Source organism: Flavobacterium sp. LC2016-23 (genome assembly GCF_009674775.1).
Classification (GTDB): domain Bacteria; phylum Bacteroidota; class Bacteroidia; order Flavobacteriales; family Flavobacteriaceae; genus Flavobacterium.
Window position 1 is genome coordinate 57,672 of the sequence record NZ_WKKE01000002.1, and the last position, 57,671, is coordinate 115,342.

At 37.5% G+C, this 57,671-nt stretch carries 41 protein-coding genes (1 of these 41 only partly in view); 29 read left to right on the top strand and 12 right to left on the bottom strand.

Annotation, left to right across the window (positions count from 1 at the left end; all coding sequences use genetic code 11):
• Both GJU43_RS01865 and GJU43_RS01870 read right to left on the bottom strand, forming a co-directional pair.
• Window positions 1–85, bottom strand: partial view of a YeeE/YedE family protein gene (locus tag GJU43_RS01865; protein ID WP_154339153.1) — the beginning only. 479 nt of this gene lie to the left of the window's left edge; only the first 85 of its 564 coding nucleotides appear in the window; it begins with the start codon at window positions 83–85; its stop codon lies beyond the left edge, outside the window.
• A gap of 109 nt (window positions 86–194) precedes the next feature.
• On the bottom strand, window positions 195–1,610 hold the full coding sequence (locus GJU43_RS01870; protein WP_154339154.1) for a rhodanese-like domain-containing protein: 1,416 nt from the start codon (window positions 1,608–1,610) through the stop codon (window positions 195–197).
• A 316-nt stretch (window positions 1,611–1,926) separates the two neighbouring features.
• Between GJU43_RS01870 and GJU43_RS01875 the strand changes: the two genes are divergently transcribed.
• The 5 genes from GJU43_RS01875 to GJU43_RS01895 all read left to right on the top strand — a co-directional run bounded on the left by GJU43_RS01875 (window position 1,927) and on the right by GJU43_RS01895 (window position 7,314).
• On the top strand, window positions 1,927–3,273 hold the full coding sequence (locus tag GJU43_RS01875) for a cytochrome ubiquinol oxidase subunit I (protein WP_154339155.1): 1,347 nt from the start codon (window positions 1,927–1,929) through the stop codon (window positions 3,271–3,273).
• A gap of 2 nt (window positions 3,274–3,275) precedes the next feature.
• Window positions 3,276–4,352, top strand: coding sequence for a cytochrome d ubiquinol oxidase subunit II (cydB, locus tag GJU43_RS01880; RefSeq protein ID WP_154339156.1), 1,077 nt, complete (start codon window positions 3,276–3,278; stop codon window positions 4,350–4,352).
• A gap of 76 nt (window positions 4,353–4,428) precedes the next feature.
• Window positions 4,429–5,610, top strand: coding sequence for a DNA cytosine methyltransferase (locus GJU43_RS01885; protein WP_154339157.1), 1,182 nt, complete (start codon window positions 4,429–4,431; stop codon window positions 5,608–5,610).
• A complete protein-coding gene (locus tag GJU43_RS01890) occupies window positions 5,588–6,667 on the top strand; it encodes a restriction endonuclease (protein WP_154339158.1) in 1,080 nt (359 codons plus the stop codon). The genes GJU43_RS01885 and GJU43_RS01890 overlap by 23 nt, the downstream gene beginning before the upstream one ends.
• Before the next feature lie 227 nt (window positions 6,668–6,894).
• The gene (locus GJU43_RS01895; RefSeq protein WP_154339159.1) at window positions 6,895–7,314 is read left to right on the top strand and encodes a helix-turn-helix domain-containing protein; all 420 of its coding nucleotides are present in this window, start codon (window positions 6,895–6,897) and stop codon (window positions 7,312–7,314) included.
• A 442-nt stretch (window positions 7,315–7,756) separates the two neighbouring features.
• Here GJU43_RS01895 and GJU43_RS01900 read toward each other — a convergent pair whose 3' ends face one another.
• Together GJU43_RS01900 and GJU43_RS01905 are read right to left on the bottom strand one after the other, a co-directional pair.
• Window positions 7,757–8,542, bottom strand: a complete 786-nt coding sequence (locus GJU43_RS01900) for a sulfite exporter TauE/SafE family protein (protein WP_154339160.1) — start codon at window positions 8,540–8,542, stop codon at window positions 7,757–7,759.
• A gap of 172 nt (window positions 8,543–8,714) precedes the next feature.
• Window positions 8,715–9,341: a Crp/Fnr family transcriptional regulator gene (locus tag GJU43_RS01905; protein WP_154339161.1), complete on the bottom strand. Its 627-nt coding sequence runs from the start codon at window positions 9,339–9,341 to the stop codon at window positions 8,715–8,717.
• Between the two features lie 607 nt (window positions 9,342–9,948).
• On the opposite strand from GJU43_RS01905, the gene GJU43_RS01910 reads away from it, so the two are divergent.
• The 9 genes from GJU43_RS01910 to GJU43_RS01950 all read left to right on the top strand — a co-directional run bounded on the left by GJU43_RS01910 (window position 9,949) and on the right by GJU43_RS01950 (window position 21,496).
• A complete protein-coding gene (locus GJU43_RS01910; RefSeq protein WP_127339532.1) occupies window positions 9,949–10,260 on the top strand; it encodes a rhodanese-like domain-containing protein in 312 nt (103 codons plus the stop codon).
• A gap of 76 nt (window positions 10,261–10,336) precedes the next feature.
• A complete protein-coding gene (locus GJU43_RS01915; protein WP_154339162.1) occupies window positions 10,337–11,917 on the top strand; it encodes an NADP-dependent glyceraldehyde-3-phosphate dehydrogenase in 1,581 nt (526 codons plus the stop codon).
• 299 nt (window positions 11,918–12,216) lie between these two features.
• The gene (locus GJU43_RS01920) at window positions 12,217–14,088 is read left to right on the top strand and encodes a M1 family metallopeptidase (RefSeq protein ID WP_195760009.1); all 1,872 of its coding nucleotides are present in this window, start codon (window positions 12,217–12,219) and stop codon (window positions 14,086–14,088) included.
• 93 nt (window positions 14,089–14,181) lie between these two features.
• Window positions 14,182–14,574, top strand: a complete 393-nt coding sequence (locus GJU43_RS01925; RefSeq protein WP_154339163.1) for an ACT domain-containing protein — start codon at window positions 14,182–14,184, stop codon at window positions 14,572–14,574.
• A 1-nt stretch (window position 14,575) separates the two neighbouring features.
• Window positions 14,576–14,980: a GNAT family N-acetyltransferase gene (locus GJU43_RS01930; RefSeq protein ID WP_154339164.1), complete on the top strand. Its 405-nt coding sequence runs from the start codon at window positions 14,576–14,578 to the stop codon at window positions 14,978–14,980.
• A 251-nt stretch (window positions 14,981–15,231) separates the two neighbouring features.
• The gene (locus GJU43_RS01935; protein ID WP_154339165.1) at window positions 15,232–15,612 is read left to right on the top strand and encodes a hypothetical protein; all 381 of its coding nucleotides are present in this window, start codon (window positions 15,232–15,234) and stop codon (window positions 15,610–15,612) included.
• Window positions 15,613–15,785: 173 nt separating this feature from the next.
• Window positions 15,786–16,868 carry an efflux RND transporter periplasmic adaptor subunit gene (locus GJU43_RS01940; RefSeq protein WP_154339166.1) on the top strand — a complete coding sequence of 361 codons (1,083 nt, stop codon included), beginning with the start codon at window positions 15,786–15,788 and terminating at the stop codon, window positions 16,866–16,868.
• A 34-nt stretch (window positions 16,869–16,902) separates the two neighbouring features.
• On the top strand, window positions 16,903–20,070 hold the full coding sequence (locus GJU43_RS01945; protein WP_154339167.1) for an efflux RND transporter permease subunit: 3,168 nt from the start codon (window positions 16,903–16,905) through the stop codon (window positions 20,068–20,070).
• Window positions 20,063–21,496 carry a TolC family protein gene (locus tag GJU43_RS01950; protein ID WP_154339168.1) on the top strand — a complete coding sequence of 478 codons (1,434 nt, stop codon included), beginning with the start codon at window positions 20,063–20,065 and terminating at the stop codon, window positions 21,494–21,496. The genes GJU43_RS01945 and GJU43_RS01950 overlap by 8 nt, the downstream gene beginning before the upstream one ends.
• A 135-nt stretch (window positions 21,497–21,631) precedes the next feature.
• On the opposite strand, the gene GJU43_RS01955 is transcribed toward GJU43_RS01950, so the two are convergent.
• The 3 genes from GJU43_RS01955 to GJU43_RS01965 form a co-directional block, all read right to left on the bottom strand.
• Entirely contained in the window at window positions 21,632–21,973 is a 342-nt protein-coding gene (locus GJU43_RS01955) for a hypothetical protein (RefSeq protein WP_154339169.1), read from the bottom strand.
• Complete coding sequence (locus tag GJU43_RS01960) at window positions 21,973–22,440, bottom strand: type II toxin-antitoxin system antitoxin SocA domain-containing protein (RefSeq protein ID WP_154339170.1); 468 nt, start codon at window positions 22,438–22,440, stop codon at window positions 21,973–21,975. Before GJU43_RS01960 ends, GJU43_RS01955 begins: the two co-directional genes overlap by 1 nt.
• A 164-nt stretch (window positions 22,441–22,604) precedes the next feature.
• Window positions 22,605–23,456, bottom strand: coding sequence for an AraC family transcriptional regulator (locus GJU43_RS01965; protein ID WP_154339171.1), 852 nt, complete (start codon window positions 23,454–23,456; stop codon window positions 22,605–22,607).
• Window positions 23,457–23,566: 110 nt separating this feature from the next.
• Between GJU43_RS01965 and GJU43_RS01970 the strand changes: the two genes are divergently transcribed.
• Window positions 23,567–23,737 carry a hypothetical protein gene (locus tag GJU43_RS01970; RefSeq protein WP_154339172.1) on the top strand — a complete coding sequence of 57 codons (171 nt, stop codon included), beginning with the start codon at window positions 23,567–23,569 and terminating at the stop codon, window positions 23,735–23,737.
• A 96-nt stretch (window positions 23,738–23,833) separates the two neighbouring features.
• On the opposite strand, the gene GJU43_RS01975 is transcribed toward GJU43_RS01970, so the two are convergent.
• The gene (locus GJU43_RS01975; RefSeq protein WP_154339173.1) at window positions 23,834–25,195 is read right to left on the bottom strand and encodes a GH1 family beta-glucosidase; all 1,362 of its coding nucleotides are present in this window, start codon (window positions 25,193–25,195) and stop codon (window positions 23,834–23,836) included.
• Between the two features lie 391 nt (window positions 25,196–25,586).
• Here GJU43_RS01975 and GJU43_RS01980 point away from each other — a divergent pair, with 391 nt between their 5' ends.
• On the top strand, window positions 25,587–26,009 hold the full coding sequence (locus GJU43_RS01980; RefSeq protein WP_154339174.1) for a lipocalin family protein: 423 nt from the start codon (window positions 25,587–25,589) through the stop codon (window positions 26,007–26,009).
• 87 nt (window positions 26,010–26,096) lie between these two features.
• Here the strand turns inward: GJU43_RS01980 and GJU43_RS01985 are convergent, their stop codons facing one another.
• Window positions 26,097–29,693, bottom strand: coding sequence for a PAS domain-containing protein (locus tag GJU43_RS01985; RefSeq protein ID WP_154339175.1), 3,597 nt, complete (start codon window positions 29,691–29,693; stop codon window positions 26,097–26,099).
• An 11-nt stretch (window positions 29,694–29,704) separates the two neighbouring features.
• A complete protein-coding gene (locus GJU43_RS01990) occupies window positions 29,705–30,151 on the bottom strand; it encodes a response regulator (protein ID WP_154339176.1) in 447 nt (148 codons plus the stop codon).
• Window positions 30,152–30,604: 453 nt separating this feature from the next.
• Between GJU43_RS01990 and GJU43_RS01995 the strand changes: the two genes are divergently transcribed.
• Window positions 30,605–32,707 carry an alpha-L-fucosidase gene (locus tag GJU43_RS01995; RefSeq protein ID WP_154339177.1) on the top strand — a complete coding sequence of 701 codons (2,103 nt, stop codon included), beginning with the start codon at window positions 30,605–30,607 and terminating at the stop codon, window positions 32,705–32,707.
• Between the two features lie 146 nt (window positions 32,708–32,853).
• Window positions 32,854–34,767 (top strand): glucosamine-6-phosphate deaminase, encoded by a 1,914-nt coding sequence (nagB, locus tag GJU43_RS02000; RefSeq protein ID WP_154339178.1) that lies wholly within the window; start codon window positions 32,854–32,856, stop codon window positions 34,765–34,767.
• A gap of 247 nt (window positions 34,768–35,014) precedes the next feature.
• Here nagB and GJU43_RS02005 read toward each other — a convergent pair whose 3' ends face one another.
• Both GJU43_RS02005 and GJU43_RS02010 read right to left on the bottom strand, forming a co-directional pair.
• Window positions 35,015–35,731 (bottom strand): LytTR family DNA-binding domain-containing protein, encoded by a 717-nt coding sequence (locus GJU43_RS02005; protein ID WP_154339179.1) that lies wholly within the window; start codon window positions 35,729–35,731, stop codon window positions 35,015–35,017.
• Between the two features lie 70 nt (window positions 35,732–35,801).
• Complete coding sequence (locus GJU43_RS02010; protein ID WP_154339180.1) at window positions 35,802–36,860, bottom strand: sensor histidine kinase; 1,059 nt, start codon at window positions 36,858–36,860, stop codon at window positions 35,802–35,804.
• A gap of 123 nt (window positions 36,861–36,983) precedes the next feature.
• On the opposite strand from GJU43_RS02010, the gene GJU43_RS02015 reads away from it, so the two are divergent.
• From GJU43_RS02015 to GJU43_RS02065, 11 genes are all read left to right on the top strand, one after another.
• Window positions 36,984–39,227 carry a GH92 family glycosyl hydrolase gene (locus GJU43_RS02015; RefSeq protein ID WP_154339181.1) on the top strand — a complete coding sequence of 748 codons (2,244 nt, stop codon included), beginning with the start codon at window positions 36,984–36,986 and terminating at the stop codon, window positions 39,225–39,227.
• A 38-nt stretch (window positions 39,228–39,265) separates the two neighbouring features.
• Window positions 39,266–41,143, top strand: coding sequence for a sodium:solute symporter family protein (locus GJU43_RS02020; protein ID WP_154339182.1), 1,878 nt, complete (start codon window positions 39,266–39,268; stop codon window positions 41,141–41,143).
• Between the two features lie 177 nt (window positions 41,144–41,320).
• A complete protein-coding gene (locus GJU43_RS02025; RefSeq protein ID WP_154339183.1) occupies window positions 41,321–42,286 on the top strand; it encodes a glycoside hydrolase family 130 protein in 966 nt (321 codons plus the stop codon).
• Window positions 42,287–42,289: 3 nt separating this feature from the next.
• A complete protein-coding gene (locus GJU43_RS02030) occupies window positions 42,290–43,360 on the top strand; it encodes a carbohydrate-binding family 9-like protein (protein WP_154339184.1) in 1,071 nt (356 codons plus the stop codon).
• A 7-nt stretch (window positions 43,361–43,367) separates the two neighbouring features.
• Entirely contained in the window at window positions 43,368–44,444 is a 1,077-nt protein-coding gene (locus GJU43_RS02035) for a putative glycoside hydrolase (RefSeq protein WP_154339185.1), read from the top strand.
• A 36-nt stretch (window positions 44,445–44,480) separates the two neighbouring features.
• Complete coding sequence (locus GJU43_RS02040; protein ID WP_154339186.1) at window positions 44,481–45,500, top strand: isoaspartyl peptidase/L-asparaginase family protein; 1,020 nt, start codon at window positions 44,481–44,483, stop codon at window positions 45,498–45,500.
• Between the two features lie 254 nt (window positions 45,501–45,754).
• Window positions 45,755–48,895, top strand: coding sequence for a glycoside hydrolase family 2 TIM barrel-domain containing protein (locus GJU43_RS02045; RefSeq protein WP_154339187.1), 3,141 nt, complete (start codon window positions 45,755–45,757; stop codon window positions 48,893–48,895).
• Between the two features lie 6 nt (window positions 48,896–48,901).
• Window positions 48,902–51,223: a beta-N-acetylhexosaminidase gene (locus tag GJU43_RS02050; protein ID WP_154339188.1), complete on the top strand. Its 2,322-nt coding sequence runs from the start codon at window positions 48,902–48,904 to the stop codon at window positions 51,221–51,223.
• Between the two features lie 34 nt (window positions 51,224–51,257).
• A complete protein-coding gene (locus GJU43_RS02055) occupies window positions 51,258–52,742 on the top strand; it encodes an alpha-L-fucosidase (RefSeq protein ID WP_154339189.1) in 1,485 nt (494 codons plus the stop codon).
• Window positions 52,743–52,752: 10 nt separating this feature from the next.
• A complete protein-coding gene (locus GJU43_RS02060) occupies window positions 52,753–54,993 on the top strand; it encodes a GH92 family glycosyl hydrolase (RefSeq protein ID WP_154339190.1) in 2,241 nt (746 codons plus the stop codon).
• Window positions 54,994–55,004: 11 nt separating this feature from the next.
• A complete protein-coding gene (locus GJU43_RS02065) occupies window positions 55,005–57,665 on the top strand; it encodes a glycoside hydrolase family 3 N-terminal domain-containing protein (RefSeq protein ID WP_154339191.1) in 2,661 nt (886 codons plus the stop codon).
• Window positions 57,666–57,671: the final 6 nt, after the last annotated feature.

The following is a 57,671-nucleotide window of genomic DNA, read 5'->3' on the forward strand; positions in this document are numbered from 1 at the left end:
CGATAATTAATAAAACAGGAACAGTCAACCCGATTAACGGACCCGAAACGTACCACGGCCAAGGTTCTTTTATAATTTCTAGCATATTTTTAAGGTTCTAAGTTGTTTTAAAGGCTCAAAGGTACAAAGTAACAAAGGTCCAGAGGTAAAATCTTTGTTGCTTTGAGCCTTTGTATCTTTGTACCTTTAAAAAATTATTTTAATACTTTACTCTGGCAAACAAAATCGGATTTTGGGATTTCAGTTTTAGAGATCGCTCCAAAACCACCTTCCACTTCTGAAAAATTTCTAAATCCGCGTGCCTGCAATATAGAAGCCGCAATCATACTGCGGTAACCTCCGGCACAGTGCAGGTAAAAATGCTCATTTGGATTGATATCTTTTACCCAGTCGTTAATATAAGCCAAGGGTTTGCTGTAAGCGTCATCAATATGTTCTGCAGCATATTCGGTTTCTTTGCGAATATCGATTACTTTATCTTTTTCAGGTTTAAATTCAGTTGCAAATTGAGCAGCGGTAATTCGGTTAACGGTATCAATTTCAAAACTGGCTTTCTGCCAGCTTTCAAAACCACCTTCCAAATGTCCGATTATTGCATCAAAACCCACACGGCTTAAACGTGTTACCGTTTCTTCTTCGAGACCAATTTCTGTAACCAGTATAATAGGTTGTTTTACATTGGCAATTAAAGTTCCAACCCAGGGCGCAAAATCGCCATTGATTCCAATATTAATAGACTGTGGAATAAATCCTTTGCTAAAATTGGCAGCACTTCTGGTATCCAGGATCAAAGCTCCGGTTTCTTCGGCTACAGCCTCAAATTCTGTTGCTTTTATAGCTTTCATTCCGTTATGCAAAACCGATTCAAAACTTTCGTAGCCTTGTTTGTTCATAGCTACATTCATACTGAAATAGGCTGGAGGAGGTAATAATCCGTCGGTAACTTCGGTAATAAATTCGGCTTCGGTCATATTCGCGCGCAAAGCATAATTGGTTGCTTTTTGATTTCCGATTGTTGAAACGGTTTCTTTGCTCATATTTTTTCCACAGGCGCTTCCGGCTCCATGTGCAGGATATACAATCACATCATCGGCCAGAGTCATGATTTTATCCCTTAACGAATGAAATAAAATTCCGGCCAATTGGTCCTGTGTCATTCCGGCTGCTTTTTGAGCTAAATCCGGTCGACCGACATCTCCGATAAATAAAGTATCTCCGGAGAAAATCGAATGATCTTTACCGTTTTCATCCATCAGTAAATAGGTGGTACTTTCCATAGTATGACCGGGAGTGTGCAGAACTTTAATCGTAATTTTTCCGATTTTAAATTCCTGTCCGTCTTTCGCTGAAATGCAGTCAAATTCGCAGGCCGCATTAGGTCCGTAAACAATTGGTGCCTGAGTTTCTTTGCTTAAATCGATATGTCCTGAAACAAAATCAGCGTGGAAATGTGTTTCAAAAATATATTTCAATTTTACGGCATCACGTTCTAAACGATCTAAGTAAGGCTGAATTTCTCTTAAAGGGTCAATAATGGCCGCTTCACCGTCTGAAGTTATATAATAAGCACCCTGCGCAAGGCATCCGGTGTAAATTTGTTCTATTTTCATGATTTGGGAATCTAAATAATGGTTTACAAAGATAACTTGGTTTTTCTAAAGAATAAGTGACTAATGTTACAGAAATTCATTTTTGAAATAAAAAAAAGGGAATTTTAGCATGTAAGTGATGTGAGTTCATTTAAAGAGCCTCATGCTGTATGTTATGCCAAAATGAACTTAAATAACCTTACATGGTAGAAAAAAAATAAATGTTGTAAAAACACTAAAAAGTTTAACAAATATCGGGCGATAAACTTTTTTTTAAGGTATTTACTTTGGGTTTTAATGGGTAAATTTGTGGGACTTCATAATTAAAATACCACTCATGGAAGAAATGCTTTTTTATGACCGAATGCAATTCGCCTTCACCATTACCTTTCACTACCTTTTTCCGCAGCTTACAATGGGTCTCTCGCTGATCATTGTTTATTTCAAGTGGAAATACTTAAAAACCAAAGACGAACAATACAATCACGCCACGCATTTCTGGATGAAAATCTTTGCGTTGAATTTTGCCATGGGTGTCGTAACCGGAATTCCAATGGAATTTCAGTTCGGAACCAACTGGGCCAAATTCTCTGAACTGACGGGAGGAATTATCGGTCAGACACTGGCGATGGAGGGGATGTTTTCGTTTTTCCTGGAATCTTCTTTTCTGGGAATATTTTTATTTGGTGAAAAAATACTGGGACATAAATGGCACTTTGTAACCGGAGTATTAATCATGATCGGTTCCTGGGCCAGCGGCTATCTGATTATAGCCACACACTCCTGGATGCAGAATCCGGTGGGTTATGAAATCCTTGAAAATGGAAAATTTGTACTGACCAACTTTAAAGCTTTATTTCTCAATCCGTGGTTGTGGCCTTCTTATCTGCACAATCAGGCTGCCTCTTTGGTAACGAGTTCGTTTGTGGTGGCCGGAATTGGCGCTTTCTATATTCTGAGTCAGAAGAATGTTTCTTTTGGAAAATTGTTCCTTAAAACAGGAGTAATTTTCGGATTGATTTCGAGTATTATTGTGGCAGTTCCCACCGGAGATTTACTGGCCAAAAATGTAGTGAAATACCAACCGGTGACTTTTGCCGCAATGGAAGGAATTTTTCATACCGAGAAAAAAGGTTCTGAAATTGTTTTAATCGGTCAACCCGATGTAAAAGACAAAAAACTGGATAATAAAATTGCCGTTCCCAATATTTTGAGTTTCCTGACGTATGGAAACTGGGAACAGGAAATAAAAGGACTGGATCAGTTTGAAGAAGATCTGCATCCGACCAATATTTCGGGATTGTATTATGCGTATCATATTATGGTCGGACTCGGGACCTTGTTTATTGGTTTGATGGTTTTGGCGCTTTTTCAGTTAATTCGGGGAAAATTATACCAGACCAAATGGATTTTATGGTCGTTGATGTTTATGATGCCGTTCCCTTATATTGCCAATACTACAGGCTGGTATACGGCTGAATTAGGCAGACAGCCCTGGTTGGTTTATAATTTATTACGCACTTCTGCAGGGGCATCTCCAACAGTGTCGTCCGGAAATACCTTGTTTACCTTATTGGGTTTTATCGGATTGTATCTTTTACTCGGAATGCTGTTTTTGCTTTTGATTGGAAAAATTATCAATAAAGGGCCTCATCATGTGGAACTTTCAACAGAAAAAATATAAGTATGGAATTTTTTTGGTACGTCGTTTTAATGGGAATTCTGGCCGTTTACATTGTTTTGGACGGTTATGATTTTGGGGCAGGAATTATTCATTTATTTCTGGCTAAAACAGAGAAAGATAAAAAAGCAATTACAAGCGCTATTGGTCCTTTTTGGGATGCCAACGAAGTTTGGATTATTGCGGCCGGAGGTGTATTGTTTTTTGCTTTTCCGACTTTGTATGCTTCTTCTTTCAGCGGATTCTATCTGCCGTTGATTATGATTTTATGGTTGCTGATTTTTCGTGCGATTGGTTTGGAAATGCGCGGACAGGTACATCACCCGATGTGGGAAACAATCTGGGATAAAGCTTTCGGAATCGCGAGTCTACTTCTGGCTTTGTTCTTCGGGATTGCTTTGGGAAATATCGTGCGCGGAGTCAATCTCGGAATGGTAACCAACGGCGTTTCGACACAGGAAGCACATTATTTCTTTTTGCCTTTGTGGAATCCGACTTTCAGTCCGCAAGCCAATGAATTGGGTATTATCGATTGGTTTACCCTGTTTCTTGGCATTGTGAGTGTGGTAGCTTTAACAATTCACGGCGCCAACTGGATTATCTTTAAAACCAATTCGTCTTTGAATCCGCAGCTTAAAAATCTGGTTTTTAAACTGAATATTGTTTTATTGGTTTTGGTTTGCATTTCGTTGCAGATCTGGCATTTTATTGAGCCGGAACCTTTTCATAATTTCGTTGAAAATCCGATTCTTTGGTTTTTTCCTGTGATGACTTTTGTAGGGATTTTAGGGTTGTTTAAAGTGCGTTCGTATAAAAAAGACGGACACGGTTTTATATTCTCAACTTTATTTCTCGTTGGCGGATTTGCTTCGACGGCCGTTTCTATTTTCCCGAATGTTTTGCCTTCAACGAATAAAGTAAATCCTTCTTTAACCATTTACAATACCGCCGCCGGAGCTTACGGATTAAATGCCGGACTGAGCTGGTTTTTTGTCGCGTTGTTTCTGGTAATTATTTATTTTATTATTCAGTACCGTGTTTTTAATGGGAAAATGGATGATGTAGGGTATGGGGAGCATTGATTTTAAATATTTATTGGGTTCTCAGTTTTATAGTTTATGACCAAAATTTTTCATCAGAAAAGCATAGATTTGCAAAATGAATATAGATACAGAAAAAGAATTTAAGACTGGTATTTTCTCCTTTTTTGCTGGAGCAGGTTTTCTTGACCTAGGTTTCGAAATGACAAAAGGTTTCGAAACTCTTTTTGTTAATGAGTATCATGCTCCCTTCATGGAAATATATAAATCTTCTCGTAAAGATTTAGGAATAAAACAACCTAAATTTGGACATCATGTATGTGATATAACAAAATTTCTTGAAGATGATAAATCTCAATTTTTAAGTCAAAGTATTAGCTCTGCAAAGGAAGCCTATAACCTTGTTGGATTTATTGGCGGACCGCCATGTCCAGACTTTTCAGTTGGTGGAAAAAATAAAGGAATTAAGGGAGAGAATGGTAAATTGTCAGGTACTTACATAGAGTTGATTATAAAAAATTCTCCAGATTTTTTTCTTTTTGAAAATGTGAAAGGATTGTACAGAACTAAAAAACATCGAGAGTTTTTTGATTCTATAAAACTAAAGCTTATTTCAAATGGTTATTGTCTAACTGAAAAGCTTATCAATGCAATTGAATATGGAGCTCCTCAAGATAGAGAAAGAATTATTTTGATTGGATTTAAAAGAGATGTTTTGACTGAATTAGGACTAGAAGTAAACGAGTCATCAATTTTAAAATCTTTTGATTGGAATAATAATTTAAAATATTCCGCATCTGAGATATTGGCTCAAAATTGGCCTAAAAAAGAGTCTTTTTTGGAAGATTCTAAAAAAGATTGTCCTAAAGAAATAGATAAAAAGCTAACAGTTGAATATTGGTTTAATAAAAATGATGTTCAAAATCATCCAAATGCAAAACATTACTTTCAACCTCGTGCAGGTTTAGCAAAGTTTTTAATAATTGAAGAAGGTGATGATTTGAAAAAATCATATAAAAGATTACATCGTTGGAGATATTCTCCAACTGCTGCTTACGGAAATAATGAAGTTCACTTGCATCCATATAAAGCGAGAAGAATTTCTGCTGCCGAGGCTTTAGCAATTCAATCATTACCAAAGAAATTTGTAATGCCTGAATCAATTTCATTAACAAATATGTTTAAATCAATAGGAAACGGTGTGCCATATTTGGCAGCTAAGGGATTAGCTGAAACTATCTATAATTTCGTAGAACAGACTAAAACAAACAGTAATTATGAGGAAGTTATCAGCCAGTAATTTAGTTGCTTCAATCAACCAACTTGATAAAAATACATTTTTCAATTATATAAATCCTAAAACAAAAGGATTAATCAAAATTGATAGTGTTGATTTACCAGAAGGACCTATTAGAATAAAAAGATGGGATTCTTCGAAAGGTGGTTCTGAAGCTAAAACAAAAGTTGAAACGATATCCTCAGAAATGATATGGAGAGTTGCTAATTCATTTCATCAAAACCAACCAATAAATTTAGATAGAGTGCTAGGAGGAAGTTACAATACACGAAGTGTTTTAGAAGCTTTATTAGCTTATACTCCTGAATTTTATTTTTGTTATCCAGGTAGAATTGAAAATAAAGCTGGCTTTACTTCTATAAAACATGGACACAAACATTTAATATGGAAACCTGATTTACCACATAGAATAGGAGTTATAGAAAAAATTAATACAGAAATCGTTATTTCTGAAATGCCAGCTTTAGACGCTTTCTATGATTCATTAGTTTTAACTGAAAATAATATTGAAGCAAAAGAACTTGATATAGCTATACAACGGAGACATGCTCAAATACAAATTGCTTTGTATTTTATTGGACATCAGTTAAACTTTCGAACTTGGATTGCTCAAAATGATAAAGGAATACTTTATCAAAATAAAAAGATTGGAGAATACGATGGAGTAATATCTTCATTAAAAGATGAAAAGCTAATGTCTGCCTATGGTGATGCTGTTCAAGCGGCACTTTTAATTGATTGTATTTGGTTTAAAAATGGTACACTTATGCCAGCTGTAATGGAAATTGAGCAATCTACAGGTGTAACAAGTGGTTTGAGTAGGATGAAAAACTTCAAAGATAAATTTCCTCCATTTCCAACTCGTTACGTAATTGTTGCTCCTGATGAGGATAGAGCTAAGGTTATTAGAGAAGCTAATAAGCCACAATTTAAAGATTTAAATACTAGATATTTTCCATATTCTGCCGTTGAAGAGTTGTATGCTCTTTGTCAGAGAAGAAAAATAAAAGGAATCAGTGAAGAATTTTTGGATTGTTATATGGAACCAATTTTGAATTAGTTAAAATCTTCGTTACGATATTTATCGGGATAAGTAAATGTTTTCTTAGATTAATATAAAAATCCTATTGTCTATAAAATCACGCTCTTTTTAACTATAATTTTTAGTTTTAGAATCTTAGTAATGCTAAAAATTATATTTAAACATGTAAAACGTATCTTACAAAAAAAGAAACTGTATTTTACCAAACCTATAATTTTTTAAAGAATTTTAAATATCTTTGAACTATGAGCACAACAACAAAACCAAAACATATCGGTAGAAATATTAGCCGAATCAGAGAGCTTAGAGGAATGAAACAGGAAGCGCTTGCAGAAGCAATTGGCGTAAGCCAGCAAACTGTTTCCGGAATTGAAGGAAATGAAGAAGTTGATACTAAAAGACTTGTAGAAATTGCAAAAGTTCTTGGAGTTACAGTAGAAGCAATTGAAAACTTTTCGGAAGAATCAGTTTTTAATTTTTTTAATAACTTTTATGATAATAGTGTCAGTAATAGCAATGGTCAGGGTGCATCTGGTCCTATTTTTAATTTCAATCCTTTAGATAAAATGGTCGAACTTTACGAACGTTTGGTTCTGGCTGAAAAAGAATTAGTTCAGGCTGAAAAAGAAAAAGTAAAATATCTTGAAAAACTTTTGAATAAATAGAAATATAAAGGACTTAAGTTCACGTGAATTTGCGTTAGGGATAGGAGCGATATCCTTTTTCTTGCTTTTTTAGCAAGGAAAAGATTTAGCGAATAGCCCGTTCGCCGCGGCGAAAACGCCCAAAATATCAAAATCCGTTTACTCTCAGGATAAACGGTTTTTTTAGTTTTACTCTTTTTAATCGCATTTTGTCATCCAGGGAACGAGGAATCTCATTTGCTGAATCGACAAAGATTGTCGATTATCTATGTGGAGTTACTTGATGAGATTCCTCGTTCCTCGGAATGACAATGATTGTGGCCGTTTTTATCTGATTTTTAGGTTTCATCTTTGTTAAAGTCTTACATTTTGATACAAAGATTGTTCTACAAGAAAAACTAAATTCAAAATATTTTAAAAAAAAAATCTGCCAGATCTGCCAAATCTGCGAGAGAAATAAATCTTAAAACAAAACCTCCTTAGTAATAATATAAAATCCCATTACCAGAACAAACCATCCAAAAATAGGTTTTAGTCTGGCACCATCAATTTTTTTGGAAAGCCGGCTCCCGATGAACATTCCCAAAAGAGCCATTGCCGAAACGCCTAATAAAAAAGGATAATTGATAGGAGTTCCAATATATAAATCCCCTCCAAAACCGATTGATGAATTAATGGCGATGATTAGCAATGAAGTTCCCACGGCTTGTTTCATAGGTAAATTGGCGAAAAAGAGCAGGGCAGGAATAATTAGAAATCCTCCGCCGGCGCCCAGAAATCCGGTGATGATTCCGACTACAAAGCCAATCAAACTAAGTTGAAGATAATTGGTTTCGGTTGCTTTAATTTCAGGTTTGTTTTTTCGGATCATCGAAATCGCCGCTGTAATCATCAAAACCGAAAAGATAATCATGATCAGAAAATCTTTTGAAACCGAATAGGAAGCGATAGAAAACAAAGTCGAAGCAATCTGAGGAAAGATAACTTCACGAATAATCAAAATCGAAATCACAGAAGGAATCGCAAAATACAACGCCGATTTGAGTTTGAGGTTTCCCATTTTATAATGGCTGTAACTTCCAAACATAGCCGTTAATCCGACAATAAACAAAGAATACGAAGTAGCCTGCTCGGGATTTACTTTGAATAAATAGACCAAAATCGGGATGGTCAATATAGATCCTCCACCCCCGATTAAGCCTAGTGATATTCCGATGATGATTGAAGCAAAATATCCTAAATATTCCATTGCATGTTTTTATGCAAAGGTGCTTCGTTAAATAGAAACTTACAGTAACATTTATCACACAAGGCTATTTTTATTGTTAGCCACGAATTGCGCGAATTCCCACGAATTAATTAGTGAAAATTCGTGTAATTGCTTCGCCTGTTCGCTGTCGCTCGGGTTGTGGCAAAAAAAACTATTTCAAAAGCTCAATCTGATTACGGTTGAGTTTAACCAGACCGCGCTGTTCCATTTTTTTGAGTAATCTGGAAATGACTTCTCTGGAGGTATTGAGTTCGGTTGCAATTTCCTGATGCGATAATTTCACTTCAGAACAGCCACAGGCATCGGAATGTCTTTTAAGGTAAAATTCCAAACGTTCATCCATAGAGCGAAAGGCGATGTTGTCAACCACTTCAAGAACTTCTTCAAAGCGGCTTCTGTAGGTTTCAATGACGAATTCGTACCAGGACCGGTGTTCCATCATCCATTTGTCCATCATTTGCAGCGGAATCATCATTACCGAAACATCTTCGACTACTTTGGCCATGATCTGGCTTTTTTCGCTTTTGGCGGTACAAATCATCGAAATGGCACAGGCTTGTCCGGGTTGCAGGTAATACATCAGGAATTCGCCGCCATCTTCGCCTTCGCGGTAGATCTTGATTTTCCCTTTTATAATTAAAACCGTGTTTTTGATGTATTGTCCGGTTCGCATTAAAATAGTTCCGGCTTCAAAATCCTGCAGGCTTCCGTTTTCTTCAATCGTTGAGATAAGTTCGCTGGAGAAATTGGGGAATATATTTTTAAGAGAGTTTTGCATAGGTTGATTGTTTATTGGGCACGGATTTTACGGTTTGAACGGATTTTTACAGCTTTTTTAATCTGTTTTTTGCCACTAATTTCACGAATTAGCACGAATCAATTAGTTGAAATTAGTATAATTCGTGGGAACTATTTTTTAATTAATATAATTTCTTAATCTATTTTTTTTGTCACGATCAAGTGAAGCAATTTCACGAATTATCACGAAATTAATTAGTGAAAATTAGTGAAATTCGTGGCAACTTTTTTAAATCATTATAATCTCTTAATCTGCGGCTAAAAAATAATTTAACGATTCGGTACGAAGTAATTCGTACTAACTATTTTTATCAAATTAAAATTAAAACATCTAAATTTATACAAAGATAGCAGATTGAATTGGCATTAATTGCCAGAAAACTATTTTTAGAACGTATTTGATCAAATGAAAAAATCCTATTTTCTATCGATTTTATAGAGTGTATTTTTGAAAATAGTGAGTAAATTTGTAATTCACTGATTATAATCCTTTCTCTAAAACGTTTTCTGAGAATAATAATCGAAATCGCATTTGGTACGTTTTTAATTAATAGAAACGTCGTAATTTTACAAAAAACACATTTATTATGAATTTATCACAAGAAGATTGGGTTGCCCAACTGGCTGCTGACGAGAATGCAGTTATACTTGACGTAAGAACTCAGGACGAGTTTAATGACGGTTACATCGAAAATGCCGTTAATATTGATATTAATAAAGGACAAGGTTTTATTTACGAAATCGAGGAATTAGATAAAAACAAAAATTATTACGTGTACTGCCGTTCCGGAGCCAGAAGTGCGAAAGCATGTCAGGTTATGAACGAGTTAGGGATCGAAAATGCCTATAATCTACTGGGCGGAATTCTTGACTGGGAAGGCGAAACTGTAAATCCATAAAAAAAATGAAGAGGCCTGAAAAGCCTCTTTTTTCTTTTCAAACGCTATTAATAACCAAATTATAAATTACCGGACTATGAGTTTAATACCCGAAGAATTTCAGATTAAAACCCTTATCAATCAGGACACCTATCTTGTAAATGGTGAGTTGAAACAATGGACAGGGCAAACCACACCTGTTTTTTCTACCATTTCATCTACAGAAAAATATGCGCCAACGGTATTAGGTTCCATTCCGTTTATGGGAGAAAAAGAAGCTGCTGAAGTAGTGGATGCTGCCAATGGTGCCTATAATAAAGGTCAGGGCTTATGGCCAACCATGAAAGTGGCTGACCGTATTAAATGCATGGAAAATTTCGTACGACAAATGAAGGATACCCGTGAAGAAGTGGTAAAACTTCTGATGTGGGAAATTGGAAAAAACCTTGGCGATTCGCAAAAAGAATTTGACAGAACAGTTGAATATATTCAGGATACAATTGACAGTTATAAAGAATTAAACGGACGCAGTTCGCATTTTGAAAAAGTACAGGGCGTAAATGCCATGATTCGCCGCGGGCCTCTTGGCGTTGTATTATGCCTCGGACCTTACAATTATCCCTTAAACGAAACTTTTTCATTGCTGATTCCGGCTTTGATTATGGGGAACACCGTTATTTTTAAACCGGCAAAACATGGCGTTTTATGTATTTCACCATTATTACATGCTTTTAGAAGCAGTTTTCCTAAAGGTGTTATTAATATCGTTTACGGAAGAGGCCGCGAAATTGCCTCTCCAATCATGAAATCCGGAAAAATTGATGTTCTGGCATTAATTGGAAACAGTAAATCAGCAATTGCCTTACAGGATCAGCATCCGAATAAAAACAGATTGCGTCTGATTTTAGGTCTGGAAGCTAAAAACCCTGCTATTATTTTACCGGATGCCGATTTAGACCTGGCAATTCAGGAATGTATTGCAGGCACTTTATCTTTCAACGGTCAGCGTTGTACCGCTTTGAAAGTTTTATATGTACATGAATCTATTGCAGAAGAATTTAATAGACGTTTTTCTGAAAAAGTAGACGGATTGCTGTTTGGAAATCCGTGGGAAGAAGGCGTTGCACTAACACCGCTTCCTGAAGCAGATAAGCCAAAATATATTCAGGGTTTAATTGATGATGCAACTTCAAAAGGAGCAAAAATCCTGAACGAAAAAGGAGGAAAACATACTGATAATTATATTTTCCCGGCCGTTCTATTTCCTGTAAATAAACAAATGAGAGTATATCATGAAGAGCAATTTGGACCGGTAGTGCCTATTATTTCTTTTAAACATATTGATGAACCTCTTGATGATATGGCCGAATCCAATTACGGACAACAGGTAAGTTTGTTCGGAAAAGATATTAAAACTTTAGCACCGCTTATCGATTCTTTGGTAAACTTAGTGTGCAGGGTAAATCTGAACAGCTCCTGCCAAAGAGGTCCGGATGCCTTTCCTTTTACAGGACGTAAAGATTCTGCCGTAGGTACTTTGAGTATCCCGGATGCCTTGCGTTCTTTCTCTATTCGTACGTTCGTAGCTTCAAAAGATATCGCTTATAACAATGAAATCCTGCAGGAATTGCTGAACAGCAAGGAATCGAATTTCATTAATACCGATTATATTTTGTAGTTTCAGGGTTATATATTAATTGTAGATCACCGTCTTTTTCTTTTTTGAAAAAGGCGGTTTTTGCTTTTTGAGTTGCTGAGGTTGTGAGATGCTGAGGTTCTGAGTTTTTTTATCTTTGGTAAAATAGGAGGGAAGAAAAGAAATGGAACTTTTTATATTTTTCTCTCCATTCGATACTGTAACATTTAGAATAGGGTGGAATCAGAAATCGATGAAAAATATTATTTAAATAAAATGTAACATAATTTAAATAAAGCTTCTAATATTGTAATCAACTAAATCATCAATTTATAAAAACTATGAGAAAAAAAGCACATCAATTACTACTGTTTGGTTTTCTGTTTTTAATGCAATACGGCTTTTCGCAGGAGCTTTATATGCCCAGAAATATCAAAGAAGCTTATGCAAAAGGCACTCGTTCAGCAGACGGGAAGCCCGGAAAAAAATACTGGCAGAATCATGGTAAGTATACTATGGATCTGACGGTAGATGCAGGGACAAAAGTAGTCAGCGGAACTGAAACTATCGTCTATGAAAACAATAGTCCTGATAGTTTGAGAAATTTACCGATCCGTTTTGTAAACAATCTTCATAAGCCATCTTCACCACGCGGCGGATCTGTCAGTGATGATTTTTTAAGTGACGGACTAACCATCACTTTATTGAAAGTAGAAGGCGAAGTTTATAAGGAAGACGCCAGAAGCTGGGGTACGATAGGGAATGTAAAACTTAAAAAAGCGATTCCTCCACATTCGAAAATTACCATCAATATCGACTGGAATTATCCATTATCTAAAGAAAGCGGAAGAGAAGGACAAATTGATAATACTACTTTCTTTGTAGCGTACAGTTATCCGAGAGTAACCGTTTTTGATGATTATAATGGGTGGGACAGATTGCCACATACGGACCGTCAGGAGTTTTATAATGATTTTAATGACTATACGTATTCGGTTAAGGCACCTAAAAATTATGTGGTTTACGGTACCGGAGATTTATTGAATCCGGATGAAGTTTTGAATCCTGAATTTGCAGCACGTTTGAAAAAGTCATATACAACGGATGAAGTGCTTCATATTGCTAACGAGCAGGAAATGAAAAGTGGTGCTGTAACCAAACAAAACGACTGGAATACCTGGAAGTTTGAAGCGAAAAACATCTCAGACGTATGTTTCGGATTAAGTGATCATTACTTATGGGATGCCAGCAGCGTTTTAGTAGATAAAAAAACAAATCGACGCGCGAGTGTTCAGGCAGCTTATGATGTAAAAGGAACTGATTTTGTAGCTTCAGTAAAAAACAACCAATACGCCTTAGACTGGTTTTCGAACAACTGGCCGGGAGTTCCGTATCCTTTTTCAAAAATGACCGCTTTCCAGGGATTTGCCGACATGGAATATCCAATGATGTGTAATGATTCGCAAATGGGGGATCCTGTTTTTGCACAACTGGTACAGGATCATGAAGTAGCACATACTTATTTTCCTTTTTACATGGGAATCAACGAAACCCGTTACGCTTTTATGGATGAAGGCTGGGCTACCACCTTCGAATATCTAATCGGAATTGCCGAACACGGAAAAGAAGCTGCCGATAAATTTTACAAACAATTCAGGGTTGAGCAATACATCAAAGATCCTTCAACAGAAGAAGATCAGCCGATTATCTCTATGTCTACGCAGGTTTCAGGACCGGGTTACGGAAATAATTCATACGGTAAAGCCTCTCTTTCTTATATCGCTTTAAAAGACCTGTTGGGTGATGATTTGTTCAAAAAATCATTGCACGCCTACATGGACAACTGGAATGGAAAACACCCGATTCCGTGGGATTATTTTAATTCGATGAATGCTGCTTCAGGGAAGAACCTGAACTGGTTTTTCAACAATTGGTTTTTCACGAATAATTATATCGATCTTTCCGTTAAAAGTGCAGATGCCAAAACTGTTTCGATAGAAAATGAGGGTGGCTTTGCGATTCCGTTTGAGGTGAATATTGTATATGCAGACGATACCAAAGAATCGCTGCATCAGACTCCTGCTATTTGGGAAAAGAACCAAAAACTGGCGACAATTACTTTAAAAAGTAAAAAGCAAATTAAAGAAATCACGGTTGACAATGGCATTTTTCTGGATGCTACACCCGCTAATAATACCTGGAAAAGCAAATAATTAAATTTAAAAAGTCCCTTTAGTTAAGGGACTTTTTTTTAAATTAGACCTGCCTTTAAAAATAATTATTTTTAAAACTAAAACTAATTTAAAATGTCTGGAGAAAAAGAGCTGCAAAAATTGCTTCAAAGTATGAAGCCGGAGCTAAATCAGGGTGAATTTGTTTTTTGTAAAATGGAAGAAGTTGGGACTGTAAATCTGGAAGAAATAGAAATGTTATTCCGCGAAAAAGAAGCTGTCACCTTAATTTTAAAAAAGGAAACAGCCGATAAACTAAAGCTGGAATATTCCATTATTATGTCCTGGATAACCCTTACGGTTCATTCCTCACTGGAAGCAGTAGGTTTAACGGCGGCATTTTCAAAGGCACTTTCAGAAAAAGGGATTAGTTGTAATGTGGTGGCGGCATTTTATCACGACCACATTTTTATTGCTAAAAAAGATGCCGGTAAAGCCATGGAGGTTTTGAATACATTTTCAAATTAATATGGAAATCAGAGCAATTAAAGCGTCGCAAACCTGGACAATCAGACATGAAGTAATGTGGCCCGATAAGCCTTTTGAGTTTGTGCAGCTGGCCGAGGATGATTCCGGATTGCATTTTGGGGTTTTTATCGGAGAAAAACTGGTTTCGATAGTTTCCTGTTTTATTGATGGTGATGAAATGCAATTTCGAAAATTAGCCACTTTGGAAGAATATCAGGGAAAAGGAATTGCTTCTGAATTATTGCGTTTTATTTTAAAACTGGCAAAAGAAAAAGAATTGAAAAAAGTCTGGTGCAATGCCAGAACAAATAAAAAATCATTTTATGAGAAATTTGGAATGTCAGATACACATAAAATTTTTACAAAATCCGGAAAAAATTTTACTATAATGGAGATTTTATTGTAGAACAGGTACTCAAAAAACACTATGCCTGAATTTTTAAATATTCTGTTTTTAAACCCCTGATTAATAACCTGATGTTTATTTTTGCAGTTTGTTTTTTATCGAATTCACAATGTCTTAAGCCTTGTCTTTTCAGGCAATAACGACTAAAATTAACAGAATGAAAAAATGAAAACGTTTTCGTTTCTTTCAACTTGTTAAGACTTTCTTATTTTATTTTTTTTATTCCAATCTTTTATTACTTTCGCACTCAAATGAGAAAGTTAGTAGTATTTTTAGTATTCATGAATTTCCTTCTGCTGGGCGGAGGGCAATATCTTAATGCTGAAACTCACCAGGGCCCTCATCACAATCTTGAGAAAAGACATCGCGTTAAATTTACCAATCAGGATCAGGGTAATTCAGTAATTGAAGATGCCGATGTAGATCTTGATGAAGAATGTCTGGGTAACGATACTCTTAAAGACGGACTTTTAAATAAATATTTTACAGCCAATTACAGCTTAGTAGCTAAACTCTATTTGACATTCTCTCGTCAGATGGCTGTAAATTCCTATAATCGTTTTGAATTCTTATCGCCATCTTGTGGCGAGTCAAATCCTATCTATATTACTCAGAGAGTTTTAAGAATCTGATTCCTTTTTATACATCGGTTACCAATAAGCGTGATCATGCATAAGTGCGGACAGTATTTTTAAAATACTTTTTCATTCTAACGTTTCACGTTTTATTCTGGCGACTGATTATTTTCAGACCGGGAAAGTTTCTATTCCCATTATTCAATCGCTTAATTTCCATTTATTATACCATGAAAAGAATTGTCGTGTTAACGGGCTTATATGCCTTGTTGTGCCTTACCAGTTGTACATCAAAAAAAGAAGAAAAAGAAGAAGCTGAAAAATTTACAGTAACCAATCCTGTAAAAATTGATACTTCGTTTACCAAACAATATGTTTCGCAGATCAAATCTGTCCGAAATATTGAAATCCGTGCTCAGGAAAAAGGATTCCTGCAAAATATTTATGTTGATGAAGGCCAGTTTGTAAAAGCGGGTCAGCTTTTGTTCCGAATTATGCCAAACATGTATCAGGCGGAATTACTAAAAGCGCAGGCAGAACAAAAATCAGTAGAAATTGAACTGCAAAATGCTAAATTACTGGCAGATAAAAATATCGTTTCCAAAAACGAATTGAGTGTGGCTCAGGCCAAATTACAATCCGCAAAAGCTGAGGTGGCATTAGCAAAACTTCATTTATCATTTACGGAAATCAGAGCTCCGTTTGACGGAACTATCGACAGAATTCCGTTAAAATTAGGGAGTCTTATCGACGAAGGGGAATTATTGACAAGCCTTTCTGACAACAGTCAGATGTTTGCTTATTTCAATGTTTCGGAACCGGAATACCTGCAATATCAAACTGATATAAAAGACCGTGCAGAAACCAAAGTAGGTTTGGTTCTGGCTAACGGAGATACCTTTAAATACAAAGGTAATGTTGAGGTAATCGAAAGTGAATTTAACAACGAAACCGGAAACATTGCGTTCAGAGCAAGATTCCCAAATACCGGTAAATTACTTAGAAATGGTGAAACAGGGCAGGTTCAGATGCTTGTACCGTTGAGAAATGCGATCGTAATTCCACAAAAAGCTACTTATGAGATTCAGGACAAAAAATATGTTTTTGTGGTGGATAAAAGCAATAAAGTAAGTTCAAAAGAAATTACGATTACAGGTGAAATCCCGGATTTATATGTGGTAAGCAGCGGACTTACTGAAAATGATAAAATTTTACTGGAAGGCGTTCAGAAAGTAAGAGACAACGATAAAATTAAATATGAGTTCCAATCTCCTAAAGAGGTACTGAATCATTTGCGCTTAAAAGCTGAATAGGTTTAATTGGTTTAATCATTAAAAAAATATAAAAATGTTTAATAAATTTATTCAAAGACCAGTACTGTCGATAGTAATATCGCTGATTATTGTCTTTTTAGGGGTATTGTCGGTATTGAATTTACCGATCACCCAATTCCCATCCATTTCGCCGCCAATGGTAAACGTTACGGCAGATTACCCTGGATCTAATGGTGAATTGATGATCAAATCGGTTGTTATTCCGTTGGAAAGAGCTTTAAATGGAGTTCCCGGAATGAAATACATGACTTCTGATGCCGGAAATGACGGTGAAGCGAGTATTCAGGTCGTATTTAATCTGGGTACTGACCCTAATCAGGCTGCGATTAACGTTCAGAACCGTGTAGCTTCGGTTACAAACAAACTACCTCCGTTGGTTGTTAGAGAAGGTGTAAAGATTACACGTGAGGTTCCGAGTATGTTGATGTATGTGAATCTTTACAGTACAGATCCAAATACCGACATGAAGTTCTTGTACAACTATGCAGATATCAATGTATTATCCGAGTTGAAGAGGGTAAATGGTATCGGATCCGGAGATATTTTGGGAACACGTGAATATGCGATGCGTATCTGGCTGAAACCTGACCGTATGTTAGCTTATAAAATATCTGCCGATGAGGTAATGGAAGCATTATCAAGCCAGAGTTTAGAAGCTTCACCTGGTAAAACAGGAGAAAGTTCCGGTAAAAGATCTCAGGCATTCGAATATGTACTGAAATATTCCGGACGTTTTACAACCAAAGAACAATATGAGAATATTGTAGTGCGATCCAATAGTAACGGAGAACTTCTACGTCTGAAAGATGTGGCCAAAGTTGAATTTGGAAGTTCGATGTATGATATTTATTCGAATTTGAATGGTAAGCCATCTGCGGCTATTGTATTGAAACAATCTTTTGGAAGTAATGCCAATCAGGTTATTGAGGATGTTAAAGCAAAACTGGAGAAAATCAAGCAAAAATTCCCAAAAGGAATGGATTATGAAATCTCTTATGACGTTTCTAAATTCTTAGATGCTTCTATTGAAAAAGTAATTCACACTTTGGTTGAAGCTTTTATTCTGGTAGGATTGGTAGTATTCCTTTTCTTAGGAGACTGGCGTTCAACGATTATTCCGGCGATTGCGGTACCGGTTTCCCTGATCGGAACTTTTATCTTCATGACCTTCTTTGATATTTCATTGAACTTAATTACTTTATTTGCCCTGGTTTTGGCTATTGGAGTCGTGGTCGATGATGCGATTGTAGTTATTGAAGCCGTTCACGCCAAGATGGAAGAAGAACATCTGTCGGCACTTAAGGCAACTAAAAAAGCGATGCACGAGATTGCAGGAGCTATTATTGCGATTACGTTCCTGATGGCTGCGGTATTTATCCCGGTGGCCTTTATGTCCGGACCTGTGGGAGTATTTTACAGACAGTTTTCGATTACAATGGCAACAGCGATTATACTTTCCGGTATTGTGGCTTTGACGCTGACACCGGCACTTTGTGCAATGATGTTGAAAAACACTCATGGTAAACCTAAAAAGAAAACACCTGTTAACAGATTTATAGACGGATTTAATAACAAGTTCAACCTGGCACAAGGGAAATACCAAAACGTATTAGCTACAATTGTAAACAGAAGAGCCGTTACCATTATTGCGCTTTTAGGTTTTTGCGCGGGAACATGGTTAATCAGCAGCACCGTTCCTTCCGGATTTATTCCGAATGAGGATCAGGGGATGTTTTATGCTATTATCCAGACACCTCCGGGTTCATCATTAGAAAGAACGAATAATATTGCCGAGAAATTACAAAAAATTGCCGAAACGGTAGAAGGAGTAAAATCGGTTTCTTCTCTGGCAGGTTATGAAATTTTGACGGAAGGTACCGGATCGAATGCGGGAACCTGTCTGATCAATCTTAAAGACTGGAACGACAGAAAACAATCTGTACAGGAAATTATGACGGAACTGGAAGAAAAATCGAAAGATATTCCGGGTGCCAATATCGAATTTTTCCAGCCGCCTGCAGTACCGGGATATGGAGCAGCAGGAGGATTTGAACTTCGTTTGCTGGATAAAACGGGTTCTGGTGATTACAGAAAAATGGAAACCATCAATAATGAGTTTGTAAGAGAACTGAACAAACGCAAAGAACTATCGAATGTCTTTAGTTTCTTTAGTGCCAGTTTTCCACAATACATGATGAAAGTTGACAATGATCTGGCACAGCAAAAAGGAATTTCGATTGAAAATGCGATGAATACCTTGTCCACTCTTGTGGGAAGTAACTACGAAATCAGTTTCATCAAGTACGGAATTAATTATAAAGTAATCGTTCAGGCAGCTCCGGAATATCGTGCGCAGCCAGATGATATTTTAAAACTTTACGTGAAAAACAATCGTGATGAAATGGTGCCTTTTTCTGCCTTTATGAAATTAGAAAAAGTATACGGTCTTTCAGAGATTACAAGACATAATATGTATACTTCTACTGAAATTAGTGGTGGTGCCGCTCCGGGATATAGCAGTGGTACAGCGATTAAAGTAATTCAGGAAGTAGCTGCCGAAAAATTACCAAGGGGTTATGATATTGACTGGGCAGGTATTTCTGCCGATGAGGTAGCACAGGGAAATCAGGCCATTTGGGTATTCTTAATCTGTTTGGGATTTGTTTACCTGGTTTTAGCAGCACAGTACGAAAGTTTTATTCTGCCATTATCGGTGATCCTTTCTTTACCAGCAGGTATTTTTGGAGCTTTCCTTTTATTAAAATTAACGGGATTAGAGAATAATATTTATGCTCAGGTGGCGATGGTAATGCTTATTGGTCTTTTGGGTAAAAATGCCGTATTGATTGTGGAATTTGCCATACAAAGGCATGCTGCAGGAAAAACGGTTTTAGAAGCAGCCATGGAAGGTGCCAAAGCAAGGTTCCGTCCTATTTTGATGACTTCATTTGCTTTTATAGCCGGATTACTGCCACTTGCTTTTGCTTCCGGACCGGGTAAAATAGGGAACAGAACTATTGGTACAGCGGCTGCCGGCGGTATGCTTGTAGGAACCATTTGCGGAGTATTTGTTATTCCTGGATTGTATTACATTTTTGCAAAAATATCAGAGAAGCACAAACTGGTAAAAAATGAAGAAGAGAATCCATTAACAGAAGAAATTGATGATAATCATGTATAAATTCAAGTTACAATATAGTATTGCGTTAGGTCTTTGTCTTGCAGCGGTAAGCTGCAAGGCTCCGCAGGCCACAACCGAAACTTCAAATAAAGCAGTTGTTCCTGAAGCTTACACCAGCAGCAAGGATACAACAAATACGGCTACTATTCCGTGGCGCGATTTCTTTAAAGATCAAAATCTGGTCAATCTGATCGATACGGCCCTGAAAAATAATCAGGAATTACTGATCACTTTGCAGGAAATTGAAATCGCAAAGAATGACGTTCGTATCAAAAAAGGGGCTTATTTGCCAACTGTTGGTATCAGAGCGGGTGCAGGAGTAGAGAAAGTAGGTCGATATACCAGCCAGGGGGCAGGTGATGCGACTACAGAAATTAAACCCGGTAAAGAAACACCGGATCCGCTTGGGGATTTTGTGGTAGCAGCTTATGCCAACTGGGAAGTAGATATCTGGAAAAAACTGCGCAATTCCAAGAAGGCAGCAGTAAGTAGATATTTATCAACCGTAGAAGGGAAAAACTTTGTAGTGACCAATCTGATCGCTGAAATCGCTAATTCGTATTACGAATTATTAGCGCTGGACAGTCAGTTAGACATTGTAAAACAAAATATAGAATTGCAATCGAATGCTTTAGAAATCGTAAAAATTCAGAAACAGGCAGCCAGAGCAACAGAATTGGGTGTTCAGAAATTCCAGGCTGAGGTTATGAATTCTAAAAGCAAAGAATTTGAAATTCTTCAGCAAATAAAAGAAGCGGAAAACAGAATTAACTTTTTGGTGGGTCAATATCCACAGGAAATTAAGCGAGATAGAAACAACTTTTTAAGTTTGTTGCCATCAACTGTTAATTCTGGGATCCCTTCTCAATTATTACAGAACCGTCCTGATATTAAACAGGCAGAAATGGAGCTTACCGCTGCAAAACTGGATGTGAAAGTGGCCCGTGCCGAATTTTATCCTTCATTGGATATTTCAGCTGCAGTAGGCGTAAATGCTTTTAATCCTTCGTACCTGTTGACGTTTCCGGAATCGCTTTTGTATTCCCTGGCAGGTGATCTGGCTGCACCGCTGATTAACAGAAATGCAATCAAAGCGGAATTCAGTAATGCCAATGCAAGACAGCTTCAGGCGTTGTACAATTACGATCGTGTTGTTTTAAATGCGTATCTGGAAGTTTCAAACGAACTTTCCAAAATTAGTAATTTAGAAAAAAGCTACGATTTAAAATCACAGCAAGTAGCGGCTTTAAACACATCAATCGATGTTTCTAACGACTTGTTTAAATCGGCAAGAGTAGATTATTTCGAAGTTTTGATGACACAGCGTGACGCTTTGGAATCTAAATTAGAACTGATAGAAACCAAAAAAGACCAATTAAATGCAGCAGTCAATGTTTACAAAGACTTAGGCGGTGGTTGGAAATAAAAATTGTTATTAAGTTGTAGATTAAAACCTTTCGAGAGTTCGCTTTCGGAAGGTTTTTTATTTTAAAAGAAAAAAAAATGCCTCCACAAATCCAGCGACGATGAGCGGTTTTGAAGAGATTTTTCAGATTATCGTTTAGGTAGATTTCTCCGAATTAAAAAGATATTTGGTCACCAGAGTAAAGAAAACCAATACGTTCAGGGTGGTAGAACCAATTAACGTTATGATGATTTCATCAGATAGATTTAGTTTACCAAGACCTTTCCACATCAGGATAAAAAAGATACAGATACACCAGATGCAGGTAAAAGAAAAAATGTATTCTGCATAGCGTTTTCTTTCCACCATGTTCTGATTGGAATTTTGAATATCGGAGCGGTGTTTTTCATAAGAAATAAACTCTGCAATAGATACCGAACTCGCAGGCGCATTAGCGACATCGCTTATAAGACCACCTAAATTAAAACCTCCTGCCATTATTCGCTGATAGGTTTATTTACAAATTTCTTGAAATATTGAATCATGAGGTCGTTGGATATTTCTTTTTCGTTGTTTCTTTTTGCTTCTGTCCACGGAGATTCAGGAAGGTGTGTCCAGTTTGATAATTGTATCGCATTAAGATTTTTGGCTACTTCCAAAGTAAATTCTATAACATCGTCGGCAGCTTTATCAAGTTCTTTGTTCTGATTGAGAGAATAAGTCAATGGAATTTTTTTTATAGCTGAGTTCCCATATTCTTTAAATTCGAGATAAACATTTTTAATAACCGGACCATAAGGCCAGACTTCGATAGGCTCCTGAATTAAAGGAACGCCGTTTTTGGCAAGATATAAACCATTGGCAATAAACAAAAGTTTTTGCAGAGACATATTAGAAATCTCAATGTCCTGTTCTTTTGCCCGTTTTAGAATTTCTCCGGATAAAAATAATGCTGACTGTGCCACTTCTAAAAATTTATTTTAACAAATATAGTTTATATAATCTACACTGTTTTAATTAGTGTAATTTTTCTCACAAATATAATTGGTTTTCGTCGCAAATCAAAATTTCTAATAAATTCAGCTTTCTAATCTATAGTAGTTCCTGGCTGCTATTGGTTTATATTCATTTAAAAATTACCAAAGCCAAAAAACATCTTTCGGAATTCTGTTGGATTTACGCCCCTGTGTTTTTTGAACATATTATTAAAATGGCTTTTATCGGTAAACCCAAATTCAGCAGAAATTTCATTAATACGCATGTTGGTATTCAATAAGCGGTTTTCAATTAATTTAAGCTTATAATTGGTTTGATATTCCTGTAAGGTCTCATTGGTGTGCTTGCGGAAAAAACGGGCCAGATACGTCTCGGAAATCCCGAATTTATTACTGATATGGAATCCTTTCAGCTTTTCCGGATCATAAATATTGGCCTGTACGTATTGCAGGATGCGAACCACTTTCTCATCACTATGGTCGTTGATTTTCTCCGGAAGGCTCATCATGATATTTCGTGCAATGATGACGAGCAGCGTTTTGATGTAATGCGAAAGCAATTCGGTATGATACAATCCTCTTTTGCCATGTTCCCTGATAATGGCTTCCATAATGGGCTGAACGATAATCATATCGTCCTCGTTTTTTATGACACAGCCCGGTTCATGCGAAGCATTTTTAAGGATTATTTCAATTCGCTGCAACAATTCCTGCTGATAGGCCCCGCTTAAATAGTAGTTATTAAAACGGATAAAGAATAATTGTGTAGGCTCTTCAAAATCAAAACGGTGCATGTCGTCGGGAGTCAGTAAAAACAAATCACCTGTTTTGTAAGGAAGTGTATTGTTGTTAAGGTGCTGTATTCCGCTGCCTTGTACAATATATGCCAGTTCAAAAAAACTGTGCATGTGTCCGCCTCTTGGGCATTCTTCCGTTAAATCTTTCAGAACCAGCTCATACGGTTCATGTAATACATCGTTTATCATAACAAAAAAATACACTTTTAGAACATGATTTTACAACAATTTACAGTCAAATATTGCAGAATTTTGCAATAGAAATTTTTAATACTAACAATAATACAAAATATAAAAACATGAAAGTAGTTATCCTTGAAGAATTTAAATCCGATTTTTGGATTAAAGAAATTGACAAAGGCATAACGGGAAACGGAGAAGTTTTCGTCCGGATAAAGCCAGTGGAATTAACAGGATGGATGGGAACTTTTAAGATTTTCCGCTTGAAAATAGTAGAGAAGTGTATTTGAGCCTTGAAATGATTCTGTATAAAACAGGGCAATTGCGATGATTTAATTTCTAATAGAAAAGAGGAAAAGAGTTTAAACTCTTTTCCTCTTTGGTTTTTATATGCTTTGCCCTAAAAAATCACGAAACCATAGTCCGGATTGTTTGATGGTTCTTTTCTGGGTTTCAAAATCAATATGAATTAGCCCGAATCTGGCATTATATCCTTCGGCCCATTCAAAATTATCTGTTAAGCTCCAGACAAAATAACCATCAACATTATAGCCGTCTTTTTTGGCTTTCAGCAATTGTTCCAAATGATCGCGAATGTATTGCGTGCGACGGATATCATATACTTTTCCGTTTTTGACTTCGTCAGGAAAAGCGGCACCGTTTTCGGTAATGATAATTTTCTTTATGTTTTTGTAGGCATTAAATCTTTTGATCGTATGATAAAGGGCAGGAGGGTAGACTTCCCAGCCCATCTCAGTAGAGATTACATTTCTTTTCTCCGCGCTTACCAATTCGGCTCCGATATAGGGAGTCAGCAAGGAGGCTTTTACGATTTCCCTGGTGTAACATTGCAAGCCAATAAAATCGAAATCAAAAGCCATATTATTCAGATCATCTTCCAGAATATAACTGTTGAGTTTTTTAAGGACCGACAAATCATTCTTTGGATATCCAAGTCCTAAGATAGGTTCTATAAAAGTCCTGTTGAGTAACGTATCGACACGTTTTGCGGCTTCAATATCTTTCCTTTTTTCTGTTTCGGGTTCGATATGGGTACAGGAAAATGTAGTGCCGATATTTGCGCCTGAAACCTTTTCGCGTAAAATTTTCGCACCTGCAGCTGTAGATAAGGTGACATGGTGCATGGCTTTGAGATAATTGGTCAGGCCTTTTTTACCCGGCGCATGAATTCCAAGAAAATAGCCTGCTCCCGTAAACACAGAGGGTTCGTTGATTACCATCCAGTTTTTTACCCGGTCACCAAAGTGCTCTGCACAAACTTCTGTGTAGGCTGAAAACCACGAAACCGACTCACGATTGGTCCAGCCTCCTTTTTCTTCTAAGGCATGCGGTAAATCCCAATGATAGAGTGTAACCCAGGGTTCGATATTGCATTCTAATAAAAAATCAATGATTTTGTTGTAGTAATCGATTCCGGATTGGTTTACAGGATGAATTCCGGTGGGCATAATTCGGGGCCAGCTTATGGAAAATCTAAAGTTGGGAATGTTTAATTCACGAATTAATGCAATATCATTCTTGTAGTAATTATAGAAATCACAGGCTGACAGGGCATGATCACCATTTTTTATTTTACCTTTTTTCGAGGTAAAGACATCCCAGATAGAAGGTCCTTTGCCATCGGCATCGTGTGCTCCTTCAATTTGAAAAGCCGCAGTAGAAACTCCCCACAGGAAATCCTCTCCAAATTGTTCTTTATTTAAAAGTGCGTTTTCTGTTTTATTCATTTAAGTACTGCTTTCCTTTTATGATTTGAAGTCTATTAATGAAGGAAAGAAGATTGCATGGCTTTTAAGAAAAGCCATTCTTTAAATGAAACTAAAAAATTTAAGCTGAAGAATCTCATGATAATTTGTTTTGATCAAATTAATAAAACAGATGTGAATTAACAGTAACGTAAAGTTTACTAAATAGTTAACTGTTTTTTTTGTTTAAGAATAACGAAAATGAGTTGAAAAATTGCATTTGAATAAAATCTAATGATAATGCAAAGTTTTAGCTTAAAATTATCTTAAAACATAAATTATGTAATAAAATCAAAAAATTGTAGAACATTCTTCAAGTTGTTTCCTGTTAATTTTGCCTTTATAACAAACAAATAATTAAACAAATTAGATCATGAAAAATTTAAAAAAAATAGTATTAGTAGTAGCTTTAGGCTTAGGTGTTTTCGCAACATCTTGCAGTAACGATGATAATGAAGGAGAAACGATTGTGCCTCTACAAGGGAAATACAATCTTAGTAAACAGGGTATTGTTGCTCCGGACGGAAGCGAACAATTGGTTGATGCTCCTGAAAATCAAAGCGGATGTCCGGGAGATTACTTAGAATTAAAATTAAGTAATTCAGCAGTTGTAGGTGATTATGAAGGTTCTGCTTGTGCCTTAACAGAAACTACAGGGACTTATGTAAGATCTCATAATGATTTGACTCTTGTTATCGGTGGTGTAACTACAACTTCAGATATCATGAATCTTACTAATAAAGAACTGAAAATAAAAGACAAAGCTACAGGTGTAATTACAGTTTATACCAGATAGTAAAAACTTTGAGCTCAAACCCTGATCTTTATGGATTGGGATTAATACGGAAACGACTTGTGAAGTTGTTTCCGTATTTTTTTATTTTTAAGTTACAGGGATATAGATATCAAAAGAAGCACCTTCATTTGGTTTTCCTTTGGCGGTAATAAATCCGTTATGGTTTTCTGCAATTTTTTTTACGATGGCCAGACCGATTCCGGTTCCGTTGTATAGTTCCCTCCCGTGCAAACGCTGAAATACTTCAAATATCTTTGTGTTGTACTGCTCGTCAAAACCAATACCATTATCTGTAATGTTGATATGGCAGTATTCTTTGTTGTTACTAAGTGCTTCGTTATTAAAGTTTTCGCCTATGTCTATTTTGCATTTTATTTTTATGGCCGGTGGAATTTCCGGCTTTGAAAATTTAAGAGAGTTGCTGACGAGATTATAGATCAATTGCCTGAACTGAAATGGAATAACACCTAATTCACAGCCTTCAATAATTTCAATAGTGGCGTTTTTTTGTTCCAGTTCTTCTTTCAAATCTTCTTTGACTTCATTGATGATTTCAGAAAGGTCCGTTTTCTCAAAGACTCTCTCTAAAGTGCTGGTTCTTGAATAGGAAAGCAAATCATTAATTAAGGTCTGCATTCTCTGGGCCGCATTTTGCATTCTCTGGAATTTGTCTTTCCCGATTTCAGATAGATTTTGAGATTCCCTTTCTATGATTTGTGTTGCAAAAGTCTGGATTTTCCTTAAAGGTTCCTGCAAATCATGGCTGGAGATATAAGCAAAAGACTGAAGTTCCTTATTCATTTTCTCGAGATCAATATTGTTCTTTTCCAGCTCTTTGGTTCGCTCTGCTACCTGTTTTTCCAACTCATGGGTAAAAGCTTTTTCGGTCTGAATATCTGTGAAAGCGCCTACCCATTTTATAATTTTATTGTCTTTATCCAAAACAGGCTCACTAATTGCAGTATGCCAGCGGTAGCCGCCGCTTTTACTTTTTATACGAACATCACAACGGTAAAGTTCTCCTGTTAACAGACTATGACTCCATATTCTGGCATTTTCTTCAAAATCATCCGGATGAATGATCGATTTCCATTCTTCTTCTCCTTTTGGATGAATTCCGGTAAACTCCACCCATTTTCCTGAAGCAAACAAAGCATTTCCTTTTTCGTCTGTTTCCCAGATCAGCTGAGGAATACTTTCGGTCAGTGAACGGAAACGTTTTTCACTTTCTTCTATTTTCTTTCTGGCTTCAACTTTTTCCGTTACATCAATTAAAGTCATTTTTATTCCTGAAAGTGTATCGTCTGTTTCGTTTAAGGGAGCGTATTCAAAATCGATATAAAATTTTTGTTTCCCGTTTTCACCGTCAATGAATATGGGGGATTCGGATTCGGAATGTACTTTCCCGGTTTTATATACTTCATTTAAAAGCCTTCCGTATTTTTGTTGTTTAAGTTCAGGGAATACATCAAATATTCTTTTGCCCTGAATGTCGCTTTCTTTTCTTTTCCAAATGTTTTTCAACAGTGCGACATTGGCCATTTCGATTATTAAATCGCTGCCTTTAAGTATTGCTTTTGGTACAGGAGACTGCATAACCAGATTACGGAATCTTTTTTCGCTTTCCTCAATTTTCTGCTGATATTGTTTTTCATCTGTAATATCCCTTACTGTACCTAAGAGCTTTTCGGGCTGGTTTTCTGAATCAAAAAACACTTTTCCTTTTGCTTCTATCCAATGAATAGAATCATCTGCCCAGATTAAACGGGCTTCATATTGAATGTATCCTGAAACAAATGCTTCTTTAAAAGCCTTTTCCCTAATTCGAAGATCATCAGGATGAAGGTGTTTTACCAGTTCAGCGTGACTTAAATTTAAATTATTTCCGTTTCCTGTTATAATTTCAATATATCTTTTAGAGTATTGGAAGTCTTTGGTTTTTACATTCAGCTCCCAGGTACCAAGTTCACTGGCATCTACGATAATGTTTAGTCTTTCTTCGTTAAGCTCTGTTTTTTTTCGGGCTTCTACTTTTTCGGTTACGTCTGTTACAGTCACTATTATACCCGAAATTTCGCCATTTTCTTCTTTTAAAGGATGATAAAGAAAATCAAAATAGAAGATTTCTTCTGGTTTTCCATATCGGTTTATAGGAACAGGAGCTTCATTTCCATGATAAGGAGTCCCTGTTTTTAAAACGCCTTCTAATAGTGAATTTACAGTTGCTCTAACTTCCGGTAAGGAATCGAATAAGGGCCTGCCAACAAAATCAGCTTCTTCTCTGCCTACCAGTTTGAGATAGGCTTCATTTGCCATTTCGACCATATAATTTCGACCGCGTAAGATCGTTATTCCAACAGGGGCCTGTTTTACGGTATTACGGAAACGTTTGTCGCTTTCTTCTATTTTTTTCTTGGCAAGATTCAGATCGGTCAGATCAACTCCGGTGTTCATTACACCATAAATTACACCATTTATATCATATAATGGTGTTAAGCTATAATTGAAATAATGGGTCTGTAATTTGCCTTCTATAGTCAGGTCAAGGGGTGTATTTGTGGTATGAAAAGATTTTCCGGTCTCCAAAACATTTTTTATCTGCTCAAATACAAGCTGATTATCAAGTTCAGGCAGAACATCTTTAAATGATTTTCCAATAACATTATTTCCCTTGCCCCATAAATTAATGATCGATTCATTAGCAAGTTCAATACGCATTTCTTTTCCAACATAAACTGCAATCGGAAAGGGAGCATTCTCGACCAACTGTCTTATTTTCTGTTCGCTTTCTACTACTTTAGAGCGCGCAAGTACCTGTGCCGTAACTTCAATCGCAATTGCTACAATGCCCGAAATAGTTCCGTCCGGTTCTGTCAGCGCTTCATAAACAAAATTGATATAGGTATCTTCTGTTTTTCCTTTTCGAGGCAGCTGCACAAGTTGTTCGTTGGCAGTAAATTTCTCTCCGGTACGATAGACATTGTCAAGTAAATCTTCGAGATATTGATTTTTTGTCTCCGGCAATGCTTCAAAAATAGGTTTGTTGAGTACGTTTTCACTTTGAACACCCCATAATTCGATCATTTGTTTATTGGCAATTTCAACAACATGATCTTTGCCTCTGAACACACACATGGCAACAGGAGCCTGCATGATATTGTTTATAAATCTTGTGTTGCTTTCTTTTAATGCTTCGGCAGTTTTTTTCTTTTCTGTAGTTTCTATAACAGTAACCAGAATTCCGCCTACTTCTCCGTCTTCTTTTCTAATCGGACTGTATGAAAAATCAAAATAGCATTCTTCTGTGAACCCATTTCTGTTTAAGGGTACCATGAAATCCGGAAAACCAATCGCTTTTCCGTTCCTTACATCAGTAAACATTGGGCCTATAATTTCCCAGATTTCCGAAAATGTAATTTCCGAGCTTATTCCTAAAGCCTGTGGATGTTTGCTGGAACCAAGAATAGGACGAAAGCCATCATTGTACAATTGAGTATAATTTTCACCCCAGGCGATATACATTCCAAAAGGATTATGAAGCATTACCGTTACCATGGTTTGAAGACTGTGTGGCCAGTTTTCAGGATCACCCAAAGAAGTTTTGCTCCAGTCTTTGGCACGAATCTGTTCGCCCATTTCTCCACCACCGGCTAGAAAATAATACTCATTATTGGTATGCGCCATTCAAATAAAATTTACGGTTGAAGGATGAAATGCTCTTTTACAGGTTGTTTGAAATTATTTTCGGTTGTTATGGCAAGTGCATTTCCGATCACTTTTTTTAATTTAGAAAAATCACCAGGTTTCCTGATGTAATACAAAGCTCCTTTTTCGTACACGGTATCAACAATAGTCATGTCAAGTGAAGTCGAAAATATAATAATCGGCAGGTGTTGTAAACTGACGATTTTTTTTATCTCGGTAAGACATTCAAAACCATTTTTTCGGGGCATATTCAAGTCCAGAAAAAGGATGTCAGGAAGATTTTCAACAGACTTATCAGATAAAAAATCCATAAGCTGTACGCCGTCATTCACTGTTACAAGTGATACTGGTAAAAGCAGTTCATCCAATGCCTCTTTAAAGAAAACACAATCATCTTCGTCATCGTCTGCTAATAAAAGATTATAATTTTGTTTCATTTTGTTACTGTGAAATTTAATGTGCTGCGGTTTTGTGTAAAAAAACATTTTTTTTCAGATGCCATCTGAAGGTATTTTACCGAAAACGCTTAAAACGTTTCAGCCTTTTTATGCTGTACAGCCAATCAAAATTAAAACTCCTGTAATGGATTAATTAGCCTTAAATTGGGTCTGGATTTTGTCTGCTAATATAAAACTAATTTTATTACGGTTTTTGGCAAATTTAAGGAATTTAAGGAAGAAAAAAGAGAGAAAAAAGGTATTCTGCTTTTAATCAAATCGATTTTAATAGCTTACAGCCAAAAATAGTTACTTCAAAAGTTTTTCTTCCTGATAGCACCTCTATTTTCCCCGTTACTCTTTTAGAATTGCTGTTGGTCGAAATAGTATACGGCAGCATACAGATTTATTTTAAATTTAAATTTTAATTCGCTTATAAACACCAACATAATTATGAATCTGATTAGAACTTCATTTCTGCTGCTGAGTTTTTTTTTCGTAATACCATCAATTGAATCTCAGGAATTGGTGAAATCCCCCGCACCATTTGGTCCTCTGCCCACACAAAAGCAAATGGACTGGCACGAAATGGAGTTTTATGCTTTTATACATTTTTCGCTAAATACCTTTACCAATAAAGAATGGGGGTACGGCGATGAAGCTCCGGAGTTATTCAATCCGACCCATTTAGATGTGCGCCAATGGGCACGAGTTGTGAAAGAAGCGGGTATGAAAGGAATTATACTGGTTGCCAAGCATCATGACGGGTTTTGCCTGTGGCCGTCGGCATATACCGAACGATCCGTAAAAAATTCTCCGTGGGAAAATGGAAAAGGGGATCTGGTAAAAGAACTCGCTGCAGCCTGTAAGGAGTATGATTTGAAATTAGGCTTATACCTGTCTCCCTGGGACAGAAATCACCCGGAATATGGTAAACCGGAATATATTACGTATTTCAGAAATCAATTGAAAGAACTGCTGACCAATTACGGAGATGTTTTCGAAATGTGGTTTGATGGTGCCAACGGCGGTGACGGTTATTATGGAGGCGCAAATGAAACCCGAAAAATAAATACCTTAGAATATTACAATTGGGATGAAACCTATAAGATGATCTATGAACTAGCGCCCAAAACACTTGTCTGGGGAGTAGGGCCTTCTGAAGCCAGATGGATTGGAAATGAAGAAGGCCGTGCCGGAAAAACAAACTGGAGTCTTTTGCGTCAAAAAGATGAACTGGCCGGAAAAGTACATTATACAGAATTTATGTCCGGACATGAAGACGGAGAAAGATGGGTTCCGGGAGAAGCTGACGTTTCTATAAGACCGGGATGGTTTTACCATGCGGTAGAAGATGATAAAGTTCGTCCGCTGGATGAAATGGTCGATATTTATTATGAATCGATCGGACGAAATGCCAATTTATTATTGAATCTTCCTGTTGACAGAAGAGGTTTGGTTCATGAAAATGATGTCGCAAGACTTAAAGAATTAGTGGCTACTATAAAAGCAGATTTCAAAACAGAACTATTGGCCAAAAGCAAAGTTACCGCTGCTAATGTCAGGGGGAACAAGGCGGAGTTTGCTGCTAAAAATGTTACAGATGGCAATAAAGATACCTTTTGGGCAACAGACGATACTATAAAAACAGCTTCTATTGAATTTACTTTTGATAAACCAACGGCAATAGACCGTATCCTGCTTCAGGAATATATAAAGTTAGGGCAACGTGTGAAAGCCTTTACAGTGGAAGCTAAAGTTGAGGGCCAATGGAAAACAATTGCCCATGAAACGACTATTGGCTACAAAAGAATTTTAAGACTGGAAAGAGTTGTGGCATCGGCCCTCAAAATAAATATTACCGATTCAAAAGCCAGTGTGGTTATTTCGAATATTGAGGGGTATAATGCACCGACATTTGTGCGTGCTCCTGAAATTAAACGGGATAAAAACGGAACGGTTACCATTACTTCTGAACCCGGAAATGCGGTATATTATACTGTTGACGGAAAAAAGCCAACCCTAAAAAGTACGCCGTATAAAGGAACCTTCCAATACAATAAAGCAGTCGTGATAAAAGCAATTGCCATTAATCAGGAAGAAAAAATAAGCAGTGCCGTAACTACAGCCAGATATGGAATTTCTAAAGAAAAATGGAAAGTGCTTTCTGCCTCCAGTGGAGATCTTACTACAATAGACCGTATTATAGACGGAAACCCAAATACAGACTGGGGCTTTGGTAATGCGTCTGACAAACTTCCACAGGAAATTACATTAGATATGGGGGCTATTCTGAAAATAAAAGGGTTCACCTATGTTCCGCAGCAAGTGGGAAATAATCTTAACCTGATCTCCAATTACGAATTTTACACGAGTACAGATGCTGTAAAATGGACCAAACAATCAGAAGGTGAATTTTCGAATATTAAAAATAATCCGATTGAGCAATTTAAAGTTTTTCAGGAGGTTAAGGCGCGATATATCCGTTTTGTCGCAGTTGCCGCGGTGGGGAAAGGACAGACCGTTTCGATAGCCGAAATAAACGTTATTGAGTAGTATTTGTCACGATTAATCAGGCTTCATTTTTTTTAAAGTTTCTAATTATGTCTTTTGCCGAAGGTATTACGTTATTAGTCGAATTTTTAATTTTTTACATTCATAAAGATTTAATTTTAACATATTAATAAATGAATTAGAGACAAATGATTAAAGAAGGTATACATTTTAAAGAAGCTGGAAAGTTTGAGGAAACACGTTTTGAAAAGATTCATAATGTGATTTTCGAATCGTCTCAGGAAGCTTCGGTATTAGTAGCTCAGGAAATAGCAAACATAATTCAGCGGAAAGAAGAATTAAATGAACCTTGCGTTTTAGGACTGGCAACAGGATCTTCTCCAATTAAAGTTTATGAAGAATTAGTACGATTACATAAAGAAGAGGGTTTGAGTTTTTCAAACGTAGTCACCTTCAACCTGGATGAATATTATCCGATGGATAAAAATAACATTCAAAGCTACCATCACTTTATGCATGAGCACCTTTTTAATCATGTGAATATTCTTCCGGGAAATATTAATATTCCCGACGGAAACGTAAGCAATGAGGATTTGCAGCAATATTGTATTGATTATGAAATGAAAATTAAAGCCTATGGCGGATTGGATTTTCAACTTTTAGGAATAGGAAGAACCGGGCATATTGGTTTTAATGAACCCGGATCGCACGTGAATTCCGGAACAAGAAGCATAACCCTGGATCATTTGACGCGTACAGATGCTGCCTCTTCGTTTTTAGGTATTGATAATGTACCCAGAAAAGCCATTACAATGGGAATTGGTACGGTAAAAAATGCCAAAAGGATTGTACTTCTCGGATGGGGAATCAGCAAAGCGGGAATTATAAAGGAAACCATAGAAGGAGAGATTTCTTCACGAGTACCGGCAACGTATTTACAAGAGCACAACAACACAACATTTGTTTTAGATACAGAAGCTTCGTCTGAATTAACCAGAGTAAAAACACCGTGGTTGGTTAAATCGGTGATTTGGACAGAAGAACTAAAACTGAAAGCCGTTGCCTGGTTAAGTGAACTGACTAAAAAACCTTTCCTTAAATTAACAGATAAAGATTATAACGACAACGGTATGTCGAGTCTGTTGACCGAAGAAGGAACTGCCTATGACCTGAACATTAAAATGTTCAACAAAATGCAGCAGACGATTACCGGATGGCCCGGAGGAAAACCAAATGCCGACGATACATACAGACCGGAACGCGCGACTCCGGAACGAAAAAGAATTATCATTTTCAGTCCGCATCCGGATGACGATGTTATTTCGATGGGAGGAACTTTTGACAGATTGGTAGAGCAGGGGCATGATGTGCATATTGCGTATCAGACCTCAGGAAATATTGCAGTTTCGAATGAAGAAGCGCTAAAATTTGCTGAAATTTCAAAAGCATTAAATGCCAATTCTGTGGAATCTGAAAATATCATCAACTTTTTGAAAAGTAAAAAAAGCAATGATATTGACTTATTGGAAGTTAGGAAATTAAAGGGATTAATCAGAAGAAGTGAGTCGTTGGCAGCAACCCGATATTTGGGCTTGCCGGATACCAATGTCAATTTCCTTGACCTGCCTTTCTATGAAACCGGGACAGTAAAGAAAAATAATCTTTCTGAAGCTGATATTAAAATTATGTGTGATATCATCGAAAGAATACAACCGCATCAGATTTATGCAGCAGGAGATTTGGCAGATCCGCACGGAACGCACAAAGTGTGTCTGGATAGTTTGTTTGAAGCCTTAAAAAGACTGAAAACCAAAAGTTATATGGATGATTGCTGGGTATGGCTGTATCGCGGTGCATGGCATGAGTGGGAATCCTACCAAATCGAAATGGCAGTTCCTATGAGTCCTGATCAGGTGCTTAAAAAGCGTCATGCTATTTTTTATCACCAGTCTCAAAAAGATGGCGTGATGTTTCAGGGAGATGACAGTCGTGAATTCTGGGTAAGGGTAGAAGACAGAAACAGATTAACAGCAGAAAAATATCATGCTTTAGGATTAGCAGATTACTCCGCTATTGAAGCATTCAAACGTTATTATTTTTAGTTTTCATTGGTTTAAAATACAATAAATTATTTTTTAAATGGTTTATTTTGGTTAGTTACCTGTATGTTGAAAATGCGGCCTTAGGGTCGCATTTTTTTTATGTTATTTTTTTCTCACCATAATTTTTATCCCCTGAGCGAAGTCGAGGGGCGCAAAGTAATTCCTCAGTCAAAATCAAAAAAAAACCTTTATCAAAGTTTCAAAACTTTGATAAAGGTTTTTTTTATAACATCAAATAGTATTTCGTTTACAGCGGAGAATTTAAAATCCTTTGTTTGACATGATCAATATACGATCTTCCAATGACATAACGAAGCCCTTCAATCTCAATACTATTTCCTTCAACAGCATCAATTTTGTCAATGGCAATGGTATAGGAACGGTGGATTCTTAAAAAGTTTCTTTCGGGCAATAAATCTGTAAAATCAGATAAGGTACTGTGAATAATGTATTTGCCTGTTAAGGTGTTTATTTTTAAATAATCTTTCAGGCTTTCAATAACCAGAATTTCATTAAAAAAGATTTTTTTCATTCTCTTCTTATCAATTTTAACGAAAATAAAAGGGCTTTCAGTACTGGTTTCCACTGGAGAACCGCTGCTGCTTGTATTTAATCTTTTGCTGATTTTGTTTAATGTTTTCATTAACCTGGGAAACTCGATAGGTTTTACGAGATAATCCAGAACATCTAATTCGTACGTTTCTATTGCAAATTGACTATAAGCACTGGTGATAACAAGCAGGGGTGGGTTTTCTAAACTTTTAATGAAATTGATACCATCCAGAACCGGCATATTAATGTCAAGAAAAATCACGTCAACCTTGTTGTTTTTTACAAAATTCAGCCCTTCTATAGGATTGCTGAAAGTAGCGGTAACCTCAAAATTTTCAACGGCCTCTAAGTAATTTTTAATAACATTGATTGCTAACGGCTCGTCATCTATAATCAAACAATTTATTTTCATTTTAGTATAGTATTTATTCTTTAGTAAAAGAATCGGGGGGGATAGTATAAAAAAATAGTTTAAACAAGAACTAAGATACCTTAATTACCAGCTTTACGACAAAAATATTCTTTTTATTCTTAAAAGAAAGCTTATAGTCATTTTTATTATAACCTAATTCAAGTCTTTTTTTTACATTCTCAATTCCTATACCACTTGACTTGTTAAAATTATCTTTATGTACGGTAATTTCTGGTGTTGGGTTTGAAATGGTAAAATGAAGGAAGTCTTCTTTAACTTTAAAACTGATAGCGATCTTTACTTTTCCCGTGTTTTTGTTTACCCCGTGTTTAAAAGCATTTTCAATAAAAGTCAGCAATATTATAGGGCTGATTTCTTTGTCATGTATATCTCCGGAAACAGACATGTCTATTTCCAGCCGGTCCCCGTTTCTGATTCGCTCTAAATCCAGGTAATTCTGAATACAAAGTATTTCGTTTTCCAAACTTTGCTTTTTGCTTTTAGTATCGTAAAGCATATACCGCATCAGCTCCGAAAGTTTAAGAACAATTTTTGGGGTTTTATCTGATTTTTCTACCGCCAGAGAATAAATATTATTAAGCGTATTGAAGAAAAAATGCGGGGAAATTTGAGATTTCAGGAAAAGCAATTCGGTTTCCAATTGTGACTTTTCGAGATCGGTCACTCTTTTTTGTTCTCTCAGAAAGTCGAAAGTAATCTTGATGGCCGTTACGAAAGTCATCACATAAAGCTCTCCCATCATCATGTCAATCGTGTAATTGAGCGTTAATTTATCGATCGTTTCGGGGCCTTCCGGCCAAACGTCGTGTGTGATGAGTAAGTACGTCATATTGAATTTTACTACCACCATAATAAAGATGGCGGATAAAATAGAAATAACATACAAGAGGTATTTTTTTTTATAAATCAGATTGGGCATCAGAATAAGGATATTCAGGTAACACAGCGCCATGTGTATGGGAAAACCCAACAAATTGGTTTTTAAAGAGTACGCATAATCGTTGAAATAACTGCCCCAGCGAAACGTATTAAAAACGAAATAAGTTAACCAAAAGATGATGTGGTATTGCAATTGGATGCGGTATAATTTGCCTGAATTTAAAATCATGGTATTGGAGGTATTTTGTGACTTTTTTTGATGTTTATCTAAGTTTAAGTGTCATCCGTCTAAATTACTTTTAATAAAAATGGAAATTATATAAATTTAAAGTTAAATTAAGATTGTTTTTATATGAGGAACTTTACTATTGTTATTTTATTTGTAATTCTGTTTACAAGCTGTAAAATAAAGATAAATAATAATACCGGCAAAAAAGATATTTTTGCGGGCCATGTAGATCCTTTTATAGGAACTGGCGGACACGGACATACGTATCCTGGTGCCACTGTTCCTTTCGGTATGCTTCAGGTAAGTCCTGATAATGGAATTTCGAGCTGGGACTGGTGTTCCGGTTATCATTATTCAGACTCTGTCGTTTCCGGATTCAGTCATTTACACCTTAGCGGAACAGGAATTGGCGATCTGGCAGACATCTTATTTATGCCGGTCAATAAAAAACTGGACTTAACCACTAAAACAACTTCACGCGATCAATTACCTTATAAATCAAAATACAGTCATGTTAACGAAAAAGCAACACCGGGCTCTTACCAGGTTTTTCTTGAAGATCCTAAAATCAATGTAGAATTAACTTCTTCACAACGCACCGCATTCCATAAATATACCTTTGCCAAAAATGATCCGCAGTCTGTAGTGATCGATCTTGGTTTTGCCATTAATTGGGATAAAGCCGTAAAAACCGGAATCACAATTGAAGACCAATATACCATAAGCGGGTATCGTTTTAGTACCGGCTGGGCCAAAAACCAGAAAGTATTTTTTGTGGCAAAATTTTCAAAACCTATTTCTGAAACGGTTTTATTGGCCAATAAACAGCTGATTAAAGGAAATAAGGCAGAAGGAGAAAACACAGCAGCGCAATTATTTTTTGAAGCTGCCGGTACAAACGAACTATTAGTAAAGGTCGCTCTTTCTTCTGTTAGTGTGGACAATGCCAAAGATAATTTAGACGATGAAAAGTCAACTTTCGAAAAAACAAAATCTCAGGCTGATGTCCTATGGAATGTCGCTTTGAGTAAAATTCAGGTCGAAACTCCGACCGACTCCCTAAAAACAATTTTTTACACCGCGATGTTCCACGCACAGGTTGCCCCTGTAACCTATAGTGATAAAAACGGTCAGTTTAGAAAAGAGGATGATCAGATTGCTACGGCAAAGGATTATACCGCTTACTCGACCTTATCACTATGGGATACTTTCAGGGCCGAAAACCCTTTATTGACTTTACTGGCTCCGGACAAAACTTCAGATATTGTCAACTCCATGTTAGTGTATTATGATACTAAAAAAATATTACCGGTTTGGACACTATACGCCAATGAAACCAATACAATGACAGGATACCATTCCATTCCGGTAATTGTTGACGCCTATTTAAAAGGCATTAAAGGCTTTGATGCCGAAAAAGCCTATCAGGCTATGAAAGCAACCATGATGCAGGACGAACGCGGATTAAATTTATATAAAAAATACGGTTACATTCCGTACAATTTATTAGACGAGTCCGTTACGATTACGTTAGAATATGCCTATGATGACTGGTGTGTGGCACAAATGGCAAAAGCTTTAGGAAAAAATGACGATTATCAATTTTTCCTGAAACGTTCTAAAGCCTACCAATTCCTGTTCGATCCGAAAACAGGATTCATGAGAGGAAAATCTGAAGACGGAAAGTCCTGGAACGAACCTTTCGATGCCAAACATTCCAATCACAGGGAACATACCGATTACACCGAAGGAAATGCCTGGCAGCACAGCTGGTTTGTACCCCAAAACGTAGAGGATTTTATCCGGTTACACGGCAGTAATGAAATTTTCACCAGCCGTTTAGAGCAGCTTTTTACCGAAAGTTCCGAGATAACGGGAAATAATGTTTCAGCGGATATTTCCGGATTAATTGGCCAGTATGCACACGGAAACGAACCAAGCCATCATATTGCTTATATGTTCAATCATGCGAATCAGCCGTGGAGAACCCAATACTGGGTGCGTCATATTTTAGATACCCAATACAACACCACACCCAATGGTTTAAGCGGAAATGAAGATTGCGGACAAATGTCGGCCTGGTATGTGTTCAGTTCCATGGGACTGTACCCGATGAATCCGGCTTCCGGGGAATATGAAATAGGAAGCCCGATTTTCGAGAAAGCAACAATCAACCTTCAGGAGGGAAAAACTTTTGTAATCGAGGCAGAAAATGTTTCGGAGAAGAATTTTTACATCCAGTCGGCAACCTTAAACGGCGTTGCATTCGATCAGACCGTAATTACACATCAGCAGATTTTAAAAGGAGGAATACTTCATTTTGTGATGGGAGCGGAACCCAATAAAAACTGGGGAATAAAAAAATAAAAACTTAGCGTAACTAACTATAAATAAACATAAAATTAATGGACATTATTGACGTATCAATTATCGTAGCCTATATCCTGCTCTCCGTAGGAATAGGAATCTGGATTTCACGAAAAGCATCAAAAGGATTAGATGATTATTTCCTTGGCGGGAAAACCATCAAATGGTATTTTCTTGGACTGAGCAACGGATCAGGAATGTTTGATGTTTCAGGAACTTCCTGGATGATTGGAGTGTTGTTTTTGTATGGTGTAAAAAGTTTTATGTTTATGTGGCTGTGGCCGATCTGGAATCAGATTTTTGTGATGATGTTCCTGGCAGTCTGGATCAGAAGATCAAAAGTTATGACAGGCTCCGAATGGATTTTAACCCGTTTTGGCAGTGACAGAGCCGGAAAAGCATCGCACATTATCGTTGCCATTTTTGCCATCATTTCGACCATTGGTTTTATCGCTTACTTTTTTGAAGGAATCGGAAAGTTCGTAACCATTATTCTTCCGTGGGATTTAACCCTTCATTATGGCGATTTGATTTTACTGACTTCAGAGCGTTCGTATGCTTTGATTATTATATTCTTAACTACGATTTATACCGTTAAAGGCGGAATGTTTTCTGTTGTAGCCACAGAAGTCGTGCAGTATTTAATTATGATTATTGCCGGTGTCCTGATTGCCGGTTATGCTTTTATCAATTATACCGATATTCAGATCAATTCGGTGATAACCGAAGAATGGAAAAATGTTTTCTTTGGCTGGCAGTTTGAAACGCAGTGGAGTGATAAATTTCAAACCTTCAATCACCTGATCGATTCTGAAGGTTACAAAATGTTTGGCGCTTTTATAGGCATGACTTTATTCAAAGGATTTTTTGCCAGTATTGCAGGTCCGACACCAAGTTATGATTTACAAAGAATTCTTTCGACCAAATCGGTTAAAGAAGCGGCCTATATGAGCGGGTTTACCAATTTGATCTTATTCATTCCGAGGTACTTATTAATCACAGGAATTGTAGTCATTGCCCTGATGAATTTGGCACCGGAATTAAATGCCAATACAGGTTTAACCGGAGCCGATTTAGAATTACTAATGCCAAAAGTGGTGAATTTATACATTCCGGTTGGTATAAAAGGAATTTTATTAGCCGGATTATTAGCCGCGTTCATGTCCGGATTCTCTGCCTTTGTAAATGCCGGTCCGGCGTATATTGTAAATGATATTTATAAAAAATACTTTAAGCCGGTTGCCACCAATGCACATTACATCAAAGTAAGCCAGATTTCTTCTTTCCTGGTAGTGGGACTTGGGGTTTTTATGGGCTTCTTTGCAGATTCGATCAATTCACTGACCTTATGGATTACAAGTGCCTTATACGGAGGTTACGTTGCAGCCAATTTCCTAAAGTGGATCTGGTGGCGTTTTAACGGATGGGGCTATTTCTGGGGGATGTTTGCCGGATTACTGGTTGCTTCTTTTCAATTTATTTTAGGACAGAATAAAGGAAATTTCACACCGGGATCCTTTTTATACGATTTATCAGAAGTGCAGGCTATTTATTTATTTCCGGTAATATTTGGATTCTCTATCTTAGGCTGTCTTTTGGGAACTTTCCTGAGCAAACCAACCGATATGGAAGTTTTAAAATCTTTTTATACCAATGTAAGACCCTGGGGATGGTGGAATCCGGTGTACAGAACATTGAAATTAGAAGATCATACTTTCGAAAAAAATAATGATTTCTATCGGGATATGCTCAATTGCGCCATCGGAATTGTATGGCAGTCGAGTATGATTTTGCTACCAATATTCTTTATTATCAAGGATTATCCAAAAGCTATAGTGGCGTTGCTTGTGTTTTTAGTCACGACAACCACTTTAAAATTTACCTGGTTAGACAGGGTGCGAAGAATTGAAGATTAATTAGTCAATTAGATAATTAAAAATAGAAGATTACTGACACAGTTTGTTATTTATGGGAACGATGACCATACAGAGATTGACGCTTTAGACTGCGAAATTTCTTTTGTGATTCTTCCTTCGTCAGAATGACAAAAGTGAGAGAATAAAACAAACAATAAATAAAAAAATAAAAGCAAAATGAGTACTATTCCCTGGCAAGACAGACCCGAAAACAGTAATGATGTAATGTGGAGATATTCTGAAAATCCAATTATTGACAGATATGCAATTCCTTCGTCTAACAGTATTTTTAACAGTGCTGTTGTACCTTTTGAAGATGGGTTTGCAGGTGTTTTCAGATGTGATAACAAAGCGGTACAAATGAATATTTTTGCCGGTTTCAGTAAAAATGGTATCGATTGGGACATTAATCACGAACCTATTGTAATGCAGTCGGGTAATACTGAAATGATTGAATCGGCTTATAAATACGATCCGCGTGTGGTATTTATTGAAGACCGTTACTGGATCACCTGGTGTAACGGGTATAACGGACCTACAATTGGTATCGGGTATACTTTTGACTTTAAAGAATTTTTCCAGTGCGAAAATGCCTTCTTGCCATTCAACAGAAACGGTGTTTTATTTCCACAAAAAATAAACGGAAAATACGCGATGTTAAGCCGTCCGAGTGATAACGGACATACGCCTTTTGGAGACATCTGGATCAGTTACAGCCCGGATATGAAATACTGGGGAGAACACAGACTGGTAATGAAACCAACTCCTTTTGAAGATAGTGCATGGCAATGTACCAAAGTTGGGGCAGGACCAATCCCTATTCTTACGGAAGAAGGCTGGCTAATGCTGTACCACGGGGTAATCAATACCTGTAACGGGTTCCGTTATGCAATGGGAGCAGCTCTTTTGGAAACAGAAAAACCGGAGAATGTAAAATACAGAACACAGCCTTATTTATTAGGTCCGGCAGAGCTTTACGAACAGGTAGGCGATGTGCCAAATGTGGTATTTCCATGCGCCGCTTTACATGATGTGGAAGAAGATAAATTAGCCGTTTACTACGGAGCAGCAGATACAGTGGTGGCCATGGCGTTTGGTAAATTAAGCGAAGTAATACAATTTACAAAAGATAACAGTTTATAAAAAATGACGCAAATTAAAAGCAAGTTATTGGTAACGATCTTAGGGTGTTTTTCTTTGTTTGGCTTTGCTCAGTCAGGCAAGGGAATTACACCTAAAACCTATGTGGCGTCAAAAACAGCAAATCCGATTATAATTGACGGAGAGGATAGCGATCCTGCCTGGAATAAAGCAGAATGGACAACCCTTTTTGAAGATATCGAAAATAACGTAAAACCGAAATATGGGACAAAAGTTAAAATGCTCTGGGATGAAACCAATTTTTATATACTAGCTAAGATTGATGAACCACATGTCTGGGCGAATTTAAAACAGCGCGATACGATTATTTTTTACAACAATGATTTTGAAGTTTTTATTGACCCCGATAGCGACACTTTTAATTATTACGAATTAGAAATTAATGCATTAAATACAGCCTGGGATCTGTTTTTGTCAAAACCTTACAGAGAAAATGATAATGTTGTTTTAAACGACTGGAATATTCCGGGGCTCAAATCCGCGGTAAAAATCAAAGGAACGCTGAATAACCCAAACGATACTGATGAAGGATGGGTATTAGAAATGGCCATTCCCTGGGCATCTTATAAAACGTCTTATTTTGACAAAAATGTGCCAGCAGATAAATTCTGGCGCGTTAATTTTTCAAGAGTTAACTGGCAGCACACCGTAACCGAAAAAGGGTACGAACGCAAGAAAGGTGCAGACGGTAAATTTTTACCGGAGTACAATTGGGTGTGGTCGCCAATGGGCGTCATCAATATGCATGAACCTGAAAAATGGGGTTATGTTTATTTTTCTTCCAAAGAAGGAAAAGACAGTTTTACAATCCCGCAGGAAGAAAAAGTAAAATGGGAATTGTATACGCTTTACAGAGCACAAAAAGAATATTATCAAAAGAATAATAAATGGGCAGCATCTCTGGCAAATCTAACGAAAGAGCCGATTAGCATTGACACTAAAGTTTTAAAACCCAGGCTGGAAAACCATGCTTCAGGATTTAATATTTCAGTAAAAAGTCCATTTTCCGATAAAATATTTATTATCAGACAAGATGGCAAAATCATAACCAACTAAACTAACTATGAAACTACCAAAATTATTACTTTTTATATTGGCTTTAAGTATCTTTTCATGTGCCAAAAAGGAGGAAACTACTTTTAAATTTGGGGTATGGATTACTGCCGATGCCAAAAGAACAGATGAAGATTACGCCAAAGAATTCAAAAAATACAAAGACGGCGGTATCGATGAGGTTTTGATTAATACCAATACCGATCCCAAACTTTTAGGAAGATTAGTACCAATAGCGAAAGAAAAAGGATTAAAAGTACACGCCTGGATTATGGCCATGAATCGCCCCAACGATTCAGTGGCCTTACAGCATCCGGACTGGTATCAGGTCAGTAAAGATGGAAAGTCCTGTTTTGATAACCGTCCGTATGTAGATTATTACCAATGGCTTTGTCCGACAAAAAAAGAATCCAGAGAACACGTTTTGGGCCTTGTAGAAGGTCTGGCAAAAGTAGAAGGAATTGAAAGTGTACATTTAGATTACATTCGTTTTCCGGACATCTTTTTGCCGATCAGTTTACTTCCAAAATACAATTTGGTGCAGGACGAAGAATTACCGCAATTTGATTTCTGTTATTGTGACGCCTGCGTCAGTAAATTTGAAAAAGAACATCATAAAAATCCAAAAACAAGCCACAATACAGCCATTGATATGGAGTGGAAAAACTTCAGGCTGAATGCGATAAAAGCGGTAGTTGATGATGCTTATGAAATTGCGCACAAGCACCATGTAAAATTAACCGCAGCTGTCTTCCCTTATCCGGAAATGGCAGATCATATGGTACGCCAGCGTTGGGACAAATGGAATATCGATGAGGTGTACCCAATGATTTACCATAGTTTTTACAATGAGGAAATTGACTGGGTAGGTTATGCGACAAAACAGGGAGTTGCTGATTTAGAAGGAAAAAAGACAAAAATCAATACGGGAATTTATATTCCGGGATTAAAATCAGATGCCGAATTGAATGAAGCCATTTTACTGGCAAAAGAGAACGGCGCAACAGGGGTTTCTTTCTTTGATGGAAATGCATTATCCGATGCTAATTTAAAGACGATCGCTGCAACAAAAGCCAGTTTAAAATAGTATTTTTCCGGTATATTTCATTTAAAAAGTAAACAGATGTCAAATAGAAGAGATTTTATAAAAAAAACAACTTTAGGCACACTGGCCCTAAGTTCGGTTTTAGGCTACAGCGGATTTGCAAAAAATAAAGAAGAGGAAGCAATAGAAAATCCGGTAAAGAAGCAAAAAAAACCGGTTATCATTTCGACATGGAATCATGGTTTACCTGCCAATCAGGAAAGCTGGAAAGAACTACAAGCCGGAAAATCAGCTTTAGACGCCATTGAAGCCGGTATGAAAATTCCTGAAGCAGATCCGAATGTCCGAAGTGTTGGTTATGGTGGATATCCGGATCGCGAAGGGAAAGTAACGTTAGATGCCTGCATTATGGATCACAACAGCAATTGTGGCTCGGTTTGTTTTCTGCAGGGGATTATGCACCCGATTTCGGTAGCCAAGCGAGTATTACAGAATACACCTCACGTGATGCTGGCCGGACAGGGAGCACTTCAGTTTGCATTGGCCGAAGGTTTTAAGGAAGAAAATTTACTGACTCCGGAATCTGAAAAAGACTGGAAAAAATGGCTGGAAGATTCCAAATACAAACCCGTGATCAATATAGAAAATCACGATACCATAAGTATGTTAATGTTAGATAAAGACGGTAATCTGTCTGGTGGCTGCACCACAAGTGGAGCTGCCTGGAAGATGCACGGTCGCGTCGGTGACTCCCCAATCATCGGCGCGGGTCTTTTTCTTGATAATGAAGTAGGAGCTGCTGCGGCAACAGGTTTAGGTGAAGCTGTAATCAGAACTGCCGGAAGTGCGATGGTAGTAGAATTAATGCGTCAGGGAAAATCACCTTTTGATGCCTGCAAGGAAATTACAGAACGTATTTACAACAAACATAAAAACCACAAAGACATGGAATACCTGCAGGTCGGATTTATCGCCCTGAATAAAAACGGGGAACATGCCGGTTACAGTTTACGATCCGGATTTAATTATGCCATTTCCGACGAGGAAAAAGGACACCGGATGGAAGACGCCAAATTTAAAATGTCGTGGGATAAGTAATAAAGTATTTGTATACGCATTTTTGTCATTTCGAGGAACGAGAAATCACATCCGGAGAGCGACGTACTGTATGTCTTCACTTTATGTGATTTCTCCTTACGTCGAAATGACAAGCAGAAAATAAAATTTTAAACACATAGAAACATAGATTTTTTCTCTCACAAAAGATTTAAATAAATGCCATACCATTTTTTTTAAACTTTTTAAAATCTATCCCGATAGCTATCGGGCTATGTGTTCAAATAAAAACAAAAATGAAAAAAACAATATCCATAGTATCATTATTAATTACGTCAATACTAGCTGTTAACGCACAGGAGAAAGTTCCCTTTTGGCAAAATGAAAAAATAAACGAAGAGAACCGGGAGCCCATGCATGCTGCTTACTATGTTTTTGAAAATGAAGCACTGGCTGCTAAAAACGACTGGAAAGAATCTAAAAACTACCTGAATCTCAACGGAACCTGGAAATTTAAATACGTTGATAAACCGAATGATTTGCCAACCGGATTTGAAAACAGCACTTTTAATGATGCAGCCTGGGATAATTTTAAAATCCCCGCAACCTGGGATGTAAATGGTTACGGATATCCTGTTTACACCAATACAACCTATGATTTTTCGAAATACATCAAAATAAACCCGCCTTTTGTTCCCGAAAATTATAATCCTACAGGAGTGTACAGACGGGAAGTTATCCTTGATAAATCCTGGGAAGGAAAAGATATTTTTCTGCATATTGGTGCTGCGAAATCAAATCTTACGGTTTGGGTAAACGGGGTGTATGTGGGTTACGGGGAAGATGGAAAATTACCTTCTGAATTCAACTTAAATAAATATGTAAAGACAGGTAAAAACAGCCTCGTTTTAAAAGTAATGAAATGGAGTGACGGTTCCTATTTAGAATGTCAGGATTTTTGGAGAATGAGTGGTATTACCAGAGATTCCTACCTCATTGCCCGAAATAAAGTGCATTTGAAAGACTTCGAGATCATTCCGGACTTAGATGCTTCGTATACCAACGGAAATCTTAAAATCACTGCAGAATTTTCAGGCTTAGATAAAAAAGATCCTTATACTTTAGACGTCCGGTTAAAAGACGGCGATAAAATCATTACGTCAAAAGTGATTACGGCTTTAACAGAAAAACAAACTTTCGATTTCGCTGTAGAAAATCCTAAAAAATGGAGTGCAGAAATTCCGAATCTCTATCAGATCGATTTTATTTTAAAACATAAAAAAGGAACTGTTACAGAAATTATTCATCACAATATCGGTTTCAGGAAAGTTGAAATTAAAGGCGGACAGCTTTTGGTAAACGGAAAAGCGATTTACATAAAAGGAGTAAACCGTCATGAAACAGACCCTGTCACAGGACAAACCGTTTCAAGGGAACGCATGGAGCAGGATATTAAAGTCATGAAAGAATTTAATATCAATGCAGTACGAATGTCACATTATCCAAACGATGAATATTTCTATGAATTATGTGATAAATACGGTATTTATGTAGTTGATGAAGCCAACATAGAATCGCACGGAATGGGTTACGATATAACCAAAACATTGGGTAACAAACCGGATTGGGAACTCGCGCACCTGCAGCGCATGCAACGTATGGTGGAAAGAGATAAAAACCATACTTCGATCATTATATGGAGTATGGGTAACGAAGCCGGAAATGGTTATAATTTTTACAGAGGTTATTTATGGATTAAAAACAGAGATAAATCAAGACCGATTCAGTACGAAAGAGCTACGGCCGGAGCCTGGGACGGAAAAGATTTAAAATTTGAATGGGATTCTGATATTATTGATCCAATGTACAGTTCTCCCAATAAAATGGAAGAATATATAATGGCCAATCCAAATCCGTCAAGACCTTATATTCAGTGTGAATATGCACACGCTATGGGGAATTCGATGGGGAATTTTAAAGACTACTGGGATGTAATTCGCAAATACCCCAATTTTCAGGGAGGTTTTATTTGGGACATGATCGATCAGTCCGTCTATAAAACACAACCGGACGGAACAAAAATTTTTGCTTATGGAGGCGATTTTGGACCTAAAGATGTGCCTAGCGATAATAATTTTTTGGATAATGGTGTCTTTAATCCCGAAAGAAAACCAAATCCACATGCTTTCGAAATGCGAAATGTAATGCAGAATATCCTGACTTCCTGGGATAATAAGGCAACTGCAACGATTAAAGTGTACAATGAATTTTCATTTAAAGATTTAAGCAATGTCAGCTTACACTGGACATTAATCTTAGACGGAATCAAACAAGACTCAGGCATTATTGATGATTTGGCAATTGACCCAACGCAGTCAAAAACGTATACGTTACCAATTAAATCAGGCGACAAAAAATTTCAGGAAGCTTTTGTAAATATCAGTTATCAGTTAAAACAAGATGAGCCGTTTTTACCAAAAGGTTTCGAAATTGCAACAGAGCAATTAGCTTATAAAGGAACATGGAAAAATGATCTAAAAATAACAGGCACAGGAAAAATTTCAGTAGAGAAAGAAGCTAATGCTACCGTATTTAAAAGCGAAAAAGCGACTATAACTTTCGATAAAAAAACAGGATTTATGAGTGGTTACACATTCAATAATGAACCTGTTTTAAAAGAAGGTTATCAATTGCGTCCCAACTTTTGGAGAGCCCCAAATGATAATGATTTCGGAGCGAATCTTCAGGTACAATTAAAAGCATGGAAAGATGCTACAGAGAATCCTGTATTGGTAAACTGGGTGTATTCCGCTGCAAAAGACAATACCATTTTAGTGAAGGCAACTTACAATCTGCCTGCCGTTTCTTCGACTCTGGAATTAAATTATGAGATGAACAGCAATGGGGAAATAAGCGTAAAAGAACAGCTGAACATCGATAAAACAAAAGAAACACCCGTATTGCCAAGATTTGGAGTGGAAATCATTTTGCCGAAAGATTTCAGTACGCTGAACTATTACGGAAGAGGTCCGCATGAAAATTATATCGACAGAAATTACAGTTCACAGGTTGGTCTTTATAACCAAACAGTTTCAGAGCAATTTTATCCGTACATCCGTCCACAGGAAACCGGAAATAAAACAGAAGTACGCTGGCTGGAACTATCAAATGATAAGTTGAAAATAACGGTTACTTCAAATGAGTTACTGGCGACGACGGCTTTGCACTTTTTAAACGAAGATCTGGATGATGGACTGCAAAAAGACCAGAGACATGGTGCCGAATTGAAAGAAAGAGATTTAACCAGTTTAAAAATTGATTACAAACAAATGGGCGTTGGCGGTATTGACAGCTGGCAGGCATGGCCAATGGAGAAATATCTCCTGAGAGACAAAACCTACCAGTATCAGTTTAAAATAACACCATCCCTAAAATAATTCATTATGAGGATATTAAAATCATTCCTTGTCGTACTCTTCCTGACTGTTTTAAGTTCGGCTTACAGTCAGAAAACCTATACTGAAAAGGATATTCAAATCATTCCGAAACCCACACAGCTGGTGGTAAAAGAAGGCGTTTTTAAATTTTCCAAAGAAACACAATTTGTGGTCAACGGTGATTTTCAAAAAGAAGCCTCCACCGCTTTGATCCGTAAATTTGAAACCGCTGCAGGCTGGAAACCGGAAATTACAATGAAGATTCCGGCGGGTAACTTTATACAATTCAAAGTTGATCCGGCTTTAAAAAATGAAGCGTATGTTTTAGACGTAAATTCAAAAAGCATCACCATTACTGCCAAAGGAAATGCCGGTTTTATTTATGGTCTGGAAAGTATCAGGCAATTACTTCCGGAAGCCATAGAAAGTCAGTACGTGGTGACTTCTGCCAGATGGGAAATTCCGGCTGTTACCATAAATGACCAGCCGCGTTTTCAGTGGAGAGGACTCATGCTGGATCTGTCACGCCATTTTTTTGATAAAAATTACATCCTGCAGACGATCGACCGCCTGGCCATGCACAAAATGAATGTGTTGCATTTGCACTTAGTGGACGATCAGGGCTGGAGAATCGAAATAAAAAAATACCCGAAACTCACAGAAGTAGGAGCCTGGAGGGTAGATCAGGAAAACACCAGCTGGAATGCGAGACTTACGGTAAATCCGGATGAAAAAGGAACCTACGGCGGATTTCTGACTCAGGAAGAATTAAAAGAAATCGTAAAATACGCCGCAGCCAAAAACATCGAAATCATTCCGGAAATCGAAATGCCCGCGCACGTCAGCAGCGCTATTGCCTCTTACCCGGAACTGGCTTGTTTCGATCAGAGAATCGGAGTTCCGTCAGGCGGATTATGGCCCATTACCGATATTTATTGTGCCGGAAAGGAATCGACTTTTGAGTTCCTGCAAAATGTAATTGATGAGGTCGTTACCATTTTTCCTTCCAAATACATTCATATCGGAGGCGATGAAGCCACTAAAACCAATTGGGAAAAATGTCCGAACTGCCAAAAAAGAATGAAAGACAACGGCTTTAAAAACACCCACGAACTGCAAAGTTATTTTGTAAAAAGAATGGAGAAATACATCAATTCGAAAGGCAAAAAAATCATTGGCTGGGATGAAATATTAGAAGGAGGTTTAGCTCCGGAAGCAACGGTCATGAGCTGGAGAGGAACACAAGGCGGTATCGATGCGGCAAAACAAGGTCACGATGTTATTATGACGCCGGAAACTCCCTGCTATTTTAATTTTTACCAGGGCCCGCAAAACGAAGAACCCATTGCTTTTGACTCGTATAATCCACTCAGTGAAGTGTACAAATTTGATCCTGTTGTTCCCGGAATGACGCCTCAGGAAGCGGCACATGTATTAGGAGGACAAGCGAATTTATGGGCAGAGTATTTACCGGGACCAAAAGATTCCGAGTATATGATTTTTCCAAGATTAGCCGCTTTGTCTGAAACTTTGTGGAGTACGAAAGAAAGCCGAAACTGGGTAGATTTTACAGGAAGATTAAGTTCATTATTAAGACGTTATGACCATTTGGGAATCAATTATGCAAAAAGCGCTTATCTCGTTACGGCTTCATCCAGTGCTGATGTAGCAAAAAAACAGGTCAATGTGACTTTAAAAAATGAATTCCCAAACCCGGATATCCGTTATGTTTTAGGCAATAAAAATATCGATCACAATGCCTTAAAATACACCAGTCCGATTGCGTTTACCGAAACAACGGTTTTAAAAGCTTCCCTTTTTCAAAATGATAAACCGGTTGGAAAAACTTTTACGGATACCATCGTATTCCACAAAGCAGTGGCGCATAAAGTGAGTTATTTAACGCCTTTTAATCAGAATTATAAAGGAGATGGGCCTTTTCAGATGGTAAATGCCATAAGAGGAAGCAAAAATTTTCACGACGGCCAATGGCAGGCCTGGCTGGTAAATGATATGGAACTGGTAGTTGATCTTGATCAGGTCGAAAGTATCGAAGAAGTAACGGTCGGAACGCTGGAAAGTCAGGGCGCCGGCGTTAATTTTCCCATATTCCTGAAAGTGCTGGTATCCAGTGACGGGATTAAATACAAAGAAGTGGGGAAAATAGCGCGTCCGTATGCTGTAAATCCTGCATCAGAACTGAAAGATTTTAAAATCAGTTTTGCCAGACAGAATGCCAGATATGTAAAAGTAATCGCAGGCAATTTAAAAAAGAGCCCGAAAGGAGAAAGCTCCTGGTTGTTTGTAGATGAAATTTTAGTGAATTAAAAAGAATAAATAAAACATGATAAATAGATTAAAAATGAAAAGAGGAATATTCATAATCGCCATTTTATTTTCGGTTCAAATGTTTTCACAAGCCATTTACGAAGATGAAAGATACGTGCCGGAAACAGATCCGGTAGTATTAAAAAATTTAGACACCTGGCAGGGCGAAAAATTTGGTCTGCTCATGCACTGGGGAACGTACAGCGAATGGGGAATTGTAGAATCCTGGTCGATCTGCCCGGAAGATTATGGATGGTGCGAACGTAAAAAAGGAAGTAATCCCGGTAATTACAACGCGTATGTAAAAGAATACGAAGGGCTGAAAAAAACATTCAATCCAGTAAAATTCGACCCTGCAAAATGGGCCAAAGCCGCTAAATATGCCGGAATGAAATACATGGTTTTTACCACGAAACACCATGACGGTTTCAATATGTTTGATACCAAATACTCCGATTATAAAGTAACAGACGCCGGATGTGCGTTCAGTACAAATCCAAAAGCGAATATTGCCAAAGAAGTTTTTAATGCCTTCAGAAACGAAAACTTATCCGTTGGGGCTTACTTCTCCAAACCGGACTGGCATAATGAGAATTACTGGGATCCGTACTTTCCGCCATTCGACAGAAACGTCAATTATGATCCGGCTTTGTATCCGGAAAAATGGCAGAAATATGTTGATTTCACGCACAACCAGATTTTAGAATTATTATCCGATTACGGTAAAATTGATATTTTATGGTTAGATGGAGGATGGGTGAGAAAAAGAGACCAGCAAAACTTAAAAGAAAACTACGAAGAAAAGTTTGCTGAAAACGAATCCAAAAATGGTTTTATCAAACACAGAGTGGTAGATCAGGATCCAAAAATGGACGAACTTGTCGTAAAAGCACGTCAAAAACAACCGGGATTAATCGTGGTGGACAGAGCCGTACACGGAAAAAACCAAAACTACTTAACGCCTGAAAACCGTGTTCCTGAAAAAACACTTCCTTATCCATGGGAATCCTGTATTACGTCAGGCGGGGGATGGTCGTATAGTCCGGGTGCGAAATACATGACCGGAAGAGAAGGAATCCACATGCTGATTGATGTTGTAGCTAAAGGTGGAAATTTATTACTGAATGTGGCTCCAAGCCCGGAAGGCGAATGGGAGCAGGGTGCTTATGATTTACTGCAAGCCTACGGAGACTGGATGAAAGTAAACAGTTCCGGTATTTATAATACCAAACCAATCGAGCCTTTCAAGGAAAATAACATTTGCATGACACAGAATAAAGCCGGAAACGTCTTCTTGTTTTATCTGGCGAAAGAAGGAGAAACAAAAATTCCTGCCGAAGTGGTTGTAAAATCAATCAATCCTAAAAAAGGAACCAAAATCACCATGTTAGGTTCAAAAACAGCCTTAAAATGGACCAAAGAAGCTCAGGGATTCAAAGTGGTAATTCCGGAAAGCCTGAGAAATAATTTACCGGCAAAAGAAGCCTGGACGTTAAAAGTGGAAGCCATTAACCGATAGCAATTAGAATATGGTTTTAAATAAAAGGATCACAATACAGACAGCATGTTTTTTAGGCATGCTGTTTTTTAGCACAGCTGTTTTAGCACAGCAACCGGCAGATTTTGTAAATCCGTTTATTGGAACTTCAAATTACGGAGCTGCTTTTCCGGGACCGATTGCGCCAAGAGGAATGGCGAGTATTAGTCCTTTTAACGTAGCCGGATCTCAGAATAAATTAGAAAAAGACAGTCAGTGGCTGTCTAATCCATATGTACACGAGAATACATTCCTGACCGGATTCAGTCAGGTCAATTTAAGTGGAGTAGGTTGTCCCGAATTAGGTGTTATTTTAGTAATGCCAACAACAGGAGCCGTAGAAATCAATCATCTCACTTACGGCTCCAACTACTCAAACGAAGTGGCCAGGGCGGCTTACTACAGCGTCAATATTGACAAGTACAAGATCAAAGCAGAATTTACAGCATCAAAAAGAGTCGGGGTCAGTAAATTTACTTTCCCGAAAGGACAGTCTAATATTCTTTTAAATCTTGGTCTGGGTTTAACCAACGAAGAAGGAGCAATGGTAAAAGTAGTGTCACCTTCAGAAATTGAAGGCATGAGAAGTGTCGGTTCCTTTTGTTATAACAGTCCCGAAGCCGCGTATCCGGTATATTTTGTGGCGAAATTTTCAAAGCCCGCAAATAAATTCGGCGTTTGGAAAAAACCATCAAAATATGAAGGCACAGAAGCCCAATGGATGACCTATAACGGGAAAGCCAGAATGATGGAAAACACAACCAAAATGGTGGTTGGGGACAGCATCGGAACGTATTTTTCGTACCAGTTTGACAAAGAAGAAACCGTTGAAGTGAAAATTGGGGTTTCGTATGTAAGCATCGAAAATGCCCGTGAAAACTTAGAAAAAGAAACCGGAAATAAATCCTTTGAAGCGGTTTATAAAGAAACCTATGACGATTGGAATACCGAACTTTCGAAAATTATGATCGAAGGCGGATCAAAAGAAGATAAGACTATTTTTTATACGGCACTGTACCATACCTTAATTCATCCCAATACTCTAAATGATTATAACGGAGAATATCCGGAAATCAAAAGAGGGAAGATTGGTACAACCAAAAATACCCGTTACACCGTATTTTCATTATGGGATACGTACCGGAATCTGCATCAGCTGATGGCTCTGGCCTATCCGCAGCAACAGTCGGATATGGTGAAAAGCATGCTCGAAATGTATGATGAAAATGGCTGGCTGCCGAAATGGGAATTAAACTCAACAGAAACCTTTACCATGGTCGGAGATCCTGCCAGTATTGTGATTGCAGATACCTATTTAAAAGGAATCCGTGATTTTGATGTTGAAAAAGCTTATAGCGCCATGCTAAAAGGAGCCGATCAGATCGAAAACAATCCCTTGCGTCCCGGACTTAAAGAATATATCGAAAAAGGTTATCTGAGCACCAATTACCGTGGGCCGGTTTCTACTACACAGGAATACAATGCCTCAGATTATTCGATTGCTCTTTTAGCGAAAGCCTTAGGTAAAAAAGAAGACGAGAAACGTTTTAAAAGCCGTTCGCTATCGTACCGAAAACTATTCGATAAAAATTTAAAATTACTGCGCCCGAAAACTGCAGACGGAAAATGGTACGAACCGTTTGATCCTGTTGCCGGAGCTAATTTTGAAGAAAATATTGGCTTTATAGAAGGGAATGCCTGGCAATATGCTTTTATGGTACCGCATGATATCAAAGGACTGATACAATTAATGGGTGGTGACAAAGCGTTTAGCAGCCAGTTGCAAAAAGTATTTGACAGCAAACAATTTGATATGGCCAACGAACCCGACATTGCTTATCCGTATCTCTTTAATTATATAAAAGGAGACGAATGGAAAAGTCAGGAAATGGTTAAAAAACTCGTTAGGGAATATTTTCAGAATCAACCCAAAGGCCTGCCCGGAAATGACGATACCGGAACAATGTCGGCCTGGCTGGTGTATTCGATGATGGGAATTTATCCGATAGCACCTGGCGATCCGGTCTATACGATTACCACACCGATGTTCGATAAAATAACGATTCAACTGGATTCAAAATATTATAAAAATAAAAGTATTGTAATTGAAAGGGAAAAAAATAAGGATGGCAAAATCAAAACAATTGAACTAAACGGAAAAAAACTCCCGGGTTTTTTTACCTCTCATGATGATTTTGTGAATGGAAAAACACTTAAAGTGATACAAAACTAAACAACACAACTATGTTAAGATTAAGAATGAAAAAAACAGCCATTATTTTCGTAATGGCTTTTAGTTTTTACAGCGAAGGGTATGCACAAAAAAAATTACCGTATCAGGATGCAAAAACACCTGTTGAAGATCGTGTAAAAGATTTGTTAGGCAGAATGAGCCTGGAAGAAAAAGTACGCCAGATGGACATGTACAAAGGCGAATATTTCAAGGAAAAGGAAGATTTTTCTAAATCAAAATCCGATGTGCAAATTGGGAATTTAGGGATTGGCGCTATCCATGATATTTATCCCCGTTCGGCAAAAATGATCAATGATTTGCAGAGCGAGGTGATTAAAAAGAACAAATGGGGAATTCCAGCACTTATTATGTGTGAGATGCTTCATGGTTATTTAGATGACGGAAGTACCGCTTTCCCGATGAATATTGGTTTGGGTGCCACCTGGGATACAAATCTTATAGGCAAGGTAGGGCAGGTTATTGCTACCGAAGCCAGGGCACACGGCGTACATTTTGGTTTAGGTCCAAATTTAGATTTAGGCCGCGAGCCCCGCTGGGGAAGGGTTGCCGAAACTTTTGGTGAAGATGCCTACTTAAACAGTGAAATTGGACTGGCCTTTATAAAAGGAATGCAGGGCGACGATTTAAAATCAGACCGTTCTATAATTGCAGAGCCGAAACACTTTGCGGTACACGGGATTCCGCAGGCGGGAGGAAATTCCTCGCCAATTTTGGTAGGAGAACGTTCGGCCCGTGAAGATCATCTTCCGTCGTTTGAAAAAGCATTCAGAAAAGGCGGTGCTTTAGGAACCATGTGTGCCTATTCGGAATTAGACGGAATTCCCTGTGCGGCAAACCACTGGTTGCTGACAGATGTTCTTCGAAAAGAATGGGGTTTTAAAGGAATTGTAGTTTCCGATTTAGGAGCGATCAAATACCTGCAGACTACGCATAATGTGACCGATTCTCCAAAAGAAAGTATCCGTGTAGCCATTCAGGCCGGTGTTGATATGCAGTTCTACGATTTTACCAACGAGTTCTGGCAAAAAACAGTGATTGAACTGGTCAATGAAAAAAAACTAACCATGGACGATATCGACCGTGCTGCGGGAGGTGTTTTGCGTCTGAAATTTTTACTGGGATTATTTGAAAATCCGTATACAGCCACCAACTTAATCAAAGACCGTTTTCATACCAAAGAAAATCAGGCTATTGCTTTAGAAGCGGGACTTAAATCGATGGTTTTATTAAAAAACGAAAACAATACACTTCCATTAAATAAAGATATCAAAACAGTTGCTGTGATCGGGCCAAATGCCAATGTTTCACGATTAGGCGGTTATGCTGTGAAAAACAAAATCGGAACTACGGTTTTAGAAGGTGTTAAACAAGTTGTGGGTGCCAAAACAAACGTAATTTATGAAGAAGGCGTACCGCTAATCGTAATGGGACAAGTCATCCCAAAAGCGTATTTGCTGACTCCGGATGAATCTCAAAACGGATTAAAAGGAGAATATTTTAATAATAGAAATTTAGAAGGAAGCCCGGTGCTGACCCGTATTGACAGTCAGTTGGAATTTGACTGGCCATGGTCTCCGGGAGACGGAGTGGCAGATGATGATTTTTCGATTCGCTGGACGGGTTTCATAAAATCAGAAAAAGCATTTGACGGCTGGCTTGGGCTAAGTTCCGATGACGGAATCAGAATGTGGATTGACGATCAGCTGGTGATTGACAACTGGACCAAAGGAGCAACCAATATGGTGACCACTCCCAAAAATATCGAAGCCGGTAAAAAATACAAAGTCCGCATAGAAATGTGGGAAGGAGGCTGGGGAGCCAGAGCCCACCTGCGTTGGAATTTAGAAAGAGTGAACTTACAGCCTGCTGTAGAGGCTGCGAAAAAAGCTGATGTTGCCATCGTGGTTTTAGGAGAATCGAACGAATTGGTAGAAGAGAACAGGGACGTAGCTTCTTTGGATTTACACGGAATGCAGCAGGAACTGATAGAAGCAATTCAAAAAACAGGAACGCCTGTTGTTTGTGTACTGTTAAATGGCCGTCCGCTTTCTGTAAACTGGATCAGCGAAAATATTCCTGCCATCGTAGAAGGCTGGTTTCCAGGTGAGGCGGGAGGAAAAGCGGTAGCCGATGTCCTCTTTGGAAATTACAATCCCGGCGGAAGACTGCCGATTACATTTCCTAAATCTGTCGGACAGCTACCTATATATTACAATCAGAAACCATCAGCCATTCACCGATATGTAAGCGAAAGCGAAAATCCGCTTTACACTTTCGGATATGGTTTAAGCTACACGACTTTCGAATATTCAAATCTTACCTTAAGTAATAAATACATTAAGAGTAACGGTGAACTTAAAGTAAGCGTATCCGTTAAAAACACCGGAAATTATGATGGAGATGAAGTAGTGCAATTGTATATCGATGATGTATACAGCAGTGTCACTACTCCTAAGAAAACATTAAAGGGCTTCAAAAGGGTATTCCTTAAAAAAGGAGAAACCAAACAGGTAGAATTTGTTTTAACGGCTGACGAATTAAGTCTGTGGAACAAAGAAATGAAGAGAGTGGTTGAGGCCGGTGATTTTGAAGTAATGGTTGGCGGAAATTCGACAGACTTACAAAAGCAAAGCTTCAAAGTTATCGATTAGCACTGT

What these genes read in the sequence shown, in the direction of transcription:
- GJU43_RS01870 (WP_154339154.1), bottom strand. Translation starts at nt 1,610, where the DNA reads ATGAAAATAGAACAAATTTACACCGGATGCCTTGCGCAGGGTGCTTAT.
- GJU43_RS01875 (WP_154339155.1), top strand. Translation starts at nt 1,927, where the DNA reads ATGGAAGAAATGCTTTTTTATGACCGAATGCAATTCGCCTTCACCATT.
- cydB (WP_154339156.1), top strand. Translation starts at nt 3,276, where the DNA reads ATGGAATTTTTTTGGTACGTCGTTTTAATGGGAATTCTGGCCGTTTAC.
- GJU43_RS01885 (WP_154339157.1), top strand. Translation starts at nt 4,429, where the DNA reads ATGAATATAGATACAGAAAAAGAATTTAAGACTGGTATTTTCTCCTTT.
- GJU43_RS01890 (WP_154339158.1), top strand. Translation starts at nt 5,588, where the DNA reads ATGAGGAAGTTATCAGCCAGTAATTTAGTTGCTTCAATCAACCAACTT.
- GJU43_RS01895 (WP_154339159.1), top strand. Translation starts at nt 6,895, where the DNA reads ATGAGCACAACAACAAAACCAAAACATATCGGTAGAAATATTAGCCGA.
- GJU43_RS01900 (WP_154339160.1), bottom strand. Translation starts at nt 8,542, where the DNA reads ATGGAATATTTAGGATATTTTGCTTCAATCATCATCGGAATATCACTA.
- GJU43_RS01905 (WP_154339161.1), bottom strand. Translation starts at nt 9,341, where the DNA reads ATGCAAAACTCTCTTAAAAATATATTCCCCAATTTCTCCAGCGAACTT.
- GJU43_RS01910 (WP_127339532.1), top strand. Translation starts at nt 9,949, where the DNA reads ATGAATTTATCACAAGAAGATTGGGTTGCCCAACTGGCTGCTGACGAG.
- GJU43_RS01915 (WP_154339162.1), top strand. Translation starts at nt 10,337, where the DNA reads ATGAGTTTAATACCCGAAGAATTTCAGATTAAAACCCTTATCAATCAG.
- GJU43_RS01920 (WP_195760009.1), top strand. Translation starts at nt 12,217, where the DNA reads ATGAGAAAAAAAGCACATCAATTACTACTGTTTGGTTTTCTGTTTTTA.
- GJU43_RS01925 (WP_154339163.1), top strand. Translation starts at nt 14,182, where the DNA reads ATGTCTGGAGAAAAAGAGCTGCAAAAATTGCTTCAAAGTATGAAGCCG.
- GJU43_RS01930 (WP_154339164.1), top strand. Translation starts at nt 14,576, where the DNA reads ATGGAAATCAGAGCAATTAAAGCGTCGCAAACCTGGACAATCAGACAT.
- GJU43_RS01935 (WP_154339165.1), top strand. Translation starts at nt 15,232, where the DNA reads ATGAGAAAGTTAGTAGTATTTTTAGTATTCATGAATTTCCTTCTGCTG.
- GJU43_RS01940 (WP_154339166.1), top strand. Translation starts at nt 15,786, where the DNA reads ATGAAAAGAATTGTCGTGTTAACGGGCTTATATGCCTTGTTGTGCCTT.
- GJU43_RS01945 (WP_154339167.1), top strand. Translation starts at nt 16,903, where the DNA reads ATGTTTAATAAATTTATTCAAAGACCAGTACTGTCGATAGTAATATCG.
- GJU43_RS01950 (WP_154339168.1), top strand. Translation starts at nt 20,063, where the DNA reads ATGTATAAATTCAAGTTACAATATAGTATTGCGTTAGGTCTTTGTCTT.
- GJU43_RS01955 (WP_154339169.1), bottom strand. Translation starts at nt 21,973, where the DNA reads ATGGCAGGAGGTTTTAATTTAGGTGGTCTTATAAGCGATGTCGCTAAT.
- GJU43_RS01965 (WP_154339171.1), bottom strand. Translation starts at nt 23,456, where the DNA reads ATGATAAACGATGTATTACATGAACCGTATGAGCTGGTTCTGAAAGAT.
- GJU43_RS01970 (WP_154339172.1), top strand. Translation starts at nt 23,567, where the DNA reads ATGAAAGTAGTTATCCTTGAAGAATTTAAATCCGATTTTTGGATTAAA.
- GJU43_RS01975 (WP_154339173.1), bottom strand. Translation starts at nt 25,195, where the DNA reads ATGAATAAAACAGAAAACGCACTTTTAAATAAAGAACAATTTGGAGAG.
- GJU43_RS01980 (WP_154339174.1), top strand. Translation starts at nt 25,587, where the DNA reads ATGAAAAATTTAAAAAAAATAGTATTAGTAGTAGCTTTAGGCTTAGGT.
- GJU43_RS01985 (WP_154339175.1), bottom strand. Translation starts at nt 29,693, where the DNA reads ATGGCGCATACCAATAATGAGTATTATTTTCTAGCCGGTGGTGGAGAA.
- GJU43_RS01990 (WP_154339176.1), bottom strand. Translation starts at nt 30,151, where the DNA reads ATGAAACAAAATTATAATCTTTTATTAGCAGACGATGACGAAGATGAT.
- GJU43_RS01995 (WP_154339177.1), top strand. Translation starts at nt 30,605, where the DNA reads ATGAATCTGATTAGAACTTCATTTCTGCTGCTGAGTTTTTTTTTCGTA.
- nagB (WP_154339178.1), top strand. Translation starts at nt 32,854, where the DNA reads ATGATTAAAGAAGGTATACATTTTAAAGAAGCTGGAAAGTTTGAGGAA.
- GJU43_RS02005 (WP_154339179.1), bottom strand. Translation starts at nt 35,731, where the DNA reads ATGAAAATAAATTGTTTGATTATAGATGACGAGCCGTTAGCAATCAAT.
- GJU43_RS02010 (WP_154339180.1), bottom strand. Translation starts at nt 36,860, where the DNA reads ATGATTTTAAATTCAGGCAAATTATACCGCATCCAATTGCAATACCAC.
- GJU43_RS02015 (WP_154339181.1), top strand. Translation starts at nt 36,984, where the DNA reads ATGAGGAACTTTACTATTGTTATTTTATTTGTAATTCTGTTTACAAGC.
- GJU43_RS02020 (WP_154339182.1), top strand. Translation starts at nt 39,266, where the DNA reads ATGGACATTATTGACGTATCAATTATCGTAGCCTATATCCTGCTCTCC.
- GJU43_RS02025 (WP_154339183.1), top strand. Translation starts at nt 41,321, where the DNA reads ATGAGTACTATTCCCTGGCAAGACAGACCCGAAAACAGTAATGATGTA.
- GJU43_RS02030 (WP_154339184.1), top strand. Translation starts at nt 42,290, where the DNA reads ATGACGCAAATTAAAAGCAAGTTATTGGTAACGATCTTAGGGTGTTTT.
- GJU43_RS02035 (WP_154339185.1), top strand. Translation starts at nt 43,368, where the DNA reads ATGAAACTACCAAAATTATTACTTTTTATATTGGCTTTAAGTATCTTT.
- GJU43_RS02040 (WP_154339186.1), top strand. Translation starts at nt 44,481, where the DNA reads ATGTCAAATAGAAGAGATTTTATAAAAAAAACAACTTTAGGCACACTG.
- GJU43_RS02045 (WP_154339187.1), top strand. Translation starts at nt 45,755, where the DNA reads ATGAAAAAAACAATATCCATAGTATCATTATTAATTACGTCAATACTA.
- GJU43_RS02050 (WP_154339188.1), top strand. Translation starts at nt 48,902, where the DNA reads ATGAGGATATTAAAATCATTCCTTGTCGTACTCTTCCTGACTGTTTTA.
- GJU43_RS02055 (WP_154339189.1), top strand. Translation starts at nt 51,258, where the DNA reads ATGAAAAGAGGAATATTCATAATCGCCATTTTATTTTCGGTTCAAATG.
- GJU43_RS02060 (WP_154339190.1), top strand. Translation starts at nt 52,753, where the DNA reads ATGGTTTTAAATAAAAGGATCACAATACAGACAGCATGTTTTTTAGGC.
- GJU43_RS02065 (WP_154339191.1), top strand. Translation starts at nt 55,005, where the DNA reads ATGTTAAGATTAAGAATGAAAAAAACAGCCATTATTTTCGTAATGGCT.